Origin of the sequence: Moraxella sp. CTOTU48717 (assembly GCF_032057165.1) — a bacterium.
GTDB classification, from domain to species: Bacteria; Pseudomonadota; Gammaproteobacteria; order Pseudomonadales; family Moraxellaceae; genus Faucicola; species Faucicola tetraodonis.
In genome coordinates, this window is the sequence record NZ_DAMBBC010000012.1 from 1 (window position 1) to 57671 (window position 57671).

At 44.5% G+C, this 57671-nt stretch carries 48 protein-coding genes and 5 tRNA genes (1 of these 53 running past the window's edge); 11 read left to right on the forward strand and 42 right to left on the reverse strand.

Going from position 1 to position 57671, the window contains the following annotated elements; all coding sequences use genetic code 11:
- Window positions 1–149: 149 nt before the first annotated feature.
- Window positions 150–225, reverse strand: a tRNA-Arg gene (locus RT084_RS08205).
- Window positions 226–515: 290 nt separating this feature from the next.
- Between RT084_RS08205 and RT084_RS08210 the strand changes: the two genes are divergently transcribed.
- The 5 genes from RT084_RS08210 to nagZ all read left to right on the forward strand — a co-directional run bounded on the left by RT084_RS08210 (window position 516) and on the right by nagZ (window position 5050).
- A complete protein-coding gene (locus RT084_RS08210) occupies window positions 516–1109 on the forward strand; it encodes a c-type cytochrome (RefSeq protein ID WP_007116371.1) in 594 nt (197 codons plus the stop codon).
- 149 nt (window positions 1110–1258) lie between these two features.
- Complete coding sequence (locus RT084_RS08215) at window positions 1259–2218, forward strand: ABC transporter ATP-binding protein (RefSeq protein WP_313099105.1); 960 nt, start codon at window positions 1259–1261, stop codon at window positions 2216–2218.
- A gap of 1 nt (window position 2219) precedes the next feature.
- Entirely contained in the window at window positions 2220–2993 is a 774-nt protein-coding gene (locus RT084_RS08220; RefSeq protein ID WP_312535864.1) for an ABC transporter permease, read from the forward strand.
- A 29-nt stretch (window positions 2994–3022) separates the two neighbouring features.
- Window positions 3023–3874, forward strand: a complete 852-nt coding sequence (queF, locus tag RT084_RS08225; RefSeq protein WP_313099109.1) for an NADPH-dependent 7-cyano-7-deazaguanine reductase QueF — start codon at window positions 3023–3025, stop codon at window positions 3872–3874.
- A gap of 135 nt (window positions 3875–4009) precedes the next feature.
- Window positions 4010–5050 carry a beta-N-acetylhexosaminidase gene (nagZ, locus tag RT084_RS08230; protein WP_313099113.1) on the forward strand — a complete coding sequence of 347 codons (1041 nt, stop codon included), beginning with the start codon at window positions 4010–4012 and terminating at the stop codon, window positions 5048–5050.
- Between the two features lie 145 nt (window positions 5051–5195).
- Here nagZ and RT084_RS08235 read toward each other — a convergent pair whose 3' ends face one another.
- The 17 genes from RT084_RS08235 to RT084_RS08315 all read right to left on the reverse strand — a co-directional run bounded on the left by RT084_RS08235 (window position 5196) and on the right by RT084_RS08315 (window position 24479).
- Window positions 5196–5738: a hypothetical protein gene (locus RT084_RS08235; protein WP_313099117.1), complete on the reverse strand. Its 543-nt coding sequence runs from the start codon at window positions 5736–5738 to the stop codon at window positions 5196–5198.
- 273 nt (window positions 5739–6011) lie between these two features.
- Window positions 6012–6087 (reverse strand) — tRNA-His (locus RT084_RS08240).
- 31 nt (window positions 6088–6118) lie between these two features.
- Window positions 6119–6192: transfer RNA gene (locus tag RT084_RS08245), tRNA-Arg, on the reverse strand.
- Window positions 6193–6254: 62 nt separating this feature from the next.
- A tRNA-Pro gene (locus RT084_RS08250) sits at window positions 6255–6331 on the reverse strand.
- Between the two features lie 153 nt (window positions 6332–6484).
- Window positions 6485–7621 (reverse strand): quinolinate synthase NadA, encoded by a 1137-nt coding sequence (nadA, locus tag RT084_RS08255; protein ID WP_313099122.1) that lies wholly within the window; start codon window positions 7619–7621, stop codon window positions 6485–6487.
- Between the two features lie 187 nt (window positions 7622–7808).
- The gene (locus RT084_RS08260) at window positions 7809–9251 is read right to left on the reverse strand and encodes a lipopolysaccharide biosynthesis protein (RefSeq protein ID WP_312385763.1); all 1443 of its coding nucleotides are present in this window, start codon (window positions 9249–9251) and stop codon (window positions 7809–7811) included.
- 43 nt (window positions 9252–9294) lie between these two features.
- On the reverse strand, window positions 9295–9834 hold the full coding sequence (locus RT084_RS08265; RefSeq protein ID WP_065253758.1) for a tyrosine-protein phosphatase: 540 nt from the start codon (window positions 9832–9834) through the stop codon (window positions 9295–9297).
- A 148-nt stretch (window positions 9835–9982) separates the two neighbouring features.
- Window positions 9983–11404 (reverse strand): FAD-dependent oxidoreductase, encoded by a 1422-nt coding sequence (locus tag RT084_RS08270; protein ID WP_160002369.1) that lies wholly within the window; start codon window positions 11402–11404, stop codon window positions 9983–9985.
- Between the two features lie 164 nt (window positions 11405–11568).
- Window positions 11569–16038 (reverse strand): glutamate synthase large subunit, encoded by a 4470-nt coding sequence (gltB, locus tag RT084_RS08275; protein ID WP_313099131.1) that lies wholly within the window; start codon window positions 16036–16038, stop codon window positions 11569–11571.
- Window positions 16039–16260: 222 nt separating this feature from the next.
- Window positions 16261–17244, reverse strand: a complete 984-nt coding sequence (locus RT084_RS08280; protein WP_313099135.1) for a hypothetical protein — start codon at window positions 17242–17244, stop codon at window positions 16261–16263.
- Window positions 17245–17313: 69 nt separating this feature from the next.
- On the reverse strand, window positions 17314–18411 hold the full coding sequence (gene aroB / locus RT084_RS08285) for a 3-dehydroquinate synthase (RefSeq protein ID WP_313099138.1): 1098 nt from the start codon (window positions 18409–18411) through the stop codon (window positions 17314–17316).
- A gap of 68 nt (window positions 18412–18479) precedes the next feature.
- Window positions 18480–19016, reverse strand: coding sequence for a shikimate kinase (locus RT084_RS08290; protein ID WP_313099141.1), 537 nt, complete (start codon window positions 19014–19016; stop codon window positions 18480–18482).
- Between the two features lie 107 nt (window positions 19017–19123).
- On the reverse strand, window positions 19124–21454 hold the full coding sequence (gene pilQ, locus RT084_RS08295) for a type IV pilus secretin PilQ (RefSeq protein ID WP_313099144.1): 2331 nt from the start codon (window positions 21452–21454) through the stop codon (window positions 19124–19126).
- 17 nt (window positions 21455–21471) lie between these two features.
- Window positions 21472–22005: a pilus assembly protein PilP gene (locus RT084_RS08300; RefSeq protein ID WP_203171548.1), complete on the reverse strand. Its 534-nt coding sequence runs from the start codon at window positions 22003–22005 to the stop codon at window positions 21472–21474.
- Window positions 21992–22753, reverse strand: coding sequence for a type IV pilus inner membrane component PilO (locus RT084_RS08305; protein ID WP_409418173.1), 762 nt, complete (start codon window positions 22751–22753; stop codon window positions 21992–21994). Before RT084_RS08305 ends, RT084_RS08300 begins: the two co-directional genes overlap by 14 nt.
- Before the next feature lie 2 nt (window positions 22754–22755).
- Window positions 22756–23427, reverse strand: coding sequence for a PilN domain-containing protein (locus RT084_RS08310; protein WP_312522107.1), 672 nt, complete (start codon window positions 23425–23427; stop codon window positions 22756–22758).
- Complete coding sequence (locus tag RT084_RS08315; RefSeq protein ID WP_312522109.1) at window positions 23427–24479, reverse strand: pilus assembly protein PilM; 1053 nt, start codon at window positions 24477–24479, stop codon at window positions 23427–23429. The genes RT084_RS08310 and RT084_RS08315 overlap by 1 nt, the downstream gene beginning before the upstream one ends.
- Before the next feature lie 201 nt (window positions 24480–24680).
- Here RT084_RS08315 and RT084_RS08320 point away from each other — a divergent pair, with 201 nt between their 5' ends.
- Window positions 24681–27410: a penicillin-binding protein 1A gene (locus RT084_RS08320; RefSeq protein WP_313099151.1), complete on the forward strand. Its 2730-nt coding sequence runs from the start codon at window positions 24681–24683 to the stop codon at window positions 27408–27410.
- A gap of 130 nt (window positions 27411–27540) precedes the next feature.
- On the opposite strand, the gene RT084_RS08325 is transcribed toward RT084_RS08320, so the two are convergent.
- The 21 genes from RT084_RS08325 to RT084_RS08425 all read right to left on the reverse strand — a co-directional run bounded on the left by RT084_RS08325 (window position 27541) and on the right by RT084_RS08425 (window position 51401).
- Window positions 27541–28059, reverse strand: coding sequence for a DUF6586 family protein (locus RT084_RS08325; protein WP_284034326.1), 519 nt, complete (start codon window positions 28057–28059; stop codon window positions 27541–27543).
- Window positions 28060–28145: 86 nt separating this feature from the next.
- Window positions 28146–32378, reverse strand: a complete 4233-nt coding sequence (rpoC, locus tag RT084_RS08330; protein WP_099833603.1) for a DNA-directed RNA polymerase subunit beta' — start codon at window positions 32376–32378, stop codon at window positions 28146–28148.
- A gap of 143 nt (window positions 32379–32521) precedes the next feature.
- Window positions 32522–36640 carry a DNA-directed RNA polymerase subunit beta gene (gene rpoB, locus RT084_RS08335; RefSeq protein WP_313099157.1) on the reverse strand — a complete coding sequence of 1373 codons (4119 nt, stop codon included), beginning with the start codon at window positions 36638–36640 and terminating at the stop codon, window positions 32522–32524.
- Window positions 36641–37178: 538 nt separating this feature from the next.
- The gene (rplL, locus tag RT084_RS08340; RefSeq protein ID WP_036597696.1) at window positions 37179–37550 is read right to left on the reverse strand and encodes a 50S ribosomal protein L7/L12; all 372 of its coding nucleotides are present in this window, start codon (window positions 37548–37550) and stop codon (window positions 37179–37181) included.
- Window positions 37551–37619: 69 nt separating this feature from the next.
- Entirely contained in the window at window positions 37620–38129 is a 510-nt protein-coding gene (gene rplJ, locus RT084_RS08345; RefSeq protein WP_007116396.1) for a 50S ribosomal protein L10, read from the reverse strand.
- A gap of 298 nt (window positions 38130–38427) precedes the next feature.
- A complete protein-coding gene (gene rplA / locus RT084_RS08350; protein ID WP_313099161.1) occupies window positions 38428–39126 on the reverse strand; it encodes a 50S ribosomal protein L1 in 699 nt (232 codons plus the stop codon).
- Entirely contained in the window at window positions 39127–39558 is a 432-nt protein-coding gene (gene rplK / locus RT084_RS08355) for a 50S ribosomal protein L11 (protein WP_036597691.1), read from the reverse strand.
- Window positions 39559–39756: 198 nt separating this feature from the next.
- On the reverse strand, window positions 39757–40287 hold the full coding sequence (gene nusG, locus RT084_RS08360; protein WP_007116399.1) for a transcription termination/antitermination protein NusG: 531 nt from the start codon (window positions 40285–40287) through the stop codon (window positions 39757–39759).
- A gap of 139 nt (window positions 40288–40426) precedes the next feature.
- Window positions 40427–40894, reverse strand: coding sequence for a preprotein translocase subunit SecE (gene secE, locus RT084_RS08365; protein WP_203171541.1), 468 nt, complete (start codon window positions 40892–40894; stop codon window positions 40427–40429).
- Window positions 40895–40967: 73 nt separating this feature from the next.
- Window positions 40968–41043 (reverse strand) — tRNA-Trp (locus tag RT084_RS08370).
- A gap of 73 nt (window positions 41044–41116) precedes the next feature.
- Entirely contained in the window at window positions 41117–41629 is a 513-nt protein-coding gene (locus RT084_RS08375) for a DUF2726 domain-containing protein (RefSeq protein ID WP_313099166.1), read from the reverse strand.
- 165 nt (window positions 41630–41794) lie between these two features.
- Window positions 41795–43129 carry an SPOR and LysM peptidoglycan-binding domain-containing protein gene (locus RT084_RS08380; protein ID WP_313099169.1) on the reverse strand — a complete coding sequence of 445 codons (1335 nt, stop codon included), beginning with the start codon at window positions 43127–43129 and terminating at the stop codon, window positions 41795–41797.
- A gap of 162 nt (window positions 43130–43291) precedes the next feature.
- On the reverse strand, window positions 43292–44641 hold the full coding sequence (folC, locus tag RT084_RS08385; protein WP_313099174.1) for a bifunctional tetrahydrofolate synthase/dihydrofolate synthase: 1350 nt from the start codon (window positions 44639–44641) through the stop codon (window positions 43292–43294).
- Window positions 44642–44665: 24 nt separating this feature from the next.
- On the reverse strand, window positions 44666–45571 hold the full coding sequence (accD, locus tag RT084_RS08390; RefSeq protein WP_007116404.1) for an acetyl-CoA carboxylase, carboxyltransferase subunit beta: 906 nt from the start codon (window positions 45569–45571) through the stop codon (window positions 44666–44668).
- A gap of 148 nt (window positions 45572–45719) precedes the next feature.
- Window positions 45720–46541 carry a tryptophan synthase subunit alpha gene (gene trpA, locus RT084_RS08395; protein WP_313099180.1) on the reverse strand — a complete coding sequence of 274 codons (822 nt, stop codon included), beginning with the start codon at window positions 46539–46541 and terminating at the stop codon, window positions 45720–45722.
- 24 nt (window positions 46542–46565) lie between these two features.
- Window positions 46566–47216 (reverse strand): LysE family translocator, encoded by a 651-nt coding sequence (locus RT084_RS08400; RefSeq protein WP_313099183.1) that lies wholly within the window; start codon window positions 47214–47216, stop codon window positions 46566–46568.
- A 3-nt stretch (window positions 47217–47219) separates the two neighbouring features.
- Entirely contained in the window at window positions 47220–48446 is a 1227-nt protein-coding gene (gene trpB / locus RT084_RS08405; RefSeq protein WP_036601146.1) for a tryptophan synthase subunit beta, read from the reverse strand.
- 16 nt (window positions 48447–48462) lie between these two features.
- Window positions 48463–49215 carry an SDR family NAD(P)-dependent oxidoreductase gene (locus RT084_RS08410; protein ID WP_203171537.1) on the reverse strand — a complete coding sequence of 251 codons (753 nt, stop codon included), beginning with the start codon at window positions 49213–49215 and terminating at the stop codon, window positions 48463–48465.
- A gap of 89 nt (window positions 49216–49304) precedes the next feature.
- Entirely contained in the window at window positions 49305–49949 is a 645-nt protein-coding gene (locus RT084_RS08415; protein WP_313099188.1) for a phosphoribosylanthranilate isomerase, read from the reverse strand.
- Window positions 49950–50078: 129 nt separating this feature from the next.
- The gene (locus tag RT084_RS08420) at window positions 50079–50501 is read right to left on the reverse strand and encodes a YgaP family membrane protein (RefSeq protein ID WP_284034316.1); all 423 of its coding nucleotides are present in this window, start codon (window positions 50499–50501) and stop codon (window positions 50079–50081) included.
- A gap of 18 nt (window positions 50502–50519) precedes the next feature.
- A complete protein-coding gene (locus tag RT084_RS08425) occupies window positions 50520–51401 on the reverse strand; it encodes an MBL fold metallo-hydrolase (protein WP_313099192.1) in 882 nt (293 codons plus the stop codon).
- A gap of 298 nt (window positions 51402–51699) precedes the next feature.
- Here RT084_RS08425 and RT084_RS08430 point away from each other — a divergent pair, with 298 nt between their 5' ends.
- From RT084_RS08430 to RT084_RS08450, 5 genes are all read left to right on the forward strand, one after another.
- Window positions 51700–52008 carry an ArsR/SmtB family transcription factor gene (locus RT084_RS08430; RefSeq protein ID WP_197931512.1) on the forward strand — a complete coding sequence of 103 codons (309 nt, stop codon included), beginning with the start codon at window positions 51700–51702 and terminating at the stop codon, window positions 52006–52008.
- Window positions 52009–52086: 78 nt separating this feature from the next.
- The gene (locus RT084_RS08435; RefSeq protein WP_313099195.1) at window positions 52087–53802 is read left to right on the forward strand and encodes a SulP family inorganic anion transporter; all 1716 of its coding nucleotides are present in this window, start codon (window positions 52087–52089) and stop codon (window positions 53800–53802) included.
- 63 nt (window positions 53803–53865) lie between these two features.
- Window positions 53866–54198 (forward strand): protein tyrosine phosphatase family protein, encoded by a 333-nt coding sequence (locus tag RT084_RS08440; protein WP_313099199.1) that lies wholly within the window; start codon window positions 53866–53868, stop codon window positions 54196–54198.
- Window positions 54199–54227: 29 nt separating this feature from the next.
- Entirely contained in the window at window positions 54228–54677 is a 450-nt protein-coding gene (locus RT084_RS08445) for a YaiI/YqxD family protein (protein ID WP_050324487.1), read from the forward strand.
- 6 nt (window positions 54678–54683) lie between these two features.
- A complete protein-coding gene (locus tag RT084_RS08450) occupies window positions 54684–55367 on the forward strand; it encodes a hypothetical protein (protein WP_284034312.1) in 684 nt (227 codons plus the stop codon).
- Between the two features lie 13 nt (window positions 55368–55380).
- Here the strand turns inward: RT084_RS08450 and RT084_RS08455 are convergent, their stop codons facing one another.
- From RT084_RS08455 to RT084_RS08465, 3 genes are all read right to left on the reverse strand, one after another.
- Window positions 55381–55857: a DMT family transporter gene (locus RT084_RS08455; RefSeq protein ID WP_203171531.1), complete on the reverse strand. Its 477-nt coding sequence runs from the start codon at window positions 55855–55857 to the stop codon at window positions 55381–55383.
- Between the two features lie 30 nt (window positions 55858–55887).
- The gene (epmA, locus tag RT084_RS08460; protein ID WP_203171530.1) at window positions 55888–56853 is read right to left on the reverse strand and encodes an EF-P lysine aminoacylase EpmA; all 966 of its coding nucleotides are present in this window, start codon (window positions 56851–56853) and stop codon (window positions 55888–55890) included.
- 107 nt (window positions 56854–56960) lie between these two features.
- Window positions 56961–57671 carry the 3' portion of a 4-phosphoerythronate dehydrogenase gene (locus RT084_RS08465; protein ID WP_203171529.1) on the reverse strand. 393 nt of this gene lie beyond the right edge of the window, so the window shows 711 of its 1104 coding nt (coding positions 394–1104); its start codon lies beyond the right edge, outside the window; it ends in the stop codon at window positions 56961–56963.

Genomic DNA, 57671 nt, shown 5'->3' on the forward strand with positions numbered 1-57671 from the left:
AAGTTCATGCCTTCTTTGTTTCAACCCCGCTTAAAAGTGTTGAGAGTGGGGTTAATTTAATAAATTGCAGATATTGTACACTGATATGTACATTAAATAAAATCAATTGAATATAAATACTATTAAATCAAATACTTATATAGTGAAAATGGTGCGCTCGGCGGGACTCGAACCCACGCCACAGGCTTCGGAGACCTGTACTCTATCCAGTTGAGCTACGAACGCTTTGATTGGGATTGAAAAAAAGCAGTGGGCTATTTTAGCAAACTTTTCGTACAATAAGCAAATCATCAAAATTACTGCTAAAAACTGCTCGGCAAAGTTGATAGCACACATCAAATAAGCATAGCTTTTTCAGATAATTTTCCCTTATAATAGTATGGAAAATAAATCTGTGTAACATTTATCGCATCAATATTGCATCAACGGATACAATCGAGCAATCTAATGGCTCATATTGTCCGTTTTAAAAGTATTACGATAATTTAATTCACCTGTTTGAGAGAACGTGACGAATGAAAAAAGTAGTGATGTTATCAGCGGTTACTATGCTAAGTCTTGCGGGTATCGCTGTCAGCCAAGCTGAGGATAAAGCCAGTGCCCCTGCAGCGGCATCAGCTACCGCTAGCGCTTCAAGTACCGCGACAGCCTCAAGTACTGCAACTGCTTCAGCCCCTGCATCCTCTGCCGCTCCCGCAAAAAAGGAAGCAGAAAAAGCACCTGAAGACCCACCTCAAGTTGCAAAATTGGTTGCATTATACCCAAATCTAATCGCACGTATTGCCCCACAAGGTAAAGTTTGTTTTGAAGGTAAAGAGTGTGATATCACTATTGCCGCTGCATTGGGTGCCGCTGATCCAGATAAACCACGTGAAGGCAAAGTAATTTATGAAGGTGTGTGCCATACTTGTCATACTGCAGGTCTGTTAGGTGCACCAAAATTTGGTGATAAAGGCGCTTGGGGTCCCCGTATCGCTAAAGGTACCGCTACCCTTCACCAACACGCGCTACAAGGCTTTAATGCCATGCCAGCTAAAGGCGGTAACGCTGATTTGCTAGATGTGGAAGTGACCAATGCGGTTGATTATATGGTGTCTCAATCCAAATAATCATTTTTAGCCCAGATGAAGCCTATCAACTGATAGGCTTTTTTAATTGTATCATTGATATAATTTAACTTAACTTAGTGCATTCAAATCTTTAAACTGTCCAACCCATCCCCATTAAGGTCTCACCTTTAACCAGAACCTGCATTGCTATGGCAAATTTTGACACTACCATCCCTGCTCTAAAAATCTCCCAGCTTACCAAAACCTACCCAAATGGTTTTGCTGCACTCAAAGGCATTGATTTGACCGTACCCCAAGGTGGATTTTTTGCCCTACTTGGTCCCAATGGTGCGGGTAAATCCACCACCATTGGTATTATCAGCTCGCTATTTAAACCCAGCTCAGGCTCGGTAGAAATTTTTGGGGTAGATTTGCTTAAACAGCCTGCCAAAGCCAAGCAGTTCTTAGGCGTGGTGCCGCAAGAATTTAACTTTATGCAGTTTGAAAAAATCGAAGATATTTTGATTGCCCAAGCAGGTTATTTTGGTATACCTACCAAGGAATCTCGCCCGCGTGCCGAAAAACTGCTTAAAGCATTGGGTCTTTGGGAAAAACGCGATGACAAAGCGCGTATGCTCTCTGGCGGCATGAAACGCCGTTTGATGATTGCGCGTGCTTTAATGCATCGTCCCAAACTGCTGATTTTGGATGAGCCGACTGCAGGGGTGGATATTGAACTGCGCCGCTCGATGTGGGATTTTATGCAGCAAATTAACACGGAAGAAGGTACGACCATTATTTTAACCACCCATTATTTAGAAGAAGCTGAGCAGCTGTGTAAAAACATTGCTATCCTTGACCAGGGTGAAATTCGTATCAATACCGATATGAAAAGTTTGCTTACCAGCCTTGATGTGGAAAGCTTTGTGTTTGATTTGGCGCAACCTTATCCCGCACGCATTGCGTTAACCAATGTGGTAAAAACCAAGCAGCCAGACCCGTTGACCCTTGAAGTCACACTCAAAAAAGGCGAGAGTTTAAATGACGTCTTTGCCCAGTTAAATGCTCAAAATATTCAGGTAGCGAGTATGCGTAACAAAGCCAATCGCCTTGAAGAGTTGTTTTTGGGGATTGTTGAAAATAATTTGACTGAAAAATTGGAGAATTAACATGGATTTTCAGCGCCAGTTGGTTGCATTTAACACCTTGTTAGTCAAAGAAATCCGCCGAATTCTTCGCATTTGGCCGCAGACGCTGTTGCCCCCTGCCATCACCATGAGTTTGTATTTTATCATCTTTGGTAAAATGATTGGCGCTCGGGTTGGCGATATGGGCGGTGTCTCCTACATGCAGTTTATCGTGCCTGGCTTGATTATGATGTCGGTGATTACCAATAGCTACTCCAATGTGGTATCGAGTTTTTTTGCCACCAAGTTTCATGGTAATATCGAAGAGATGCTGGTCAGTCCGATTTCTAAACATACCATTTTACTGGGTTTTATCGCGGGCGGTTTGTTTCGGGGATTGACCATTGGCGCGATTGTGACGGTGCTCGCGTTGTTTTTTACTCAGTTATCACTGGTGCATGCATTTGTCACGATTTTTACTGTGGTGATGACCTCAGCATTATTTTCGCTGGGCGGTATGATTAATGCGGTATTTGCCCGCTCGTTTGATGATATTTCCATCGTACCCAGTTTTGTGTTGACACCTTTGACATATTTGGGCGGTGTGTTTTATTCACTTAAAGATTTATCAGGATTTTGGCAAAACATATCGCTACTCAACCCCATTGTTTATATGGTCAATGCTTTTCGCTATGGTATTTTGGGTCATTCAGATGTCAATGTATGGTCATCTTTGGTGGCGATTGGGATTTTTACCGCGATATTTTATGGCATTGCGTATTATCTTTTAGCAGATGGCTCACGCGTTCGTTTATAACTTAGATAACTTAGTTAAATTAAAAAAATATGAAACCACTTGAAACTCACGGTATTTTGGGTCAATCCACCAGCTATCCAAAAACCTACGCCCCCGATATGCTCTACCCCATTCCTCGCGCATTAGGACGAGCAAACCTAGCGCTGCCTGCTGACGCCTTAAGTATTGGCATGGACTGGTGGCAGGTTTTTGAGATGTCTTGGCTGAATTCGCAAGGCATTTCACAGGTGGCAATGGCGCGCCTTGCCATCCCTGCCACATCGGACTATATTGTCGAATCAAAATCGCTCAAACTGTATTTTAATAGCCTAAATTTCACTGAATTTGACAATCAACAAGCTGTTAAAGCAGCGGTGGAAAAAGACTTATCGGCTTGTCTAAAAACCGATGTGACGCTTGAGATTTTTGAAGTAAACATCGCAAATAGCTTACCCATCAGCGCGCCACAGGGTGACTGCATTGATAACGCGTTGGATAGTAGCGATAAAAAAATCGCCATTGTCAGTGATGTCGATCCTTCAAGTTTGACCGTTGCCCATCAAGGCGCCTCTGATAGCCAGTTACAAATCTTGCATTCGCATCTGCTGCGTTCAAACTGCCCTGTCACCAATCAGCCAGATTGGGGAACACTGGAGATTCAGATAGATAGCCAACAAATTGACTGCGCAGGACTGCTTGAGTATATTTTGAGCTTTCGTCAGCATAATGGCTTTCATGAACAATGCGTGGAGCAGATTTTTAGTGATTTAACCCAAGCCTTTGCGCCAAAAACGCTCATGGTACGCGCATGGTACACACGCCGTGGCGGGATTGATATCAATCCTTGTCGGGTGAGTGATGTCAGTTTGTTGCCGTCACCATCACGGCTTAACCGTCAGTAATATTCGCTAATAATAATCGCCAGTAAGCTAGTCGCATTTTTATCAAAAAAAGCGTATGCTATGTTTTTTCACAATTTTTCTGCCGCCAACTATATCTAACCGTTGGCGGCAAGCAATACCCAGAAGGATTACCGCATGCAAGCAGTCGGTCAACTCATGCTCGATATTGAAGGCACAGCGCTTAGCCTAGCAGATAAAGCACTGCTAAGCCAACCGGAAGTTGGCGGCGTGATTTTGTTTGGGCGCAATGTAGAAAGCCCTGAGCAAGTACGCGAACTGACCGATAGTATGCGTGCCATCAAGCCCAATATTTTAATTGCCGTTGACCAAGAAGGTGGACGTGTCGCTCGCTTGCGCGCGGGTTTTTCGCCGCTACCTGCGATGGGTAAACTCGGTGAAAGGTTTGAGCATGACCCTATCACTGCGCTTGATCTTGCTTATTGTGCGGGCTATTTGATGGCAAGCGAAGTCCTAGCAGTTGGGATTGATTTTAGTTTTGCGCCTGTACTTGATATCAATGGGGTTAGCCGCGTGATTGGTGATCGCGCGTTTCACGCCCATCCGATTGCAATCACCGCCTTATCTGCTGAATTTATGCGCGGCATGAAGCTTGCAGGAATGGCAACCACGGGCAAGCATTTTCCCGGTCACGGCTCAGTTGCACCGGATTCTCATGTGGATGATGCCACCGATGAGCGCAGTTATGATGAGATTCGCCAATACGATATGCAGCCATTTATTCGCAACAAGCCGCTACTTGATGCGCTCATGCCCGCTCATGTGGTATTTAGCACAGTTGATAACAAACCTGCAGGGTTTTCATCGATTTGGCTGCAGCAAATTATCCGTGGCAAGCTAGGTTTTAATGGGGTATTGTTCTCCGATGACCTGTCGATGAAAGCGGCACATGTTGCAGGTGATGCAGGTGACCGTATTGCGGCTGCCTTAACGGCAGGCTGCGATATGGGATTATTGTGTAATGACCGCCCTGCTGCCTTAGTTGCACTTGAGCGTTTGCAAAAACAGCCGACACTGCTTAATACCACCAGCCAACATCGGTTATCTACCATGAAAGGCAATATCAAAGGCTGGCGGGGCTCGCTGGCCGACTCAGCCAAAGACTGGTCACACTGGCAAAGCAGTCAGCGTAAGGTGCTAGAAAATTTCTTTGCATGACTTTTCTTGAAACAAGAAAATTTAAAACGAGCAACTTTAAAAAAAAATTCGAAAAAAAGCAACTTTAAAAAAAAGCAACGCAGTAACGTTGCTTTTTTTATGGCTACTTTCTTGTCGCTAATTTTTATAGCTACTTTTTGTTTCCTCAATTGACATAGCGTAATTGACCTATCATTTTTTGCAAATGCTCACTACTTAATTGACTCCAGATGTTATAAAAACAGCCATTGTCCAGCACTAGGTAAGCCAGCATTTTACCCTGTGGGTTATTGCCCTCTCGCCCAAGCGTCACATAACTGCCATCGGCATAGTTTTTATGATAGGCCCAGCCCCCATACAAGTCACGCTTAGACGTCATACCGGCATTGGCTACGCCGTAAGCATTGCGCAAAGGCTTGCCCTTATAGTTCTTCAAATCATATGCCACCGCAAAGCCACCTGAAAAATTGGCAGCGCGTGATTGTGCAGTTTTAACATTGACTGAGGAATGATTAGCAATGGCTAAAATTGGGCAATATTTATAATCAGATTGTCGCCATTGCTGGTGGTAAATTGGGCTAACTTGATTACTTTTGAGTGATGCATGCGATTGCCAAGGGGATTTTGGCAGCCTAGTAGCCGCTTGGGCAGTATTGACAACTATGCAGCCACTTATCGCAACACTGGTCATAGCAAGTTGATAAAACATCGTTGTACTTCGTATCATATTCAGGGTCTCACGCCATTTTATTTGAGGTTTTCCATCAGGTAAAGTTACGCTATTGGCAATTTACCTTTACGAGCTTATCTTCTAGTACACTATATGACCCTAGTATATAAAATAGATAATAATTCATCCTAAAAAAGTGTAGCACAACCATTGTTTTTTATAACAAATTTGCAAACGTGATAAATAGATAAGGGAAAAGACAAGGCATAAAAAAAGCCCCTAATTCAATGAATTAGGGGCTTTTTTAAAATATGGGGCGAATGATGGGACTCGAACCCACGACAACCGAGATCACAACCCGGGGCTCTACCAACTGAGCTACATCCGCCATAAGGTAGGTTTTACAGACTAGCAAAATGCGCGCCTGACAGGATTCGAACCTGTGACCACCCACTTAGAAGGCGGGTGCTCTATCCAACTGAGCTACAGGCGCATAAAAAAAGCCTGCTCGGCTCTTGATTCATCTTTTCAACTTGGGTAAGTTTAAAGAATGAATGGTCGGAGTGAAAGGATTCGAACCTTCGACCCCCTGGTCCCAAACCAGGTGCACTACCAAGCTGTGCTACACTCCGATTGCCTAACTAGGCTTTAATTGTTACTTCAAAACCTTAGCAATGGTAAGCTTAAAGGCTATCATCGCTAAGTGGTGCGTATATTAAAGCAAGTTAGTTAGGCTGTCAACGACTTTTTTCAATATTTTAAAAACAGACGATGGTTGTTAATGCCTATCTTTTGAGCGTGGCACCAAACGCCAACATTCGATCTAGGGGTTTTTTAGCTTGTTCGATTAGCTGCGCATCAACAAAAATCTCGTGCGGTACGGCGTCAGGCGTGCCTACTTTCTCCAGTGCATGGATGATTTGGTCTAAATCACTCATCGCCATCCACGGGCAGTGCGCACATGAACGACAGGTTGCACCTTCCCCACGCGTCGGCGCTTCGATAAACACCTTATCTGGCGCTGCTTGCTGCATTTTATAAAAAATACCGCGATCCGTCGCGACGATGAACATCTTGTGCGGTAGGGTTTGCGCCGCTTTAATCAGCTGACTGGTGCTACCCACAGCATCTGCCATCTGGGTCATCTCAATCGGTGATTCTGGGTGCACTAGCACCGCCGCATCGGGGTACATCTCTTTCATGGTTTTTAGGCTGCGGCTACGGAACTCTTCATGCACGATACAAGCGCCATCCCACAGTAGCATATCTGCGCCCACTTTTTGCTGGATATAACGCCCCAAATGCTGGTCAGGTGCCCAAATGATTTTTTCACCTTGGGTGTCTAGATGGTCAATGAGCTCAACCGCGATACTCGATGTCACCACCCAATCTGCCCGCGCTTTAACAGCCGCTGAGGTGTTGGCATACACGACCACAGTACGGTCAGGATGCTGGTCACAAAACGCGCTAAAATCTTCAATCGGACAACCCAAATCTAGTGAGCAAGTGGCTTCTAGCGTTGGCATTAATACCGTTTTTGCAGGACTTAGGATTTTAGCGGTCTCACCCATGAATTTGACGCCTGCAACAATCAGCACATCGGCATCACTATCACGCCCAAACCGCGCCATCTCTAAACTATCCGATACGATACCGCCTGTGGCTTCGGCAATTGCTTGGATTTTTGGGTCGGTGTAATAGTGAGCAATTAACGTGGCATTATGCTGTTCTAACAAATCGGCAATGCGCTGTTTTTTTTCTGCAAATTCGGCATCATCAATCTCAATATCTTGGGGTATACCGAGCTTATCGAGATGTTGTTTAACAATATCTTTGGCAGACACTGCTATCAGTTGCTCATTATTCGCTAATAGAGGATTGGATGGCTGGGTAGTTGCTTGCGGTGTACTTGATTGTTGCATGAAAAACTCCTTCTCATGAGATGACTTACCCATGTCTATCACAGGTAAGTAGCAATTCATTGATTCTCCTGCTGTTACTATAGCAAACTTTTTTGCGCAAGGTGAATCAATTGCGACTAGTAACTGATATAAGGGTAATTTGGCTAAATTAAATACTGGGACCCATTAAAATATTATTGAGCCTCAATCATGACGCTTTTGCCTTTACCAAACCTTTTAACAGCGCGCGCTCGCTATAGCCGATTAAGCCAATATAGACCAGTAATAAGGTATTGGATAACCAAAAATTCATTTGAAAAGCACTGACGATTATCACACTAAACAGCATTAGCGTACCCAAAAAGAAAACGATTTTTTTGGTTTGGTAAGGTATTGGATAAAAATGCTGTCCAAGCGCGTACGATACTATCATCATGAGGAAATAAACAAAAAGCGTCACCCACGCCGACACCATAAAGCCGTATTGTTTTAAAAACAGCATATGGAGCAAAATAGTCAATCCTGCCCCAAGCCACGAGATGGCTGAGCCAATCCCAGTACGGTCAGTTACCTTATACCAAGTTGATAGGTTGTAATAAATCCCAAAACATAGGTTTGCAATGACGATAATCGGTACGATATTAATCGCTGTCCAATAACTGGGGTCGGTGATAAATAACCGTTTAAGCCATGAAATATTGGCAATAATCCCAAGCGCCACCACCGATGCAAATAAAGCAAAATACTCCGTCATCATGGCATACGTATGTTTGGCATTGGCGTGGTGCATTTGTTTAAATAAAAACGGCTCAATCCCCATCCGATAGGCGGTCACAAACAAAGTCATTAACACCGCCAATTTATAGCAGCCGCCGTATGCCCCCGCATCGCCTTTATCAATCATATAATATTGGATGATTTTATCGAAGTTTTCATTCACCATAAACGCCAACCCTGCCAGCATGACCGGATAAGAATAACGAATCATACGTTTGAACAAGGCTTTATCAAAATGTAAGCGTACTTTTTTAATAATCGGGAACAGCATCATAAAAGTGGCGAGACTGGCAACTAAATTGGCAAAGAACGGATACGCCACTTGCTCGGTCAAGCCGAAACTTTTGGCAGCATCAATAGGCACAAAGCGAAACAGCGCAATAACCACCACAGTCTGTATCAAAATCGACACTACCCGCACCACCGAATACTTCACAGGCTGGTTGTGATAACGTAGCCAAGCAAACGGAATGGTACAAATTGCATCAAAAAACGCAATCCAAGCAAACCAACGCAAAAATTCAGGATGATTGCCATAATCCATCAGGATTGATAGCGGATTGCTAAAGAGCAACACCATGACCAAAAAACTGCCTGCCAACATGGCAATAAACCAAAACGCCGTGCTAAACACATTTTTTTCGGCGGCGCCTGTTTTATCTTCTCCTGAAAAGCGAAAATAAGATGTTTCAAAACCAAAAGTGAGCACAATATTGATAAAAGCAATCCAAGCATATAGGCTGGTAAAGATAGCAAAGGCTTCTTTATCAATGTAATTGATATACAACGGATTGAGTAAAAAGGTAATGACACGGGGTAAAATCGCACCGATACCATAGATAATGGTTTCACCTAACAGTCGTTTGATATTCACAGGCTATCCAAAGTTAATGTCGCTTGATGGGTTTTAAGGTTGGCTAATAATAAGGCTTTTGGCGTTGTAGCGCTAACAAAGCGTGTTGCACTTCTTGCACTTTTTTCTCGGTCAATAAATTGCTGATATTAATCCAAATCCAGTGAAAGCCATACCCGCCGTCCTGCATTTCAATTTTGGCATGCTCAATCGTCCAGTTTTGTACCAAAATGCGATACATAGCAACGGTAATACCCGTGCGATCTGAGCCGTGATAACAATGCACGAGCACCTTGTCGCCACGCGCTTGGTGCCACAAAATATCATACAAAATTTCAGCAAGTTGCTGCGGCTTAATCGCCCAAGTCATCAATGGGTGATTGATAAAGGTCAGCGGTAAGTTGGCTAAATTTTCTTCGTTATCATCGCGATCAAAAAATCGTAAATTGATAAGCGTATTGATGCCGTATTGCTGGATAATACCGATATCATCGGGCGTTAGCTGCTCACTACGAAACAGCTGCTCATCGATTTGATAAAGATTGGCATGTTGACACCGTAATTTTGCCCAAGTAGCGGGACGAAAATGCTGCGTAAATGGCATGTCATTGACCTAGTGGTATGATGAATTTATGCGACATAATAGCTTAAAGTGGACAAAAACGCACCGAAATTTACCTGTAAAAAAACCCAATCGATATTGGGTTTTTTGACGTAATTAACAGCAATTGTTAGCTAAAGAAGTTTCACGCTTAAACATCCAAGTAATCTAGGATACCTTTAGCGGCCTCACGACCTTCCCAAATCGCGGTTACCACCAAGTCTGAACCCCGCACCATATCGCCACCTGCGAAGATTTTTGGATTCTTAGTTTGGTACTTATAAGTTTGTAACTCAGGTGCAATCACCCGTCCACTATTATCCATCTCGATGCCTTGGGTGGTAAACCACTCAGCTGGGCTAGTACGGAAACCAAATGCCATAATCACCGCATCGGCTGGCAAGATTTCTTCTGAATTGGGAATAGGCTCTGGGCTACGGCGACCACGGTTGTCGGGTTCGCCAAGTTTAGTAGTCACTACTTTAACACCGGTTACTTTACCATTTAAACCGATAATTTCAATCGGCTGACGGTTAAATAAAAACTGTACGCCTTCTTCACGCGCATTACGCACTTCACGGCGTGAGCCTGGCATATTCTCTTCATCACGGCGGTAGGCACAAGTCACAGAAGTTGCACCTTGGCGGATACTGGTACGGTTACAGTCCATCGCGGTATCACCACCGCCAAGGACGACCACTTTTTTACCTTGTAGGTCGATGTACTCTTGTGGGTTCGTTTCCCAACCTTGGCAGCGGTTGACGTTTGCGATTAAAAAATCTAACGCATCATACACGCCAGATAGCTCTTCACCGGCATAACCGCCACGCATATAGGTATAGGTACCCATACCCATAAACACCGCGTCATACTCACTGAGTAACTCATCAATGGTGACATCTTTACCAATCTCGGTATTTAAACGAAATTCAATGCCCATGCTTTCGAACACTTCGCGACGACGACGCATGACATTTTTTTCCATCTTAAATTCTGGAATACCAAAGGTCAGTAGTCCGCCAATTTCAGGGCGTTTGTCAAATACCACAGGTTTGACGCCATGACGTACCAATATGTCAGCACAGCCAAGACCGGCAGGACCTGCGCCAATCACCGCAACTTTTTTATCCGTCCAAGTCACACCACTCATATCTGGACGCCAGCCTAGCGCAAACGCAGTATCGGTGATGTATTTTTCCACGTTACCAATGGTGACCGCCCCAAAGCCATCATTGAGGGTACAAGCCCCTTCACACAGACGGTCTTGTGGACATACTCGCCCACAGACTTCTGGCAACGTGTTAGTTTGGTGACATAAATCTGCCGCTTGGAAAATATGACCTTCGGCAGCCAGTTTTAGCCAGTTTGGAATATAGTTGTGAACGGGACATTTCCATTCACAGTAAGGGTTACCACATTCAAGACAGCGGTGCGCTTGCTCAGTCACCTGGTCTTGCTCGAATGGATAGTAAATCTCAACAAACTCGTGAGTACGGGTATTAATGTCTTTTTTTGAAGGATCGACACGTGCGACGTCTAAAAACTGAAAATCGTTGTGTAATCGTTTTGCCATGCCCCAATGCTCCTAAAGCAATGCTCCTAAGTGAGTGGTATCCAGCGATTCACTGTATACCGACCTGCTTGACAGCGAACTTTTAAAATTTAAGTTAAAGGTAGAGCGCTGGTCACGCGCTACCTTTAGCAATCCAATATCATCAAATTATGCGACACAATCGCTTATTGTGGGTCTGCCATGGTCGTTTTTAGTAGCGAAGTAATGTTCGCGGCTTTTGGTTTGACCAAATAGAACTTACGAACATAATGCTCAAAGTCGTCAAGGATGGTTTGACCCCATTGGCTACCTGTTTTTGCTACGTGAGTTTTGATAATCGACATCAAGTTGATACGGTGATTTTCTGTTTGCTCACTTGAAATACGATGCATATCGATAAGCTCATGGTTACAACGGTCAAAGAAATCGCCATCTAAATCAAGTACGTAAGCAAAACCGCCTGTCATACCAGCACCGAAGTTTAGCCCTGTTTTACCCAACACTGTCACTACACCGCCCGTCATGTATTCACAGCAGTGGTCACCGGTACCTTCAACCACCGCAAAACAACCTGAATTACGCACCGCAAAACGTTCACCTGCAGTACCTGCTGCATATAGATGACCACTTGTGGCACCATACAAACAGGTGTTACCGATGATAGCGGTTTGCTGGCTAGCAAACGTCGAGCCTTTTGGTGGGTAAATCACGATTTCACCCCCTGCCATGCCTTTACCTACGTAGTCGTTGGCATCCCCCTCAAGCTTAATGTTTAAACCGCCTGCATTCCACACACCTAAACTTTGACCCGCGGTGCCGGTTAAGTGCAAGTTGATTGGCGCGCTTGCCATACCATTGTTGCCATGCAGCGCAGCAATCTCCCCTGAGATACGCGCACCGATAGAACGGTCACAGTTGCCGATACGATAGCTAAAGTCACCGCCTTTGGCTGATTTGATGGTATCCATCATATCGATAACCATTTGTTCAGCGAGCAAGCCTTTGTCAAATGGCTCATTGCGCTCAACTTGGCAGGTTTGTGGTTTGCCATCGCCTTTGCTATGGGTAAATAATAGCGGCGCTAGGTTCAAGTGTTGTTGCTTGTTGGTGCTGCCTGACATGACTGATAGTAAGTCGGTGCGACCCACAAGCTCTTCCATTGAACGCACGCCCAATGCGGCCAACCATTCACGGGTTTCTTGTGCCACAAATCTAAAGAAATTAATCAGCATTTCGGCTTCACCGATGAAATGCTCATCGCGCAGTTCTGATTTTTGCGTTGCCACGCCCGTTGGGCAGTTGTTTAGGTGACAGATACGCAGGTATTTACAGCCCACGGCAATCATTGGCGTGGTACCAAAACCAAAACTTTCTGCTCCCAGTATTGCTGCTTTGACTACGTCTAAACCCGTTTTTAGACCACCATCTGTTTGCACGCGTACTTTATGACGTAACCCATTGACACGAAGCGATTGATGCGCTTCAGATAAACCTAGCTCCCAAGGCGAGCCTGCATAGTGAATTGACGACAAAGGAGATGCTGCGGTACCACCATCATACCCTGAAATGGTAATCAAATCGGCATACGCTTTTGCCACACCCGTTGCAATAGTGCCTACACCTGGGCGCGACACCAGTTTGACTGACACAAGCGCGTTTGGATTGACTTGTTTTAAGTCAAAAATTAGCTGCGCCAAGTCTTCAATCGAATAAATATCATGATGCGGTGGCGGTGAAATCAAGGTCACACCTGGCACTGAGTAACGCAAACGCGCAATTAAGCTATTTACTTTACCACCGGGTAACTGACCGCCTTCACCGGGTTTTGCCCCCTGCGCGATTTTAATCTGCATCACTTCTGCAGAACGCAAGTAAGCCGGCGTAACCCCGAAACGACCTGAGGCGACTTGTTTGATTTTTGAGTTACGAATCGTGCCATAACGCGTGGGATCTTCACCGCCCTCACCCGAGTTTGAACGTCCGCCAATTGTGTTCATCGCGGTTGCAATCGCCTCGTGTGCTTCTGGCGACAAGGCGCCTAATGACATACCTGCTGAGTCAAAGCGTTTTAGGATTTGTTCAATAGGCTCAACGTCATCAACACTGATGGATTTACTGGTATCTAACTGCAACAAATCACGTAACGTCGCTACGGGTCGGCTGTTGACAATCGACGCATATTCTTTGTAGTTGTCGTAGTCGCCCGTGCGTACCGCTTTATGTAGCGCTTGAATTACATCTGGGTTAAAGGCGTGGTATTCTTTATTAAAGACGAATTTTAACAAGCCGCCTTGGTCAAGCGGTACACGTTTGGTAAAGGCGTTTTTTGCCAAGATTTGTTGGTCAATCGCCAAATCGTCAAACGTGGCACCTGAGATACGGCTTTCAACCCCAGTAAAACAAAGCTCAACCACTTCTTCTGATAAACCCACGGCTTCAAACAATTGCGCGCCGCGATAAGAAGAGACAGTCGAAATACCCATTTTTGATAGGATTTTTAACAAGCCTTTATCCAAGCTTTTGCGGAAGTTGTTTTTGGCGTACAACGGGTCACCGAGCAAGTCGCCTTTATCGACCAAGTCTGCAATCACATTATAAGCCAAGTATGGATAAACCGCGGTAGCACCAAACCCTAACAAGACCGCTAATTGGTGCGAATCACGTACCAAACCTGTTTCGATGATTAAGTTGGCATCTGCGCGTAGACCCACATTAATCAAGTGATGATGCACCGCACCTGTCACCATAATGGCATTGGCAGGTACTTTACCTTTTTCGATATTGCGGTCAGATAATACAATCAATACTTTACCTGCACGTACCGCTTGGGCAGCTTGCTCACAGATGTTTCTGATGGCATCGTCTAAGGCCATTGATTCATCATAATTTAAATCAATGGTTTCAATTTCAAAACCTGGTTTTGTGACGCTGCGTAGTTGCATCATTTTGCTCGATGACAACACAGGCGATGACAACACGATACGGTTAGCGTGGTCTGGCGTGGGTTCAAAAATATTTTTTTCGCTACCCAAACAAGTTTCCAATGACATCACAATCGCTTCGCGCAAAGGATCGATTGGTGGGTTGGTAACCTGAGCAAATTGTTGCCGGAAGAAATCAGCCACGTGACGAACTTGTTTTGACAGTACCGCCATCGGGGTGTCATCCCCCATTGAACCAACGGCTTCTTGACCATTTTCGGCTGAAGGACGGATGATTTCTGTGCGTTCTTCATTGGTGATATGAAACATTTTTTGCAGTGCTAACAGATGCTCGCCTGTTTCACGTTGCTCGTAAGCTTTTTCTTCTAGCTGTTCATCATCCCGTAGACGTACCGCATTTTCCCGTAACCATAGGCGATATGGGTGAGCTTTTTTCAGCTGACGACCCACGGCTTTGGTGTCCATGATGTTACCAGTTTCGGTATCAATCACTAGCATTTGCCCCGGTCCGACGCGGCCTTTAGCAATCACGTCTTCCGGCTGATAATCCCAAGTGCCAATTTCTGAAGCCACGGTGATATAGCCATTTTTGGTCGTCACCCAACGTGATGGACGCAAACCATTGCGGTCAAGCATACAAACCGCATAGCGACCATCTTGGATGACTAGACCGGCTGGACCATCCCACGCTTCCATATGCTGTGAGTAAAACTCATAAAACGCGCGTAAATCCATGTCCATCGTGTCAACATTTTGCCATGCTGGCGGCACGAGGATAGAAAGCGCACGGAATAAATCCATGCCCCCTGACACCAGTACTTCAAGCATATTGTCTAAGCTTGATGAGTCAGAGCCCACACGGTTGACGAGTGGCTGTAATTGTTGCAGCTCTGGAATCAAATCGGTCACAAATTTTGGCGTACGAGCGACTGCCCAGTCACGGTTACCATCAATCGTGTTTAATTCACCATTGTGGGCAAGATAGCGAAAAGGCTGTGCTAATGGCCATCTTGGCAGGGTATTGGTTGAGAAACGTTGGTGGAATACCACAATGTGTGACGCCAAACGTTCGTCTTGCAAATCCAAGAAGAACGCGGGCAAATCAGCAGGCATGACCAAGCCTTTATAGATAACCACTTGTGAGGTCAATGAGGTCACATAAAATAAAGGGTCATCTTTCAGTTCGATTTCTGCTTTGCGGCGTGCAACGAATAATTTACGGTTGAACGTTGCCTCGTCCATATTGATGGGGCAATTGACTAAAATTTGTTTAAAGCCTGGGAGTGATTCACGGGCAATGTCACCCACGATACTTAAATCAACCGGCACATCACGCCAGCCAGCGACTAGCAAACCTTGTGCTTCAATCGCTTGGCTTAGTGTATCTTGGCTTTGCTGTGCTAACGCTTTGTCAAGGTTAACAAATACCGTGCCGACCGCAAAAATTTCGTTTAGGGTAAAGCCATTGTCTGAAGCGATTTTTTTAAAGAATACCTTGGGCGTCGCAATCAATAGACCACAACCATCGCCTGTCTTACCATCGGCTGCCACGCCACCGCGGTGGGTCATACAGCTTAAGCTATGAATCGCTGTTTGCACTAAGTCATGACTAGCTTCACCATGGGTATGCGCAATCAAACCAAACCCACAGTTGTCTTTGAACACATCGGGTTGGTAAAGATTATGCTGATCTGAATACTGATTTAAAGACATAAGCGTGTTCCCTTAACAAGCTGGTAGCAAAGAAATGGGCATACTATAAATATGTGCAATGTTTGCTATTGAATCATAAAAGATTGGAATAGATAACCGTCATGTTTGTTATCTATATGTACCATAAGAAATAAAAATGATACCCTTCGTTATATTAACGAAAAAGGGTGAAAAAATCCACTGTTATTTGAATCCCAAAACTAACCAATTCGTCTAAAGTCACTAGTTGGCTTGGGACTTCTGCTTGATTAACTCGCCCATGCTATCCTTTGAGGCATCTTTGGATTTTGGCTTTTCTTCAGACGGCTTGCTGTGAGTTTGTTTGGGTTTAACGTCCGCATTATCGTTCTTGCTATTGATAACTTTTGGTTCTGAACGGGTAACATTTGAGTCGTTACTGTTGCTTTCAGCAATCACTTTACCTTCTTGGATAGAAAGGGTCTCTTGCGGATTGGCTGACTTTTCAATGCTAGTTTTTGGTGCTACGCGTTTTGGTTCTGCTGCTGTGGAAGTCGCAGCTTGTGGTTGCCGTTCAACTTTGGCTTTTGGCGCAGGCAACAATTTTGGTGTGGCGTTTAGCTTGACTTCCCGCGCGGCTGTCTTACCGACATCACGAAGTGGCGGCGCGACTTCATACTCATCCATTTGTGGGGCATACATTTTAAATTCTTCAGGAAATGCCTTAACTTCTTTTGGTAAATTAAAATTCACTACTTTAGCTGCGCCAACCGCTTCTTGTACTGAGCCAAATACGCCATAAGTGACCACAAAGCGTTTTTGGTTATGCGCATCAACGATACGAAAATAATTAAATTTATCACGATCGTCACGGCTATTTAGGTAATCGGTGACCACTTCGTGCTCCACCACGTTCATGACTTGAACTGTCCATTTCCCGTTATTGGCCTTGATAAAGCGACTGTCCTTAAATTCTTTGGGATAGTTGCGCATATCACGAATCACGGCATCAAATTTGATGGGCCTAACCTCGGTATTAAGCTCTTCAGGTGTTTTGGCCAATAGGAGCGCAGTGGGATCTTGATTTTGATTGGCATTACTCGCCGCTTTCACCGCACTTTTGGCAGGCTTTACAGCAGAGGCAATCCACACCATGACTGTCAAACCCCCTGCAATCGCCGCTAAAATCAGCCAAGTGGTCACTTTAAATGCCCATGAACGATACAGCGTAGATAAAGAATGCACCATAAAACAACCTTCTGTCTGAGGTAAGGTTAACGCCCGATAGGACGCTTTAACCCATCTATAAAATTTATATCAATTAGGTTTGTTAGTCAAAGCCAGCACGTCTGTCAGTAACGCTGGATCATACGCTGACGTCAATACCGCTTGTCCCAACTGTTCTAGTAATACGAGACGAATTTTGCCGGATTTGACTTTTTTATCATGACCCATCAAATCCAGTGCTGTGTCCACCTCAATGACTGGCGGATGGGTGGGTAAATCAGCACGAGCGATTAGAGAACTGGCTCTGTCAACATCGTCGGCGCTAAGCCAACCTTGTTTTTGTGACAACTGCATCGCTTGAATCATGCCTACCGCGACTGCTTCACCATGCAGCCAATTGCCATAACCTTCATGCGTTTCAATCACATGCCCAAAGGTATGACCAAAATTAAGCAGCGCACGCGTATTGGCTTCAAACTCATCTTGCGCCACAATATCCGCTTTATGCTGGCAAGAAATCAGTACAGCTTGGGCTAACAAATTCAAATCGAGCATGCGTAACGACGTCATATTGGTTTCAAGCCAAGCCAAAAACGCCACATCGCCGATTAACGCGTATTTAATGACTTCTGCTAACCCTGCTGACAATTCACGCGGTGGCAATGTCTTTAACGTGGTCATATCTGCCAAAACAAGACGCGGCTGCCAAAACGCGCCAATCATATTCTTGCCCAAGCGATGATTGATGCCTGTTTTGCCGCCGACGCTAGAATCCACTTGCGATAACAAAGTTGTGGGAATTTGGATAAAATTCACACCACGCATAAAACTTGCTGCCGCAAAACCCACCATATCACCAATGACGCCACCGCCAAGGGCAATCAGCGTACAGTCGCGGTTAAAGTGATTTTCCATCAACTGATCATAAATACGGTCAATGCTTTGCTGGGTTTTATATTGCTCACCATCAGGTAAAATACAAGTCTTAATGAGTTTATCTGCAGGCAGACGTGCGACGAGTTTATCAAGATATAAGGGGGCAACGGTCTCATTGGTGACAACCAATACTTGTTTGCCGCCAATATAGTCAGCAAACTCAAAGGTTTCGATGAGATTTTCCCCAATAAAAATGGGATAGTCGTGTGAACGTGTATGGACAATTAACTCACGGCGCATGGCAGTACTCATATCAATATTATCTTTTTGTCATCTAGTAGGTTGTCATCAATTAGCTTGTCATATCGAGATTGCGACATTTAGACGGTTATATTGGTGTCTTGCAATTGCAGTAAAATATCATGCACCATTTTTTTTGGGGAACTGTGACCGGTAACAATGGTGATGTCAGCAAGCTGCTGATAAATTGGGTCACGTTTACAAAAAAGCTCGGTTAGCTTTTGCTTAGGATTGTCTATTTGTAATAACGGACGGTTGCGGTCACGACAAGTGCGTTCATACTGAATGTCAACTTCTGCCCGCAAATAGATGATTATACCCCGTTTTAAAAAATGGTGATTTTCGGCGATAGTAACTGCCCCGCCGCCTGTGGCTAGTACGACATGATCGAGCTGGGTTAGTTTATCAAGTACACGTGTTTCGCGTTGACGAAACCCTACTTCACCCTCTTTTTCAAAAATCCAGCTAATACTTGCGCCCGAGACGCGTTCTATTTCCTGATCACTGTCATAAAACGTAAACCCAAGTTGCTGCGCCAACAGTTTACCAATTGTGGTCTTACCCGCACCCATCGGGCCAATCAAAATAATTAACGGCTTAGGTTGATTACACTCCATAAAAAAACCACAAATCACTCTATAATATATTGAAAACATTATACTGTGATTTGTGGCAATGTGCTATAAGACTATTTTGTTATACAACAGCTCTATTAGGGAGTAAATTAATTAACACGGCCCGTGTCATTCACCAATTTTGGGGTCACAAAAATCAATAATTCTTGCTTGTTGTTGGTTTTTGAGGTGCGTTTAAAGAAGCGATCAACATAAGGTAAATCGCCTAAGAAAGGGATTTTAGTCACATCGTTACCTAAGGTATTTTTAAACACGCCACCGAGCACAACCGTTTGACCATCATCGACGACCACGTTGGTTTTAATCGAATCTTTAGAAACCGCTGTCGCACCATTGACGATAGTTGGTGAACCATTTTCAATACTCAAATCCATGCCAATACGACCTTCAGGGGTGATATTAGGGGTTACTTCAAGACTCAATGCCGCTTCGACAAAGCTCGTTGAGGTCGCCCCACTGGCAGAGGCTTCTTGATAAGGGATTTGCGTCCCTGACATGATTTTGGCAGTTTGTTTGTCGGCGGTTAGCACTTTTGGACTAGAGATGACTTCACCTTTGTTATCCGCTTGCATGGCTGACAATTCTAAATCTAATAGTAAATCTGAAATGCTCAACAAGCCAAAGGCAATCGAGCCTGCGGCGTTGGTCGCTCCCAAATTGACACTGAGGTTATTAGCGGCAGTGAGACCGCTATAGACAGGATAGGTAGTACCATCGGCATTCGTAGCCGTGGTATAAGTCTTAAGGCTATCAATGGTACTTAAATTACCACCCACTAGCAGGTTACGATTACTTGCCGCGCCTTGCGATAAAATACCCCATTTCACCCCAAGTTCTTTACTAAAGGTGTCTGTCGCACTCACAATGCGAGCTTCAATCATCACTTGTTTGACAGCGATATCGATTTTACTAATCAAATCACGGATGTTGCTGATGGTTTCAGCGGTGTCTTTAACAATTAAAGTATTGGTTCTGCTATCGATTGTGACTGTACCTCTGTCTGTTAACAGTGAGGTACTACCGCTCGAACGATCGGATGTTGCTCTGCCTGCTTCAATCAGTGTTCGTACATTTTCTGCTTTGGCATAGTTGAGTCGGATATATTCGGTACGCAGGGGGTCTAATACTTTTTTCTCTTGTTGCGCTTTTAATTCATCGGCTTCTTGTTTGGCAAGTTCTGCCGCGGGTGCCACCCAAATTACATTACCATTAACCCGTTTATCCAAATTTTTACTTTTTAGAATAATATCTAAGGCTTGATCCCAAGGCACGTTAATCAGACGCAAGGTAATATTACCACCGACGCTGTCACTGGCAACAATATTGGTATTGGTATGTTGTGCCAACACTTCTAAAATCGTACGCACGCTGACATCTTGAAACTCTAGTGATAAAGGCGCCCCGCTATAGGTACGCTCCTCAAGGGTCGGCTCGCGCAGACGTTTGGGGGGATCGATATTGATATTTAGCTGATTACCTGTTTGAAAGGCTCTATAGTCATAATCGCCTGTCATGGTAATACGAATCACGCCATTGCGTCCTTGGTTGGTTGCGATAACATCACGCACCAAGCCGTTACCTACGGTCATTTGTTTTTGCAGGCGACTGGGAATGGTAGCGCCTGTCAGACGAATGACTAACTCATCACCCATGCGCTGTACATCCACAGGGATGCTGTCATTCACCAAATTAATGCTAACATTACCGCCGCCGTTCGAGGTGCCATTAAAATTAATCGCCGCTAGGCCATCATAGTTGTATTGTTGAACAACGGCGGCAGCAGGATTTAATAAAGGATTGACTTTGACTACCATGGTATTGGCGGGTGGGGCGACTTTTGGTGTTTGGGTCACGACGGCAACAGGTGGCGGCGTTTGCACGACCACAGGTGGCGGTGTAGCAATCACAGGCGCAGCTTCAGTCACTACGGCAGCAGGCGTTACCACCGCGGGCTGACTCACAACGGCCGCTGTAGTCACCACAGGTTTAACGATAGCTGGATTGGTAGCTGCTGTGGTTTTCGGCTGCATTGATACTACCAGGCGATTATTAATCACACGTGTACTAAAGGTCGCTTGATTTGACAACTCAATAATCATACGTGTCATACTGTCATTGGTCAGCGTTGTGACATTGTTGACATAGCCTTTGTTATAAGTTTGCATCCGTGATGAAATTTGATTATTCACATTGGGGAAATCCAACACCAGTCGTGTGGGTGAGGCAAGTTCATAAGCCGTCGGGGTCACAGCACTATTAGCAAAGTCGATATTGAGTTCTGTTAGCACAGCGCTCGGCGTGGTAACCGAGATATTTCTAATGGTATCAGCTGCAAACACACTGCTAGATACTAACATCGCACTCATCGCTACCGCAAGCTTAGACGTTGAAGTTCGAAATGGATAGGCATTAAAATTCATTGAATTATCCCTTTGTTTTATTGACTAACTGCGGCAACAATTGAGTTTGCTTTTTCGACATAGCCGACACGACTGTCTGGTATGATTTCAATTAAGTTAATTTGGGTTGGCGTAATCTCTGCAATACGCCCCTCATTTTTACCCATATAATTACCCACTTTGACACTGGCAATCCCCCCATCTGGGCGTTGCACAAGACCATACACCTCGCCAGATGATGACACCATCGTACCTTTGTAGGTAAGCTCATTCAACTCAAATTGTTCAAGTGGCTCTTTGAGTCGGGACACATCCGGTCTCACCCCTTTCATTTGCTGTACTTGATTGGCTTGCAGCATTAAACTAGGCGGCATAAATGGACTACGCAGCGGTGAAGCGCTGTAATTAAACTCTTGTACCACTTCGGGTGTCGGCGGTGGCTTTACCGGTTGCGCAGGCTGGTTACGGATGTCCTGCATTTGTTGCTCTGCCAAACCGACACGGTCGGTACAGCCAGATAACAGGGCTAATAGGGCTAAGCAAATAGTGAGCGGTTTTTTATTTATTGCCATTATTTGCTTCCTTATTGTCAGACCCAGCTGGATTTTTTTGATTATCTTTTTGTGCCTTTTTCAATTCTTCTTCATTTAGCTCTTTTGAACGATAAGTTTTAACGTTCAAAACAAGATTGGTTTCTGGTAGCTTGTCTAGGCTAGGACTAGGGTTGGCAACTTCAAAGTCATGCAGTGTAATAATGCGAGGTAATTTAGCAAGCCCACTAATGAATGAGCCAAATTGGTGATAATCTCCTAAAGCGGCAATACGAATTGGCTGCTCAATAAAGAACTCTTGAGACACTTCAGGTTCAACTTTGATATCCTGAAATTTGACATTACTGCCCACACCAACCATATTTATCCCATCCACTAGGTCAGAAATACGGGTGTCTTTGGGTAATTGATTGAGCAGTTCTTTAAAATCAGACTGCATTTTTAATACTTGCGCTTGATATTCTTTTAAATGACGTGCTTTGGATTCTTTTTGGCGATATTGATCGAGCAAGGTTTGCTGCTCGGCTTCGGCAGCGGCAATCTCCTCACGTTTGGTACTAATCGGTAAAAACCAAGTTAAAAAGGCGATAACAGCGACCATAAATAGCAAGACGGTAACCTTAACAGGCACAGGCCAGCTACCATAATTATTTTGGTCTAGTGATTTAAAGCTCTCGGCGAAGGCTTTAACATCAAACGATTTTCTTGCGGTAATTTGAACAGGTTTTTTGACAAGTCTCGGTCTTTTTAGCGGATTGGTTAATTTCACCGTTATTTCTCCTTGCTCGCACTTGCCGCAACGCCACTCGCAGCGGTGGCACTGGCGACGTCGGTTTGCTTAACCATGGTTGTTACCACAAAAGTCACGTAATTGGCTTCTGGTAATGTTGCGCTGGTACTGCTAGCGCTGATGTTACCGGCAGCAGGCGTGGGTGTGGGGGCTTGATAAGCCACTGCATTGGGCTGCTGTATACTGACCACCGCAGATTTTTCTAACCACTGCGTCCCATCAAGACTGCGTATAAATGTTGAAATCACATTCGGGTTGTCGGCTTGACCGGTAAAGGTGATGGTATCAGCTTCTCGCTTCATGCTGGTTAAATACATTTGTGCGGGGATAATTCTGGCAATATCGTCCCAAATACGAACAGGGACAGGGCGACGACCTTGCAAGTCTTGAATCACTTTCATACGCGCAATGATATCATCACGCTGCTGCTCAAGGGTTTCGATTTCTTTTAACGCCTTGTCCAAATTAGCGTTTTCTTGTTTGATGCGTTCATTAGCAAGTTGCTGGTTTTCTAGGGTATTTTTATAGTAACTCCATGCTGCAAAGGCACCGAGTAACGATAAAAACAATACCGCAACCACTAAAGTCATAAACTCACGGTTTCTACGTTCACGAAGTTCTTGACGCCAAGGAAGTAAATTAATCTTTGCCATTAATCAAAACTCCGTAACGCCAAGCCACAAGCTGCTATTAAGCTTGGCGCATCCATAATCAGTAATTCAGTGTTGATATGGTTATTAATCGTCATATTTGAAAATGCATTGGCAATACCTGCGCGCGTACCAAGTTTTTGTTCAACCATGCTTGCTAGACCCGCAATGCTGGCACTACCCCCACCCAACAAAATATAGTCTACTTGGCTATTTTGGCTTGATGAAAAATAAAACTGCAGCGAGCGGGTGATTTGCTGCACAATGGCATCTAGAAATGGCATTAATACATCCGTATAGTAATCATCTGGCAATGACAAGGTGCGCTTATTAATCATCGCCTCCTCGAACGTTAAACCATAACGACTTTGAATACTTTCAGTTAACTGGGCGCCACCAAAAAGCTGCTCTCGGCTGTATACAAACTCCCCGTCTTTTGCAATATAAAGCGTGGTTTGGCTGTGCCCGATATCAATGAGAGCTACATGCTGAGGTTGACCTGGCAAGCTATCGACCATCAATTGAAAGGCGCGTTCAACTGCGTAAGCCTCTACGTCCACAATTTTAGTTTCCAGTCCCGCCAAAGCACCCGCATCGACACGCTGGTCGACGTTTTCAGTGCGAGAGGCAACTAACAATACCTTACACATATCAGGCGTGGCTGAAGGACCTATCACTTCAAAATCTAAATTAACTTCTGATAAAGGATAGGGAATATATTGGTCAGCATCTAGACGGATACGAGATTCTCTTTCAAGCTCTGTGAGATCCGTTTCCATCTCAATAATTTTGCTAATAACCGAAGACCCTGATACGGCTGTCGCGATATGTTTACTAGAAAAACTGCTACCGCGGGATAATCTTGCGAGGGCGTCACTGACCGCGTCAATATCTACAATATTTTTATCCACAACTGCACCGCGGGGTAACGGTTCAATGCCGTAGTTTCTTAAATGAAATAGACCTTGCTGCCGTGTTATTTCAACCATTTTTATCGCAGTGGTGGTGATATCTACCCCAACGACTAGCTTGTTGTTTTTTGTAAATAACCTCACAAGTTTGTTCCTTGTATACTAAGTTCGGTAACGTGATTTTTACTACGCTACAATACTTTAGAAGCTTCAGAGATTCAACCATTAGTTATGACTAATTTATTAGGTGGCTTAAAAACAATATAAAAGCAAAATAGATTTTTCACAGAACTCAAATTTTTTTAGGTATAATGGGGCTTTATTTTGCTTTGAGCTAATGACTTTATGACCCAGTCGACTGCTGCTACCTTTACTTGGATGAAATTTTTACTCAATCTCTTGGTTGCAATTTTAGCGTTTCTTTTTATCTTGGTATTAGCTTTCCCCATCGGTTTTTATGGTATGGCGATGTATATATCACCTAGCCTACCAAGCTTAGATGACCTTAAAAAAGCCAAGCTGTCAATGCCACTACAAATCTATACCGAGGATAACCAATTAATTGGTCAATACGGTAATGATATGTCTTTGCCAGTGAGTTATGAGCAAATTCCCAAAAATATGGTTAATGCTTTTTTAGCGGCCGAAGATTCGTCATTTTTTCAGCACAGCGGTATCAGTATTAAGGGCATTGGGCGCGCACTGACCGAAGCGGTGAGCGACGACGATAGCCAGACAGGTGGGTCGACGATTACCCAACAGGTTGCCAAAAATTATTTTTTATCCTCCGAACGTACCCTTAATCGTAAATTAACGGAGTTATTTTTAGCCCGCAAAATTGAAGAAAAGCTGTCCAAACAAGACATCATGACCTTATATGTTAATAAAATCTATTTGGGTCAAGGTGCGTATGGGATTAAAGCTGCCGCTAAGCAATATTATAGTAAATCATTAAATAACCTAACCATTGCAGAAATGGCAATGATTGCAGGTCTGCCAAAAGCGCCCTCAAAATACAATCCTGTTGCCAACCCTGAGCGCGCGTTAGAGCGGCGCAACTGGATTTTGGTTCAGATGCTTAAAAATGGCGCAATTAGCCAAGCGCAACACGACGAAGCGGTTGCCGCACCCATTGGACTGCGTCTATACCAAGCTAAACTTGATAAAAACTTACCGTATTTGGCGGAAATGACCCGTGCCTCATTGGTAGAAAAATATGGCGAAGCTGTCATCAATTCGGGCTGGCGCGTAAAGCTTACCATTAATAGTGAAGCACAAGAAATTGCAGAAAACGCCATTAAACGCGGTTTATTTGCGTATGATCGCCGCCACGGTTGGCGTGGCGCTCCTGCTAATACAAAAGATAAAGAAAAACCTGGCAAGCTTGCCAATTTCCCGGTTATCCATTCTTTTTATCCGGTTGAAGTCACCAAAGTCTATCCTGGCAATGGCTTTGATGCGGTCATGAAAGACGGTACTCAAATTAAAGTGCCTTGGTCAAACATGCGCTGGGCGACACTGCACTACCGTAATCCAAACTCAGCATTTATCTCCAACAATATCGTCAACCTGCATGATATTGTGTATGTCACATCAAATGCTGACAACAGCAGTTGGAGTTTGGTGCAAATTCCAGCCGTTGAAGGTAGCCTAGTATCGGTCAATCCAGAAACTGGCGCGTTACTTGCGGTCGTTGGTGGCTTTGATTTTAATAAGAGTAAATTTAACCGCGCCATTCAAGGCTATCGTCAGCCAGGATCAACCATCAAGCCATTAGTTTACGCCACTGCCCTAGAAAAAGGCTTTAGCCCAGATACCATGATATCTGATGATCCATTGACCGTCGGTTCCTGGAAACCCAAGAACTCAGATGGGCGCAATTTGGGGATGATTCCACTGCGTAAAGGTTTATACCTATCGCGCAACCTAGTATCGATTCGAGTGCTACGTTCAGCGGGTATCTCTGATACACGTGAGCTACTCAATGAATTTGGGTTGGAAAAAGAACGCATGCCAAACACCTTATCATTGGCACTCGGTTCTGGTGAAGCGACCCCATTACAGATGGCTACGGGCTATGCGACCTTTGCCAACGGCGGTCACCGTATTCAACCTTATTTTATTCAGCAAATTTTTGACTACAACGGTAAGCTGCAATACCAAGCCAACCCAAAACAAGCCTGTGCGGTATGTTTTAACAATGATTTACAGCAAACCAATGAAGATAACTTAACAGCATTCCAAGAACAACAAACTGCTTTGTTAAGTGGTCAAAGTAAAGACATGCAAGCAGGCGATAAAGCGACTGAAAAATCTGATTTATTCAACGCAAACCCACTGGCTAAAACCAACGAAAAAGACAGTTTAAACAAACAAGATAAGAAAAAACTCAGCAAAGAAGAAGCGGCATTAGAAGCCAGCACTCAGCAAATGCTAGCACGCCAAGCGTCGCTTGAAGCGCAATTATATGATGCAGGTCCCGACACTGATAAGCTAAAACCCATGCCTATCCAGTATATTCCAGCACAGCAAGCGCCGCGTATTATTTCTTCTAATGTGGCATTCCAAATGGCCAATATCTTACGTGATGTCATCCAGCGCGGTACTGCGATTAAGGCGCGGGCGCTAGGTCGCTCAGATGTAGGTGGCAAGACAGGTACTACCAATGATGCCAAAGATGCGTGGTTTGCTGGTATCCACCCTAGAATGGTGACGACAGTTTGGGTCGGTTTTGACCAACCGATCGGTATGGGTAAAAAAGAATTTGGTGGCGTGGCGGCGCTACCCATTTGGATGGATTTCACCTCTAAAATGCTCAAAGGTCAACCTGTAGAATGGGTGTCAGTGAATAATCGCGCCAAATCTAAAAAACAAGAGCAGGAAACCATTGAGCTTACTGACAATGGTACTAGACGCATCGATAGCAAGGGCAATGAAATCAACAGTGATGACAGTAAACCCCCGCAAGCGGTTACCCAAAAACGCCCTGAGGAACAAGCATCGGTGCCGATGCCAACAACGGGTAACAATATCAACTACGCTCAGTTAAATAACAATAAACCAATGAACGAATGAGTCGTTAATAAACTTTAGTTAATAAAGCCTAATAAAAAAGCTCGATTAGTAATCGAGCTTTTTTTATGATCTTTGATAAGTATTAAGGGGATAAGCACCTAGTTGATAAATAATAATTTTGATTAAACGATTAAAACTCAATCATCCCTTCTCGCAAACTATCAATGGTATCCACCAAATCGCCACGCCATTGTCGAATCATATCGACTGAAATATTGGTACTTGATGGACTTGCCATAACATCAATCACTGGCAGTTTAGCATTTTTGTTGCTTTCATCGCTCTCATTTCCCAGGTTTGGTGGCACAGGTTTATAGATAATTTGCTGCCATGCTTTTTCGATATCGCCCAAATAATCATTAGCTAATAGTTGCTTTAACCGCATGACTTCAGGTGATACTTGGGTTTTAGCCTCCAAGGCATCACTAATTGATTGCAGACTCGGGTTTGGCATAGTTAAATTATAATAGCGCGCTACTTCTTGTAAAAATGCCAAATAGCCGCCGTACAAATGCATGAGCGCGCTTTCAATATGTGCTTCCTGTAATTGCCCTTTTGGCGTCTGTTCAGCTTGCTGACAATAAATTCGGCAAAAATACATTTTTTGATTGGTTCTATCTGCTTGATAACGTGCAACACGACCTGCCATATTTTTTCCTTAGAGATTTGATACGGATATTTTGATGAAAAAAAAGGCCAGTTGCAAGCACTGACCTTTTTATGACTGATTAATGATTATTTTGCATCTTGGCTATTAAACTCTTCAGCAAATTTGTCTTCAAATGACATTGACGCAGGCTCCATGTTTTCGGCAAACAAGGTGTCTAGTGCTTCTAGCTGCTGATTTTCAGTAGCTTCTGTGGCGGTGGTTTTACCGCTCTCTAGACGCTGGGCATGGTAAGCTAAACCAGTACCTGATGGTACCAAGCGACCGACAACCACGTTTTCTTTTAGACCACGTAAGTCATCAATCTTGCCAGTAACTGCTGCCGCCGTCAATACGCGCGTTGTCTCTTGGAATGACGCCGCAGAAATAAAGCTTTCAGTTGCCAATGACGCCTTGGTGATACCGAGCAATAAACGGTCAAACTTGACTGGGAATTTGTTTTCTTCGTCGAGTTTTTTGTTCATGGCGACGATATCAGCGTATTCAGCTTGGTCACCTTTGAAGTAGCTTGAGTCACCGCCATCGGTAACTTCAACTTTACGTAGCATCTGACGAATAATCACTTCAATATGCTTGTCGTTGATTTTTACCCCTTGTAAGCGGTAAACGTCTTGTACTTCATTGACGATGTAGTTGGCAAGCTCAGTTTCACCTTTTAAGCGTAAAATATCGTGTGGGTTTTGCGGACCATCGGCAATCACCTCGCCACGCTCAACACGTTCACCCTCAAACACGTTGATTTGACGCCATTTTGGAATCAACTCTTCATGCACTTCGCCATCATCATTGGTAATGATAAAGCGGTTTTTACCTTTGGTGTCTTTACCAAAGCTTACTGTACCACTCATTTCTGCCATAATCGCATGATCTTTTGGACGACGCGCTTCAAATAAGTCAGCAACACGTGGTAGACCACCGGTAATATCTTTGGTACCTGATGATTCTTGTGGTACACGACCTAAAATCGAACCTGTTGTTACCTCATCGCCTTCACGCACACGAATGATCGTTTGCTGTGGTAAGAAATACACCACTTCTTTACCCTCTTTGGTATCAAGGATAATCGCAGGACGTAAATCTTTACCCGAGCTTGGGCGGTCTTTGGTCGCCAAGATTTCGTATGAGCTCATGCCCGTTGCTTCATCGATTTTCATGGTGGCTGTTAAACCATCGGTGATTTCGCTAAAGCGTGCGGTACCTGATACCTCGGTAATGATTGGATGGGTATGCGGATCCCATTTACCAATGGTCTGACCTGGGGTAACCTCAGTGCCATCCGCCACTAAAATTGACGAACCATACGGTGCTTTATAGCGCTCACGCTCACGGCCTAATTCATCGGTAATACTAATTTCTGCAGAGCGAGAAACTACCACCAAATGACCATCGGCATGGCTAACAGATTTCAAGTTTTGGAAGCGAACAGTACCGCCTTTATTAACCTGAATGCTGTTTTCCACAGCTGCGGCACTCGCGGCACCACCCACGTGGAAGGTACGCATGGTAAGCTGGGTACCCGGCTCACCGATTGATTGCGCTGCCATGACACCCACAGACTCACCAATATTGACGCGGTGACCACGTGCTAAGTCGCGACCATAACATTGTGAACAGACACCATGTGGCACTTCACAAGTAATCACAGAACGTACCCAAACTTCGTCAATACCATGTTCATCAAGTACTTTTACCCAATGCTCATCCAGCAAGGTACCTGATGGGATGGCTAGTTCGCCTGTTTTATTTGACATCACATCTTTGGCGGTGACCCGGCCCAGCACGCGGTCAGCCAATTGTTCAATGATTTCACCACCCTCAATGTGTGGCTTCATCAAGATACCTTTATCGGTACCACAATCAGGCTGGGTGATAACCAAATCTTGCGCAACGTCAACCAAGCGACGGGTTAAGTAACCTGAGTTTGCTGTTTTGAGTGCGGTATCGGCTAGACCTTTACGGGCACCGTGCGTCGAGATAAAGTACTGTAAAACGCTTAAGCCTTCACGGAAGTTAGCTTTAATGGGGGTTTCAATAATCGAGCCGTCTGGTTTTGCCATCAGACCACGCATACCTGCCAACTGACGAATCTGTGCGGCACTACCACGCGCACCTGAATCCGACATGATATAAATCGAGTTAAACGATTTTTCTTTTTCCGCTTCACCTTGGCTATTGATAACGGTATCTTGTGATAGGTTATCCATCATCGCTTTGGCGATTTGGTCATTGGTACGTGACCAAATATCAATGACTTTGTTATAACGTTCACCCGCGGTCACGAAACCTTGTTCAAACTGGCTTTCAATCTCACGAACTTCCGCATCCGCCGCTTCGATGATTTTGTTTTTGGTAGGTGGAATGAGCATATCTTCCATACCAATGGATACACCTGACAACGTTGCTTGGGCAAAACCCAAATACATCAATTGGTCAGCAAACATGACGCTGTCTTTCACGCCCATTTTGCGGTAGCAAGAATTGATAAGGCGAGCGATGTTTTTCTTGGTCATCTCTTTGTTGACTTCGTCAAAGCTCATACCTTTTGGGGTGATATTCCAAATCAAACAGCGGCCGGCAACGGTGTCAACCATTTTAGTAACGCTATTGGCATTACCTTCATCGTCATACGTGATTTCTTCAATGCGTACTTTAATTTTGGCATTGACGCTTAAATCACCAGTACCTAGCGCACGATACACTTCTTTCACGTTGGAGAAAGTCATGTTTTCGCCTTTGGCATTGATGTGCGAACGGCTGATGTAATACAAACCCAATACAACGTCTTGTGATGGCGTGATGATTGGCTCACCATTGGCAGGTGACAAGATGTTGTTGGTTGACATCATCAAGGCACGGGCTTCAAGCTGGGCTTCTAGGGTTAACGGTACATGTACCGCCATTTGGTCACCATCAAAGTCGGCGTTGAACGCGCTACAAACTAGCGGATGTAGCTGAATCGCTTTACCTTCAATCAGTACAGGCTCAAATGCTTGTAAACCCAAACGATGGAGGGTCGGTGCACGGTTTAGTAGCACTGGGTGCTCACGAATCACGCTGGCAAGCATATCCCACACTGCCGGTTCTTCACGCTCAACCATTTTCTTAGCAGCTTTGATAGTGGTCGCAATGCCATTTTGCAAAAGCTTGGCATAAGTAAAGGGCTTGAACAGTTCAAGTGCCATTTTTTTAGGCAAGCCACATTGGTGTAGACGCAGGTATGGACCCACGGTAATGACCGAACGACCTGAATAGTCAACACGTTTACCGAGTAAGTTTTGACGGAAACGGCCTTGTTTACCTTTAATCATATCGGCTAAAGATTTTAATGGACGTTTGTTGCTACCTGTAATCGCACGACCGCGGCGACCGTTGTCAAGCAGCGCATCCACTGACTCTTGTAACATACGTTTTTCATTACGCACGATGATGTCAGGCGCATTGAGCTCTAACAAGCGTTTTAAACGGTTGTTACGGTTAATGACGCGGCGATATAAATCATTTAAGTCTGAAGTGGCAAAACGACCCCCTTCAAGCGGTACCAATGGACGCAAATCAGGTGGCAATACAGGCAATACCGTCATTACCATCCACTCAGGTTTGTTGTTTGAATCACGGAATGACTCAAGCAATTTTAGGCGTTTTGACATTTTTTTAAGTTTGGTTTCTGAACCCGTGTTAGGAATTTCTTCACGTAACTGGTCGATTTCCAAATCTACATCAATATCGCGCAGCAAGTCTTGCACCGCTTCAGCACCCATTTTCGCAGTGAATTCATCACCAAACTCTTCAAGTGCTTTGAAGTAATCTTCATCATCGAGCAACTGATATTTTTCAAGGCTAGTTAAACCTGGGTCAGTGACGACATAGCTTTCAAAATACAATACGCGCTCGATATCACGCAAAGTCATATCAAGTAATAGACCGATACGGCTTGGTAATGATTTTAAGAACCAAATATGCGCAACTGGGCTTGCCAGCTCAATGTGACCCATACGCTCGCGGCGTACTTTGGCGGCGGTCACTTCAACACCACATTTTTCACAGATCACGCCTTGGAATTTACGGCGTTTGTATTTACCACACAAGCATTCGTAGTCTTTAACAGGTCCAAAAATTTTGGCACAAAAAAGACCATCACGTTCTGGTTTGAAAGTACGATAGTTGATGGTTTCAGGCTTTTTAACTTCCCCATGCGACCAAGATTTGATGGTGTCAGGTGAGGCAAGAGAAATTTGAATGCTGTCGAACTCTTGGTTACCAGAGTCGGCAGGGCTTTTCATGATGTCTAATAAGTCTTTCAAACTGCTTCTCCATCGATTAAATTGAAGGTCGCTACAGATTGACTTTCAATTTAAGGTTAATTTTTATTCGTTTGTCATTAACAAGGTAAACTATTAAGTTTGAGTATGGCGACTTTTAAAGCCGCCATACTTACAATCATGACTTAGTTTTTACTTTTGCTATGATCTTTTAACTCAATATTGATACCCAATGACTTAATCTCTTTGGTCAATACGTTGAACGATTCTGGCATACCGGCTGACATGTTCTGTTCACCATCGACGATGTTTTTGTACATGCGGGTACGACCTTCCACGTCATCGGATTTCACCGTCAACATCTCTTGCAATGTATAAGCAGCACCGTAAGCTTCAAGCGCCCACACTTCCATCTCACCGAAGCGCTGACCACCAAACTGGGCTTTACCACCCAATGGCTGCTGGGTAACCAGTGAGTAAGAACCTGTTGAACGTGCGTGCATTTTGTCGTCAACCAAGTGGTTGAGTTTGAGCATATACATATAACCCACGGTTACAGGACGATCAAACTGTTGACCGGTACGACCATCAAACAATACTTGCTGACCTGAGGTTGGCATACCTGCTAATTCTAGCAAGCCTTTGATTTGCTGTTCTTTAGCGCCATCAAATACTGCCGTACCCATTGGTACGCCTGCACGTAGATTTTTTGACATCGCAATGATTTCCTCATCACTGAGGCTGCCTAAGTCCACTTGCTCGCCGCCAATTTGGTTATAAATTTTGTCTAAGAAATCACGCAACTCAGCAACTGCCGCTTGTTGTTTGATCATCTCGTCAATTTTGATACCCAAACCACGTGCTGCACCGCCTAAGTGCGTTTCTAAAATCTGACCGACGTTCATCCGCGATGGTACGCCTAGTGGGTTTAGTACCACATCCACTGGATTACCGTTTTCATCGTATGGCATGTCTTCAATCGGCATGATACGTGATACCACCCCTTTGTTACCATGACGACCCGCCATTTTGTCACCGGGTTGAATACGACGTTTTACTGCCAAGTACACTTTGACGATTTTTTGCACGCCATGCGTTAAGTCATCACCTGCCGTTAATTTGCGTTTTTTCTCAGTGAATTTTTCATCGATTTCTTTTTGTTTATCGGTTAAAAAGTCACCAATTTGTGATAAACGCTCTGCGGTATCTTCTTGGGTTGGCTGAATATCAAGCAATGTTTCAAGCGACATATCTTGCATTGAGTCTTCACTCAACACCGTACCTGATTTTAAGCCCGCGCCACCACTGACAGTTTGACCGTCAAGCAATGAAATAATGCGACCGCGTGCGGCGTTTTCAAAGATACGCAATTCTTCTTTTAAGTCTTTACGATAGCTATCAAGCTGGGCTTTTTCGATAGCTTGTGCACGGCTGTCTTTTTCTACACCATCACGGGTAAAGACTTGTACGTCAATCACCGTACCTTTGGTAGAAGAAGGCACGCGTAACGACGTATCTTTCACGTCCGCGGCTTTTTCACCGAAAATTGCACGAAGTAGTTTTTCTTCAGGGGTGAGCTGCGTTTCACCTTTTGGTGTCACTTTACCCACCAAGATATCGCCACCTTGTACTTCCGCACCAATATAGACGATACCTGCTTCATCTAGATTAGCTAGGGCTGCCTCACCCACGTTTGGAATATCGGCAGTGATTTCTTCCGTACCCAATTTGGTATCACGCGCCACACAGGTCAATTCTTGGATATGAATGGTGGTAAAACGATCTTCTTTAACCACACGCTCCGATAACAAAATCGAGTCTTCGAAGTTGTAGCCGTTCCAAGGCATAAACGCTACACGCATGTTTTGACCCAATGCCAACTCACCCAAATCGGTTGATGGACCATCTGCCAAGATATCCCCGCGCGCAATGACATCACCTTGATTGACAATAATGCGTTGGTTAATACAGGTGTTTTGGTTTGAACGGGTGTATTTGATTAAGTTATAGATATCAATGCCCGCTTCGCCCGCTTGCATTTCATCTTCATTCACTTTTACAACGACACGGCTCGCATCCACATCCATAATGACGCCGCCACGTTTGGCAGTGACACACACACCTGAGTCACGGGCAACGTGACGCTCCATACCCGTACCAACCAGTGGTTTATCCGACCGTAAAGTGGGTACCGCTTGGCGCTGCATGTTTGAACCCATCAAGGCACGGTTGGCATCGTCATGTTCCAAGAATGGAATCAAGCTGGCTGCCACAGATACAACCTGACGCGGTGATACGTCCATATGGGTCACTTTCTCTGGTGCCATACGCACAAACTCACCATAGTTACGCACAGAGACATAATCTTCTGTCAACTGACCGCTTTGGTCAATCGGCGAATCCGCTTGTGCAATCACAGTGCCTACTTCTTCAATCGCTGATAAATACTCGATTTCATCCGTTACTTTACCGTCGACTACTTTACGATACGGGGTTTCTAAGAAACCAAATTCATTGGTTTTAGCATAGACGGCTAGTGAGTTGATCAGACCGATGTTTGGACCCTCAGGGGTTTCAATCGGACACACACGACCATAATGGGTTTGGTGTACGTCACGCACTTCAAAGCCTGCACGTTCACGTGTTAAACCACCTGGACCTAATGCAGAAACACGACGCTTATGGGTAATTTCTGACAGTGGGTTGTTTTGATCCATGAACTGTGACAATTGTGATGAACCAAAGAACTCTTTAATAGCGGCTGCCACAGGTTTTGAGTTGATTAAATCTTGTGGCGACAAGTTATCTGTTTCAGCTGAGCTTAAACGCTCTTTAACAGCACGCTCGACACGGACTAAACCCACACGAAATTGATTTTCTGTCATCTCACCGACTGAACGGACACGGCGGTTACCTAAATGGTCAATATCGTCCACCACCCCACGACCATCACGAATTTCAATCAACATTTTTAATACGTCGATAATGTCTTCGTTGGTCAATACACTGCGTTCACGCTGCACATCAGGGTCATTGGTGGGCTCATAGACCCGGCCCAAACGACGGTTGAACTTCATGCGACCGACGTTTGATAAATCATAGCGATCCGGGTTAAAAAACATCGATTCAAACAATTTTTCAGCCGTATCAAGTGTTGGTGGCTCACCTGGACGCATCACTTTGTAGATTTCAATCAACGCTTCTTCACGGCTCATCGCGGTATCTGCACGCAGTGTATCGGCGATATATGAACCATGATCGATATCGTTAGTGAATAAAATATCAAATTCTTTAATACCGCTATTGCTGATTTTGACCAAAGTCTCGTGATCGAGCAATTGGTTAGCGCGTGCAATGACTTCACCATTCACCACGATATCTTGTGCCAAAATGCGTTCATACAAGTATTCATCAGGCACAGGTAATCTAGTCATACCGGCTTGTTCGATTTTACGAATCGCGCGCGCGTTGATACGTTTGCCTTGTTCGACAATCACCTCACCCTCAGGTGAAACGATGTCAAACTGCGCCATTTCACCGCGTAAACGCTCAGTGACAAGACCGATTTCAAATTGCTCATCACCTTTATAGACGTGGGTTTTTTCATAAAACGCATCTAAAATTTGCTGTGTATTCATCCCAATGGCATGCAAAATCACTGTTGCCAATAATTTACGGCGGCGGTCAATACGAGCAAACACCAAGTCTTTGGCATCAAATTCAAAGTCTAACCATGAACCACGGTAAGGAATAATACGCGCGTTATACAGCACTTTACCGCTTGAATGTGATTTGCCTTTGTCATGGTCAAAGAATACCCCTGGTGAACGGTGTAATTGCGATACGATGACACGCTCAGTACCATTAATCACAAAAGTACCGTTTTCAGTCATCAATGGGATTTCACCCATATACACGCTTTGTTCACGGATATCTTTAATTGCCGCTTTAGCATCTTTGTCTTTAACATCTTTGTCTTTGATGACCAAACGGATTTTGACACGTAATGGCGCTGCATAGGTTGAACCACGTAAAATACATTCGCGCACATCAAACTCTGGTGTACCTAGATAGTATTCAACAAATTGTAGCTCGGCATTGCCAGTATGACTTTCAATAGGGAAAATAGAATTAAAAGCGGCTTGTAAACCAATGTTTTCCCGACCTTTTGGCTTTTTATTTTCTTGCAAAAATTGCTCATACGAGTCAACTTGGATGGCCAATAAGTATGGCACGTCCATGACGGTGGGCAACTTTGCAAAACTTTTACGAATGCGTTTTTTTTCAGTATACGAGTATGCCATTAAAAGTCCTTAAACATTCAAAGCGTTAATGCCTACCCATCTATCAATACTTCAGTGCACTGATACTGCTGTGCACTGATAAAGCCACAAATCACCACATTTCCTGTTAGGAAATTAAGTTTTTTGCGCATTTATTAACGATGGAATCTATTTTTAAAAGATTTGATGACCCAATCCCTACAGTCTTAGGTCACCAACTTAAATCCAATTTCCTAACGGAAATCTTAAAACCTTGCTCAATCAGCGGATAAGTTAATCATCACAGGATGCATAACCCAATCAGCGATATAATATAAAATCGATACAAACAAAAACTGTAGAGACGACAAAAAGCCAAACACCTTTGGGGTATTTAGCTCAAGTTTTTTTACGCATTACCAGACTTTCTAACTTGCATGGAACAATTCTGTCCTTGGTGCGTGTGCCATCTTATATTCAATCAGACACGAAAGGTCAAGAGAATGATTATAATAAAAAAAAGCCATTATTGCAAGTGCAATAATGGCTTTTTGAAGGTTAGAGAACTTAGGTGCGAGAATTATTTCAATTCTACTGATGCGCCTGCTTCTTCTAATTTTTTCTTCAATTCTTCAGCTTCAGCTTTCGCTACGCCTTCTTTAACAGTTTGTGGTGCGCCTTCAACTAGGTCTTTAGCTTCTTTTAAGCCCAAGCCAGTGATTTCGCGAACTGCTTTAATAACAGCTACTTTCTTGTCGCCAGCGCCAGTTAATACGACGTTGAAGTCGTCTTTTTCTTCTGCTGCAGGTGCGTCACCGGCTGCTGCAGGTGCTGCTGCTAGTGCAGCGGCTGATACGCCAAATTTTTCTTCCATTGCAGAGATAAGATCTACAATTTCCATTACTGATTTTTCAGCGATTGCATCAAGAATTTCTTGGTTAGTTAATGCCATGATGTGTGTTCCTAAATAAGTGAATTTGGTTTAAAAAATGCTAAGCGTAGGTGAGTTTGCTTAAATAAATTAAGCTGCTTCGCCTTCACCTTGCATTTTGTCGCGTAATGCTGCCAAAGTACGAACAAATTTGCCTGCAGCGGCTTCTTTCATTGTACCCATTAAGCGCGCAATCGCTTCGTCGTAAGTTGGTAAGCTTGCTAAACGATCGATATCTTTAGCAGCGATAAACTCGCCTTCAAAAGCTGCACCTTTAATTTCAAACTTATCGTTTGTTTTAGCAAATTCTTTGAACAAACGTGCCGCAGCACCTGGATGTTCAGTTGAGAATGCGATAAGTGTTGGACCTACAAATACGTCATTTAACACAGTGTAGTTAGTGTCTTCTAACGCACGACGTAATAAAGTATTACGTACGATACGCATATCAACACCCGCTGCACGAGCTTCTTTACGTAGCTGGGTCATTTTACCTACTGTCACGCCACGAGCATCGGCAACAACAGCAGAAAGGGCACCTTTGGCAGATTCACTTACTTCAGCAACAATCGCTTGTTTGTCTTGAAGATTTAATGCCATGGGTTGTCTCCATATTATCAGTTTCCTAGTTATGATTAACTTAGGGCACCAATAAACCTAGTTAATATAATAAGTTAAATTACAACTTATTATCACTCCGATACGGTGGCAGTCAATGATAAATTAAACTGCCATCCCGTCTGCGTAGGCTGTGAAAAACTTTCACAATTAAACTATTTACGATTAAACCAATAGAATTATGATTAAACCAATAGAACCTACGGTCTTAGACAGCACAACCCGTTTGTGCTGAACTAAATTTATAATATGTTAAAAATTCACCATTAAGCTTTAAAGCTTAGGCATTACGATAAGGAACTGCATCTAAGTTGATGCCAGGACCCATCGTGCTTGATAGGGTGATTTTTTTGATATAAATACCTTTTGAGGTCGCAGGTTTTGCTTTTTTCAAATCAGCGATTAATGCAGACGCATTTTGCTCGATTTGTTCAGCGCTAAAGCCTACTTGACCAATTGTAGTATGGATAATACCCGCTTTATCAACACGGTAAGTTGCCTGACCCGCTTTGGTGTTTTTAACCGCTTCAGCAACGTTAGGGGTCACTGTACCTACTTTAGGGTTTGGCATTAAACCACGTGGACCTAAAATTGTACCTAATTGACCAACAACGCGCATTGCATCAGGCGACGCAATCACAACATCAAAGTCCATGTTACCTGCTTTGATGCTTTCTGCTAGGTCTTCAAAACCTACGATATCAGCACCCGCTTCTTTTGCTGCCTCAGCTGCTGCACCTTGTGCAAACACGGCAACACGTTTGGTTTTACCGGTACCTGCAGGTAGGTTAGTAGCACCACGAACCACTTGGTCAGATTTACGTGGGTCAACGCCTAGATTGATAGCAATATCGATTGACTCTTTGAATTTTGCAGGTGGTAATTTATTTAGGATTTCCACCGCTTCAGCCAATGTGTATTGTTTGTTCGCATCATAGCTTTCAGCAATTGCTTTTTGACGTTTAGTTAATTTAGCCATTTACACGCCCTCCACGTCAATACCCATTGAGCGAGCAGTACCCGCCAATGTGCGAACCGCAGCTTCTAAGTCAGCAGCAGTTAAGTCAGCATTTTTAGTGTTAGCAATTTCTTCTAACTGTGCACGGTCAACTTTACCTACTTTAGTTTTGTTCGGTACGCCTGAACCTTTAGCAGCACCTGCAGCTTTGCGAATTAAGAACGCCGCTGGTGGTGACTTCATGATGAAGGTGAACGATTTGTCGTTGTAAACCGTGATTTCAACGGGAACAGGTAGACCTGGTTCCATGCTAGAAGTAGCTGCGTTGAACTCTTTACAGAATGCCATGATGTTCACACCTTTTTGACCCAATGCTGGACCGATAGGTGGTGATGGATTAGCTTTACCAGCTGGCACTTGTAGTTTGATGTAACCATCAATCTTTTTAGCCATGATAGACTCCTGTTATGGGTAATAGCGCTAGACTCCCACTCATCGAATGGCTATCTGGCTCCCCGGGTGATATTGTCAATCTTGCAGACAACAGAAAAAATAAAGTGCCATATTATAAGCGAATTTTTACTTAGGTAAAGCAAAAATTGCTAAATTTGGCACTTAGTTACAATTTTATTAGTAGATTCAAATTAAAAATTAGTTAATTTTTTCTACTTGCTTAAATTCTAACTCAACCGGTGTTGGACGGTTAAAGACATTGACGGTCAACTGTAAGCGTGATTTTTCGTAATCCACTTTTTCGACCAAGCCTCTAAACTCAGTAAACGGACCATCGATGACCAACACTTCCTCACCTGGCTCAAACAAGGTTTTTGGACGCGGTTTATTTTCATTGGTGTTTAAACGATTTAAAATGGTATCGGCTTCTTTTGGGGTAATCGGCGCAGGATTTTCTGGCGTACCGCCAATAAAACCCATCACACGTGGACAGTCTTTAACTAAGTGCCATGTATTGTCGTTCATATCCATTTCAATCAATACGTAACCTGGGAAGAATTTACGCTCAGATTTGCGTTTTTTGCCATCCCGCATTTCGATAACTTCTTCGGTTGGGACAAGTACTTGACCAAACGATTCTTTATATTCGCTGCGATTGATACGTTCAATCAATGAACGCTGCACTTGTTTTTCAAAGCCTGAAAATGCTTGTACGATATACCAACGCATGGATAATCTTCCTCTAATTCATTGCTAAACACATCGCCTACTATACCAAAGATGAGCAATGCAGGTAAAATATTGATATTGCTAGATAGATAAAAACCCACAGATGTGGGTCAAATAAAAGGGTTTGGCTAAATTTTTGCTATTGACCAATGACGTATTGAATCAACTGGCTAAATACGGTATCTAATAACCACACAATAAAGGCTAATATCCCAGCCACTACTGCAACTTGCCAAGTGTATTCAAGGGTTTCTTGTTTGGTCGGCCAAGTCACACGGCGTAATTCAACGCGAGAATCTTGCAACAGTGTTTTAAAAGCACTGCCTTGGTTGGTCAATGCCAGTGCCAATAATGCAGCAATGATTAGTCCAGCAATAACAGCCACGCGCGTCCATAAACTGCTAGCGGGTTGCCAATATGCGGGTAAATATTGATTTACTAAAGTTGCGCTGATTAATGCGACAAAAGCAAAAATCCACAGGGCAAAATCTTTAGGGGAGTGTCGTTTGGCAATCTCAATAGCAGCAGGTTGGTGGACAACCACTTTTTCACCAGACATCCTTTTGCCATTGAGCTCTGCTAGTTTGTTCTCTAGCATTTGTTTCATAAGGCTGCCCTGTCTATCATTAAAACGTATTTTATTATTAGAATACAGCGTACACGCTAACCTAACTAAAATGTGGCAGGCGATGAGGGACTCGAACCCCCAACATTCGGTTTTGGAGACCGACGCTCTACCAATTGAACTAATCGCCTATGTTGAGTTTGAGTATTATAGCGAGTTTTTTTTTGAATGCAACACTTTCTATAGTTTTTTGCGATTTTAATCTTACCCTATCACTGCTAAGATTTTACGGCGTAAAAGCGCAGCATCCGGCATGGCTTCCCCATCGATTCGTAATATCGAAATGCCTGCACTCAACAGCGCTTTGTCTTTTTTTTCGTCTTGCTGCTGACGGCGGCGAGTGTTGTGCGTCCAGTCGTCTAATTCAATTGCCAATAGTACGGTTTGCTTGTCTTGATCGACCAGCACATAGTCAACACTCATACGACAAATACGATTAAACCAAAAGCCTTGCTCAGTATCGTCATCGTCATTTGGCATAATAATACGCGATAGCTGTACTTGCCCAAAAATAATCAGCTCAGGTACCGCCTGCTGCAAGCGATTAAAAAATATTACTTCAGTCGGCGTCATGATTGGCATCGGCTCAAACGGCCATACTGCTAATTCATCTCCCCGAACGGGCTTAATAACCTCTTCATGGCTACTGCCACTACTGCGAAATGCAAACACTAACAGGATAAACAACACAAACGCTAACACTAAAAAAATTGTCACAATAACCACACACTTTTATCAACAGGATAACTACCTCAAGGCAACATTATTCCTCTATTGGGTGATTTTCACAAGCGCGTAAATAAATAATACGACACAAAATGTCGCATTATTTGGATAGTTTTGCATTGTTTGAATAATTTGGCTTTAAAACGTCAAATAGACTTACCAGTAAAGCACCCAGCCGCTATTGACATCCACACGGCTATCGTTATTAAGCTTGTCTTTGAGCGCCAAGGCAGCAACTTTGCCTTTTTCTGGACCTACGACGATACGTACCCCTTTACTCGTTTGGGTGGTTTTGACTTTATAGCCTGCCGCTTGTAATTTTTGGGTGATTTCATTGGCTTTTTTCTCGTCGGTTGCCAATGCAACTTGTACCCCAAACGTACCTTTAACATCCGTTTGTTTCACCGTCTGACGCGCCTGCCTTAAATTATCTTGTGCCGCTTGGAATGCTTGTTTTTTCTGGGCTTGTTGCTGAGCTTCTAATTTTTTCTGGGCGATTTCTTGTTGACGTTTTTGCTCTTTTAACTGCTCTCTTAACTGGGCTTCTTGCTTTTTACGAGCGATTTCTTGCTGTTTTTGCTGCTCTTTTTGCGCGGCTTCTTGTTTTTTACGGGCGACTTCTTGCTGCTGCTGCAGTAGCGCCTGTTGCTTTTTTTGTTCAGCTTCTTGCTTTTTGCGAGCAATCTCATTTTGACGTTGTTGCTCTCGCGCTTGAGTTTGTTGGGTAATACGGTTAACTTGTGCCGCAGTCGGGATGGTGATAGTTTGCCCGACACGTAAGCTGCTGGTGGTGTTGAGATTATTGACGCTTGCCAATACCTCGACTGGCACATTGTAGCGACGTGATAACCCTATCAACCCCTCGCCTGCCTTGACTTGATAGGCACCAGTATTGCTAGGGGTTGTTTTTGCCGCGGGCTGCGGCTGTGCGACGACGGGTGCTGCCACTGTGGGCGTTGGCGTAGCTGCTTGTACTTTAGTTTGCGCAGCGCTTTGGCTCTGTGCAGTATTTTGTGCGCTATTGGGTACTGCAGCTTGCGTTTGTGGTGGCGCGGCGACCGTGTCAACGGGTCGGGGCTTTACCACAGGTTGGGTAATCGCGGTCACTGAGCTGGCAACCACCGAATTGGTATTGGCGGCATTTTTGTTGGCATACAGTTGATTTTCAGCACGGCTACGCGCTAAAGCTTTGGCTTCAATCCGCTGTTGCTCGGTCATGTATTGCTGGGCTTGTTGTTCTTGCGCAGCGACTCGTTGCTCCCGTTCTTTTTGTTTTTGTGCCAGCAAATTTTTTTCGGTTGCGACATCCGCAGTGAGTGGCTCGTTGCTGATTGCCGATTGTTTATCTGTCGTGGGTTTAGCGATAACTTGTTGGCTATTGGCTGCAGGTTTGGCAGGCGCGTTTAAGACTTGGTGCATAGTGGCATATAACAACACGCTACCGCCTAACAATACCGTTGTACCCAATAATGCTTGCTTAGAAAATTTCATGCCAATTACCCTAGTTTATGTGTCTTGATAAATGATTTTTTCAACCTATAAAAATCAATGAATTTTGACTAATCATAGCAAAATTCGCGTGAGCAGTTTTTACCATTGTTGAGATATTAACTGAAAATTTTGAAAAGTAAAATCATTTGACGCACAAATTCGTTATTCACTCAGTGATTGGCTGGTCAGTACACCGCTGATGGTATAAAAAGAACCACACACCAAAATTAGGTCATTATCTTGGCTTCGGTCAATCACCGATTGGGTCGCTAAACTCAAATCCTCAAAAACACATACAGAATTAAAATAGCGCGGTAACAGCTCAGTTAAGCGCTCTTGGCTACTCGCTCTAGGGTGAGATATAACGCCGCTGTGAACACTATCAATCGGCATAACCGTCTGGGAAAATTGCTGTAGACGGGCGAGTACAGGCTCGATGTCTTTATCAGCGAGCATGGATATCACCAAATGCAATTTGGCGGTTGGATGCTGGCGTTGGTAAGCATGTACATACGGCGTGAACTGCTTGAGCAAAAACTGCATCCCATGGTCATTGTGGGCAACATCAAATACCCATTGGCGAGCTGACATGCGTCTGCTGTCAAAACGCCCTGCCAATTTTACCTTCGGTAACGCAGCTTGAATGTGGTCTTGGGTTATGGTCAATGGGCTGGCTAGGAGGGCGGTGATAGCCGTTGCGGTATTGTGCAAAGACAAATTGGGGATAGGCAACGATAAAGTCACCGCGCTATTGCTATATTGCCATGTCGCTCCACCCTTAGTATGGCGGTAGCCGTAATCTTTGCCATACTGTAGCAAATGGGCATGGTGCTGTGCAATCAAGGGCGCGATGGTCGAGGGCATATCGGCTTCGCCATACACCAATGTCAGGTTATCACGCAAAATACCGGCTTTTTCTACGGCTATTTTTTCACGGGTGTCGCCGAGCCATTCGACATGGTCGATACCCACATTGGTAATGACCGCAAGGTTTGGATCGATGACATTGACGACATCGAGGCGACCGCCTAACCCCACTTCCAATACCCAGACATCACAGTGGTTTTGGGCAAAAATCAAAAAAGCGGCAAGCGTCGTCATTTCAAAAAATGACAGCGTCAAGCCACAATCAAACCTCGCCTGCTCGATTTTGGTAAACGCATCAATCAAAGTTTGGTCATCGACCATTTTTCCATTGATTCTGACACGCTCGTTAAACACCAGTAAATGCGGCGATTGATACAAAGCGGTTTTATAGCCTGCTTGTTGACAAATCTCGGCAATAGTGGCGGTGGTTGAACCTTTGCCATTGGTGCCTGCCACGGTAAACACAAAGGCATCGGTTTGCTTTATACCCAATGCTTGAAATACGGGTATCACCCGCTCAAGCCCCATATCAATCGCAGACACATGGATGCCTTGCATGTAGTTTAGCCACTCGGTTAACGAGCTTGAAACGCTAGGCGGCAATGGGGATGATGAGAGTGCGGGTGGTAAGCTTGACTGTTGCATGGATAAAACCGTGATAATAATGAATTAGTGAGCCTGACGAAAATAGGTCATTTTTTTGAGTAAACGATGAATCGTTTCTTTCATTTGTAGACGATGAACGACTTGATCGACCACACCATGCTCTACCAAAAACTCAGCGCGCTGGAAGGGCTCGCCCAGTACCTCGCGAACGGTTTGTTCAATCACCCGTTTGCCCGCAAAACCAATCATGGCTTTGGGCTCCGCCAAATGGATATCGCCTAACATCGCAAGTGACGCCGTTACACCGCCATACACAGGATTGGTCAGCACCACAATATAAGGAATATTGGCGTGTTTGAGTTTCTCAATCGCTGCGGCAGTACGCGCCATCTGCATGAGGGATAACAAGCCCTCTTGCATACGGGCGCCACCCGATGCGGCAAAACACACCAGCGGGATTTGTTCTTTGAGCGCCGTCTCGGCAGCGAGCACGAATCGATCGCCTACCACAGAGCCCATTGAGCCACCCATAAAAGCAAAATCAAACGCACAGGCAACTACGGGTAGCCGCTGGAGTTTGCCTTTCATGACGATAAGTGCTTCGGTTTCGCCCGTCTTGGCTTGCGCTTCGCTCATCCGTGTTGGGTAAGGTTTGCTATCGACAAAGTCTAAGGGATTGCCTGCTTGGTACTGCTGACCCAGCTCGTCATCCACTTGGTCAAAAAACCAGTTCAGACGCGTGCGGGCGGTCATGCTAAGATGTTCGTCACACGATGGGCATACGTAATTATTAAAAATCAGCACGGTATTGGTGATGATTGAATTACAGTTGGGACATTGAGTCGATGGTTCGGTCTCAACCGCCGTCAGTATTTGCTTGGCACGCGGCTTGATGGTGGGTAATGGGCGTTTTAACCAAGTTTCTTCCAATGTCTGTCCCATCGGTTGAGGCTTCATATCAGTGCTCATAATAAGTCCCTATTAACAGTGCAATTTAAGAGTGCTATTGAATAGTAGTTGTTTGAGTGTACAAGTACAAACTCATTTTATAATGCGTATGCTAACTGATTTTAGCAATAAATGAAATGATTAACCTCAAATACCTCAAACCATTCTATCACTCAAGACTGTCAATCGCTTCTCTTAGCTCATCCATTTTATCCAAGATGGCTTTTTTGGCATGGGCGATTTTTTGTTCATCGTTGCCCACATCCGCAAAGTTTTTCACCAGCTCACTACCGACAATCACGCCATCCGCATATTGTCCGACTGCTTTTGCCGATGCACCATCACGAATACCAAAACCAACACACACAGGTAAAGCAGTTTGTGCTTTAATCGCTTGCACGTGCTCGCCCACATCTTGGGCATCCAATGCTTTTGAGCCTGTTACACCTTTGACCGATACATAATAGATAAAACCACCGCCATGTTTTAGCACTTGCTCACGGCGTTCTGGCAAGGTAGTTGGCGCAAGTAAAAAGATTTCGTTCATTGCGGAATTGGCGAGTTTTTGGGTAAAATCGCCCGCTTCTTGTGGCGGTAAATCAACCATCAAAACACCGTCAACCCCTGCATCTTGACAAAGGCTGATAAACTTGTCATAACCGATGATTTCAATTGGATTTAGATAGCCCATGACTAGCACTGGCGTGGTGGTGTTGGTTTTACGAAACGCTTTTACCATCTCAATCGCTTGGCGGGTACTGGTGCCACCTGCCAATGCGCGCTCGCCTGCTAGGGCGATAGTCTCACCGTCTGCCATGGGGTCAGAAAATGGCAAGCCAACTTCGATGATGTCTGCGCCGTGGTCAACGAGTTCATGCAGTAAGCTGACGGTAACACTTGGGTTTGGGTCGCCTGCCATCACATAAGGAATTAAAGCTTTTTTGTTTTGCTCTCGTAACGTGTTAAATGTGGTTTCAATTCGGGTTGTCATAAATATACTCTCAACAAATTTTATTTAGTGATGGCTAATTATTTTTGTACCAAGATATAGTTTGCATGCGGTCATCACACTGGCATATACCGCCACGCACGCTAACACCGTGCCTGATAACTTATTGATAACATTTGCCAATGTATTACTTTTGATTTTGGAAAACATTACGGCATATATACTTAAAATCCCATAATCCAGCAGCACCCAAATCCCAACCAGTAACGCTATACTTAAGACTTTATCATTGCTAATCGCAAAAAATAGCGGAAAAAATGCGATAAAAAACAAAATATCTTTGGGGTTTGAAATGCCAACAATAAACCCATCTTTAAAATGGTGTTTACTCTCCTGCCTTGGCAAGGCAGCCACTTGTACTAAATTAACGCGGTCTTTTAAAATATTGATAGCAAAATACAGCACATACAAAGAACCAAACAACGTCAGCCACAGTAGCGCTTGTTCGCTGATGGCAAATATGCCTTGAATCACCGCAAACGATGCACCAATCAAAATGAGTGATGCGCTATTGGTACCAGCAATGGTGGCAATACCTGCTTTGATACCATGTTTGACGCTGGTATTAGCGACCATCACCGTGACAGGTCCAGGCGTTCCTAAAAATAAAATGATGGCTGAAACATAGGCAATAACTATCGTAAAATTAATCTGCATCAATCAAATCTCAATCCCATCACGTTTCATGACCGTATGCAAATCCTTATCCCCACGACCCGACAGATTGACAATAATCGACTGATCTTTTGACATGGTTTTGGCAAGTTTCAACGCATACGCAATGGCGTGCGAGCTTTCTAGTGCAGGAATAATGCCTTCTTTTTGGGTACATTCACGAAATCCCACCATCGCTTCTTCATCGGTACAAGGTACGTACTGCACACGGTCGATATCCTTTAAGAAACTATGCTCAGGACCCACGCCCGGGTAATCCAGCCCTGCTGAAATCGAATGAGTGCCCAAAATCTGCCCATCATCATCCGCCATCAAATACGTGCGGTTGCCGTGTAATACGCCCACTCGACCGACGGTAAGTGGTGCAGCATGGTTGCCTGTCTCGACCCCATCACCGCCGGCTTCGATACCATACATTTTGACGTCTTTATCATTCAAAAAGTCATAAAACAGTCCGATGGCATTACTACCGCCACCGACACAGGCGACCAACGCATCGGGCAGTTTGCCTGTTTTTTGGTAGTGTTGTAGTTTGGCTTCTTTGCCGATAATGGCTTGAAAATCACGTACCAGCATGGGGTATGGGTGCGGGCCTGCGACAGTGCCAATGACATAATAAGTGCTATCGACATTGGTGACCCAGTCGCGCATGGCTTCGTTCATGGCGTCTTTGAGCGTGCGAGTGCCCGAGGTGACAGGTACCACTGTTGCCCCAAGCAAACGCATGCGATACACGTTCATGGCTTGGCGTTCGACATCATCTGCGCCCATATACACCACACACTCTAAGCCCAGACGCGCCGCGATGGTGGCAGTTGCTACGCCATGTTGCCCTGCGCCTGTCTCGGCAATGATGCGTTTTTTGCCGACCATTTTGGCAAGCAACGCTTGACCGATGGTGTTGTTGACTTTGTGAGCGCCTGTATGGTTCAAGTCTTCACGTTTAAGATAAATCTGCGCGCCACCGATATCATCACTTAGGCGCTTGGCATGATAAAGTGGCGTTGGTCTGCCGACATAATTGACCAAGTCGTCTTGAAAAGCTTTCCAAAATTCGGGGTCAGCTTTGGCAGTGTTATAAATATGCTCAAGTTGTTCCAGTGCCGCCATCAGGGTCTCAGAGACAAAGCGTCCCCCATGAATGCCAAAATGTCCGCTGGCATCTGGGTATTGATTGAAGTCTTTTACTTCAGTGGGGTTTTGAATGTTCATTATTTTCTCTCTAATTTTATAAATCTTTAACGACTTTTAAACCTGCAAAGGTCTGTGCGGTGGGCATGACTTCGATACGGTTGATATTGACGTGTTTGGGCTGTTCAATCAGCCATGCCACCATATTGGCGATATCTTGTGGGGTGACATATTGCACGCTGTCATAAACTTGGGCGGCTTTGGCATCATCGCCATGAAAACGAATATTGCTAAACTCCGTGCCACCACATAGTCCTGGCTCGATATTACTGACACGGATATTTTTACCGACCAAATCGGCACGTAAGTTTAGGCTAAACTGGGTCACAAAAGCTTTGGTCGCGCCATACACATTACCACCAAAATACGGATAATTGCCTGCGGTTGAGCTAAAATTAATAATGTAGCCGTCGTTGTTGGCTACCATGAGAGGTAAAATTTCATGGGTTAAATGAATCAAGCCTAGAATATTGGTATTGACCATTTGTTGCCAATCGGCAAAGTCTGTTTTATCCGCGGGTTCAAGTCCGAGTGCCAATCCTGCGTTATTGACTAGTACATCTAGGTTATTGAGTACATCGCTTGGCAAAGTTTGTAGCGCGGTTTTGGTGGCGGACAAGTCCGATATGTCAAAGTTTAGCGGGATAAAGTTGTCGCCCAGTTGCCTCTGTAGTTCGTCCAGTTTTTCTTGACGTCTGCCAGTGCCGATGATGGTATGACCTTTTGAGATGAGTAATTCGGCAATCGCTCTGCCAAACCCTGCGGTTACGCCTGTGACCAAGATATTCATTGTATCCCCTATCATTCTTCATGTTCTATTATACTAGTACGTTAGTATATACCAATTTATTTGAAAAGCAATCTTTATCCTTACAGGATTTATTTGCGAGTTTGTTCAATAAATTTTTGCATTTTCTCCAAACTTTTAATCCCTTTTGCTGACTCAATCCCGCCACTGACATCCACGCCATACACGCCTGTTTGTGTAATTGCGTCACCCACATTGTCTGCGGTCAATCCCCCCGCCAAAATAATCGGTAACGGCGAGTGGTTGGGGATTTTTTCCCAATCAAAACTATCACCTGTACCGCCAAATTTATCGGGATGATAGGCATCAAGCAGCACGCTACACGCGCCGAAGTCTTTAAGCGCTTGGATTTGGGTGACAATCGTCTCCGTGGTGTCATCATGGCTGATGCGTAATGCCTTTATCCAGCGTTTATTGATTCTATCCGCCATCAGCTTGCATTCTCGCGGCGACTCATCCCCGTGAAACTGCACGATATCAAACGGCACGTGATGCGATAGATAAACCAATTCTTGCTCGGGCATATTGACCACCAATGCCACCACCGTGGTCAATGCAGGCACCGCTTTGGCAAGCTCACAGGCTTGCTCGGCGGTTACCGCTCGCGGACTTGGCTCATAAAATACAAAACCCACCCCATCGACGCCAAGATTGACCGCATTTGTAATATCTTCAAGTTGGGTAAAGCCGCAAAATTTGACCGCTGTATTTTTCATTGCGTTGTGTTTGTCTTGAGAATGATAAAAGCTAGTATAACGAAAAAAGACACCCAAACGGATGCCTTTTCTCAGTCTTTTATTAGGCTATAACGAATGTCACATTCGCTTAAATTAAAGCCGCCTAGATTAAGCCTCTTTTTTTTCTGATTTTTCTGACTTTTCCGCTTTGTCTGCATGGTCAGCTTTCTTGGCGTCTGCAAGTTCTTCTATTTTTTCCTGAGCAGTCTCTTTAAGCGTGGCTGCTTTTTCTTGAACTGTTTCTTTTAAGGTTTCAGCTGTTTGCATGACACTGTCAATCACGATGCTTTTGTCATCAGCGCTATCTTTAGCATGGTCTTTGGATTGCGCTTTAGCGTGTTTTTTGCTATCTGCTGCTGATTTGGCGGTGTTGATACCCAGCATGCTATAACAAGGACAATGACCTGTCGCCCCTGAAATCAAAGGCGCTAGGGCTAATAATTTCATTTTTTTTGATTTTGATGATTTTAAGATTGCAAGACCCGCAATCACGCGCGCAATACGCTCTTTGTTGCCCACATTGGTTTTCATTTATTATTCTTCCTTATTTTATGATAATTGATTTAAGGGAATTTTAAGGTAGCGAACGCCATTGTCTTCTGGTTTTGGCAATTCACCTGCATTGATGTTAACTTGTACTGATGGCAAAATCAAACGTGGCATTGCAAGTGTTTTGTCACGTTGGTTACGCATTCGTACAAATTCTGCTTTAGGCGTGCCTTGTTTGACATGAATGTTGCGTAATTTTTGCTCACCGACATAAACCGTTGCGATATGCTCACGCCTACCCTTGGGTGGATAATCATGGCAAAGATACAGCAGGGTATCATCGGGCAAGGCTAATAAACGCTGAATCGAGTCATATAAATCCTCGGCACTACCATGAGGAAAGTCACAGCGTGCAGAGCCGACATCAGGGGCAAAAATAGTATCCCCGACAAATACCGCAATTTTTTCTTTGCCTGCGGTTTTATCCGTCACTTTATATGCCATATCAGCTGGGGTATGACCCGGTACATGCATGGCTGTGATGCTCAAATCACCCAGTTTTAGCTCGCTGCCTTCCTCAGTCAAAATATCAAATTGACTGGCATCGGTGGCTAGGTCGTCAAAGTTAAAAATGGTTTTAAAGGTTTTTTGCACCTTATCGATATATTTACCCATCACTATTTTACCGCCTAATTGCGCCTTGATATAAGGCGCGGACGATAAATGATCGGCATGCGCGTGGGTTTCGATGATATAGTCCAAGGTCAACCCTTGTGATTTGACAAACCCAATAACGTTATCGGCATTGTCATAGCTAATTTTGCCGGCTGCGGCGTCAAAATCCAATACTGGGTCGATGATGGCACAGTGTTTGCTAGCTGTATCGACTAGAACGTGGGTAAAAGTTTCAGTGTCGTTGTCTAAAAAAGAATGAATGTTCATAAGTTTTCCTGTTATCTAAAAACGCTTTTGGCATATCTTTATGGCAATTTCAACTGAAAAAACACTTTATACTTTTGTATAATAGCCGCATTGAAAGGCGTTGCTCAATTCATTATATTATTTTATAATATGTTATTCAATATATTGTATTAGCGCAAACGTTTATTTATTTTAAAATTATGTGATAAGTTTGATGGTAGCAGCACTTAGTATCAGGCATTGCGTATTAGCCATCAAAATACCTTGGGGGAAAGTCATGCCTGAAATTGCCGAACCGCAGTCCGATGCGCCTGTGTCGATGGATGCAACCATGCTCGATCAAATGCACGCTGCTGCAGGAAAAGCCAGCCAGTTGTTAAAGTCGTTATCTCATCCTGACCGCTTGATGCTGCTGTGTCAATTGACGCAAGGTGAGCATTGTGTGAGCCAGCTTGAAGAGAAAGTGGGACTGGGTCAACCAAGTCTGTCGCAGCAATTGGGGATTTTGCGTAAAGATGGTTTGGTCAACACCCGCCGCGAAGGCAAACAAATCTATTATTCAGTCGCCAGTGACAATGCCTTAGCAATCCTCAATGTACTGTATGATCGCTTTTGTCACACAAAATAATTAAATCTAAAGCTAACCAGTCTGCCAATTTATCGGACGCTAATTTATCAGAGTAACCACTTTATCGGAATAACCACCTTGCCATTACATGCAGCCAACTTGCGACGATTACCCCACTGGGTAACGCACTATAACAAGGCAAATCTCAGTCAAGATTTGTTGGCGGGTGTTATCGTGGGTATTTTGGTAATTCCGCAAAGTTTGGGTTATGCCATGCTGTCAGGGTTGCCCCCTGTATATGGCTTATACTCAGCGATTGTGCCGGTACTGGTGTATGCGTGGATTGGCGCAAGCTCGGTCAATGCCGTCGGTCCTGTGGCGATTACGGCGATTATGACCGCACAAGCGCTGCAGCCCTATAACGAGTTGCCGCCCATGCATTACGCTATTATGGCGTCGTTTTTGGCGCTGATAACAGGGGCACTATTGTGGCTAGCAAGCGTGTTTCGGCTCGGCTGGATTACCCAGTTTATTAGCCGTGGCGTGACGGCAGGGTTTATTAGTGGCGCGGCAATTTTGATTTTGGTCGGGCAAATCAAATATGTGACGGGTATCGCGATCAGTGGCAATTCACTGCTAGAGAATGTTGAAACTTTTCTGTTTCATCGCCGTGAGTTGCACGTGCCCACCTTGATGGTTGGCATTGCGGCATTCACCGTACTAATTATCAACCGCTATTATCTTAAAACTTGGCTCAAGCCTTTATTATCTGCCAAAGTCATTGAGGTCATCACGCGTATGTTACCCCTTGGGGTACTGGCAATCGGCATTATCGCCAGTCAAGTTGGCAACTTTGCCGCTATCGGTATTCGCACGGTGGCGGATGTACCCAGTGGTTTGCCGCATTTTGTGCTGCCGTTTTATCAGATTTCGCCCGTTGAACTCATCAATTTATTACCTGCAGCAGGATTGATGGCGCTGATTGCGTTTGTCTCTAGCAACTCGGTTGCCAGCTCATTTGCCCGACAACGCCATGAAGCTTACGATGCCAATTTGGAACTCAAAGGGTTGGGTTTTGCCAATATCGCAGGGGCGTTTTTTCAGTCGTTTACCATTGTCGGTGGCTTCTCACGCACCGCGGTAAATGTCGATGCAGGCGCGCAAAGTCCCCTTGCCAGTATGTTATCGGTACTGGTGATGGCATTGGTGCTGCTGTTTTTTAGCCAGACTTTAGAGCCACTCCCCTATGCCATATTGGGCGCTATTATCATGTCAGTGATTATCAGTATGATTGATGTGCAAACACTCAAGCAAGCGCTGCGCTATGACAAACTCGATGCGCTGGCATTTGGCGTGGCACTCACCGGTGTGTTATTGTTTGGGCTAAATGTTGGCTTGGTGCTGGGGCTGTTTGCCTCCTTTGCAGGCTTGATTTGGCAAACCAGCCACCCGCATATCGCGATTGTGGGTCAAATTGGTGATACCGGGCATTTTCGTAATGTTGCACGCCATCCAGTGACCCAGTTTGATGATTTGTTGATCATTCGCATTGATGAAAGCCTGTTTTATGGTAATGCCCAGTCCGTACTACAGTTTATTGAGCAAGCGATTGCCAGTCATTCACAGACAAAAAATCTGGTGCTGATGCTGTCAGCAGTCAATCACATCGATTTGACCGCACAAGATATGCTCATCAATTTAAACCAAAATTTGGCGGCTCAAGCTATCACCCTACATTTTTCGGAAGTCAAAGGACCTGTCATGGATGTAATTGAAAAAACCGATGTGATTCAAAAATTAACAGGCCAGGTATTTTTAAGTACGCAACAAGCGGTTAAACAATTAACCCCATAAATATACTTGTCGCAGTCAGTAAAAACATGAATAATCAACGCTAACTTTATAAGGAAACACAACATGCCAAACAATACTGTTTTTTATGGTCAAATCGAGCCACAGCAAGTTGACAAAATCGCGGCGCAGGGCTTTAAAACCATCATCAACAACCGCCCCGATGGTGAAGAACCCAACCAACCGCTACAAACAGATATCGCTACCGAAGCACAGCAAGCAGGGCTCGCCTATCATTATCTACCGGTCGTTGGTGGTCAATTAACCCGTGAGCAAGTTGAGCAGTTTGCCGAGATTTTTAATCAAGCAGAAAAACCCGTGTTTATGTTCTGTCGTTCGGGCAACCGCTCAAATGTGTTATTCCAGTCTGCCAAACAGCTTGATTTGCTAGACGACTAATCCTTTTAGTGAAAGCCATGACAGCAAAAATTACCCTGTGGATAGACGCTGACGCAATTCCCAATATTGCCAAGCAAATCATCATCAAAACCGCGGAACGCACGCAGACGACCACGATTTTTGTCGCCAATCGCGGCATTGCTTTGCCACGCTTGCCAGTTTTGCAGATGACAGTGGTTGAAGGCGGTTTTGACAAAGCGGATGACTATATCGCAGCGCACTGTGTGGCGGGTGATGTGGTCATCACCAGCGATATCCCCCTCGCCAATGACTGCATTGAAAAAGGCGCCAAAGTAGTCACGTCTCGCGGTTTTGTGTATGACAAAGACAACATCAAGCAAAAGCTTAATATGCGCGATTTTATGGATACCATGCGCAGTACGGGCGTGTTAGAACCTTCACAGCAAGGTGGACAAGCCCCCTATAGCGACAAAGACAAACAAGCCTTTGCCAATATTTTGAACGCTTGGATTCGCTAGTTGATTATGCTAAACCCTATTAGTGCTATTAAGTTATTGTATCAACTGGAAAATCACTCCGAACCGCTGGGTGTCAGTCAGGCGATGATTGAACAAAATGAGCAGGCCTTGGGCGTTCAATTACCTGCAGGTTTGTATCATTATTTATTGGCTTTAGGCAATATTGCTAGTCTCAATAGTGGCTTTAATCACCTTTGCTTATTGCCGTTAGAACGCTTGGGCGACCATCTCGTCATTGGCAAAACCTGCGATGATGATGCCGTTTGGGGCATTCATATAGATGCCCTAAGCCCAAAAAAGCAGCATAACCCGATGGTGCAAATGAGCCGCAACTTTGATGCGATTGAACAAAGCGAAATTCATTGGTTTGATGAATTACCGTTAGCGGAGTTCTTACTGGCGCAAGCGATTATTAATGGCGTCAATGGGGGATTAAAACACCATGCCCAAATTTATGATTTTGATGGACGGTCAATTCCAGCCGATTTGAATGAAAAATTACAGCATATCGCCAATGAAATTACCGAACTGCGGCAGCCGCATGAGCGCTATTTTCAAGCTGAGGATTTTGGCGTAGTGATGTTATTGGGTATGGATGAGTCTATTCCCAATGCCTTTATGATTGGTTCGCAAGATGAACACAAATTCAATGACTACATCCAGCAATTAGTGATTGGATTTGAACATTGACCTAAAAATAGCCTTATGACGACTTAACAAACCATTTTTGTCCAAACATAAAAAACGATACGCCCACCAGCATCAATACAATCCCCAAAAATTTACTCCAATGTAGGGTTTTCACAGGCATACCAAATAAACCCAAACTATCCACCACCATGCCCATGACCAGCTGACCTAAAATAAACAAAAACACCGTATTGGTAACACCGATTTTTGGCGCTAAAAAAATCGACGCAAAGACAAAAAACGCGCCCAGCGCACCGCCAAGCCATTTCCACCAGTCACTGATTTGCATGTCTGATAGACCCGATTGCACCGCTTGCCAATCGACAAATAGCAAAGACACCAATAATAATAGTGCGCCAACCGTAAACGATACGAATGCGGCCATTAGCGGTTGACCACCAAACATTGCGCCCAATCTAGTATTAATCGCTGCTTGAATCGGGATGCCCAAGCCTGCCACCAGCCCCAAAAATAAATGCCAAAGTTTCATATCAATTCCTATTTTTTGAGTTCACTGCTGTTAGGCGTGAGGGGTGGGTAAAGCGATGACATCGCGGATATGGGTTTTGCCCGTTTTAATCATCAGCAGTCGATCGATGCCAAGCGCAATGCCACTACAAGCTGGCAGGGCATCACAAGCTGCCAGCAGGTTCTCATCAATTGGCATCACAGGTAGCCCGCGTTTTTTACGCGCCACATTATCTTCATCAAAGCGCAGACGCAGCGCCTGTCCGTCAGCCAGCTCATCATACGCGTTGGCGATTTCAAGACCATTGATATACAGCTCAAAGCGTCTCGCCACCCGATTGCCATCTTTGTCTGTGACTGTCTTGGCGAGGGCGGCAGTGGCGACAGGATAATCGTAGATGAGTGTCGGTAGCGCTTTTCCCAAATTAGGTTCCACCAAATGACTAAATAATAAATCTAACCAGCCTTGGTGATCCTCCCCCAAATCAATGTTAAGATCATTATCTTTGGCGATGGCTTTGAGGGTATCGCAACTGGCATTGAAGGGATGAATTTTAACAAAATCCATAAAGGCATCCACATAGCGATAATGGTCAAAAATCACCGGATAGCCGAGTACCGCAGACACCAAATCGTTGGTTTCTTTTGCCAGTTCATCCAAACTAAAATTGGGACGGTACCATTCGAGCATGGTAAATTCAATGTTGTGGCGGCTGCCAATTTCGTTGTCGCGAAACACGGGGCAAATTTGGTACATCGGTACTTGCCAAGCTGCCAATAGACGCTTCATGGCAAATTCGGGTGAGGTGTGCAGATAATAGGTTGTTGGATGGTCGGCCACAGTGACATTGCTAGAGACGGATTGCAAAAATATATCGGTATTGCCCGCCTGTGACATCACTGGGGTTTGCACTTCTAGCACCTGTCGCTCGGCAAAAAACTGGCGAATGGTGGCGTACATCGCAGCACGGGCTTGGGCGGTTTGTAGGGTGCAAGTAGGTTGATAAGTGGTTGACATAGCAGTTTGGATAGGTGGATTTGCGACAATATTAGCAGACCCAAAAAAAATAGCTAGTATTTTCCCATACTGGCTATTTTTGCTTTATGTCATGGTGAACATTTTTATCAAATTTTAAACACGTATGATTGCCACTCACGGCGCAGCGGGTAGTTTTTACGCAGGTTATCAAAGTCTTTGCCTTCAATATCACCGTTTGCGTTTGCCACACTACGTAAACGCTTGTCATCGGCTTTGATATCATACATCACAGGAATTTTATTGAGCAGTTGATGGCGCTCGTGGTCTTTGAGTGGGTTATGCACTTTTTGAAACAGCGGCACTTCAGCTGGCATCAAGGTATGAAAATCAACCGTTGGGGCAACCTGTAAATATTTGCATAAGGCATTATAGACAAACTGTGTGCCCCTAAGTTTGCCTTCTAGGGTATAACCTGCGATATGCGGGGTGACGATACTACAGGCTTTGAGCAGCTCTGCATCGATATTGGGCTCGTGTTCAAACACATCGAGTACACACACATTCGGGCTTGCGACAATATCATCACGACCGAGGACTGCACCGCGCGAGGTATTGATGATGATGGCAGTGTCGGATACGGTTTGCCAACGCGCTTGGGTCATCAGATAGTCGTGATGGGTGGGATATGAGCTGTTGTGCGCATGCGTCAGCGGTACGTGAAAGCTAATCACATTGCTTTCTTGCAGCACAGTTTCAAGTTTGGCGTTGTTCACCACCGACGGTGGTTTGAGTGGGTCATAGCCCAGCACATTCCAGCCATAGGAAATCGCATATTGCGCTAGCGTATTACCGATATT

What these genes read in the sequence shown, in the direction of transcription:
- RT084_RS08210 (WP_007116371.1), top strand. Translation starts at nt 516, where the DNA reads ATGAAAAAAGTAGTGATGTTATCAGCGGTTACTATGCTAAGTCTTGCG.
- RT084_RS08215 (WP_313099105.1), top strand. Translation starts at nt 1,259, where the DNA reads ATGGCAAATTTTGACACTACCATCCCTGCTCTAAAAATCTCCCAGCTT.
- RT084_RS08220 (WP_312535864.1), top strand. Translation starts at nt 2,220, where the DNA reads ATGGATTTTCAGCGCCAGTTGGTTGCATTTAACACCTTGTTAGTCAAA.
- queF (WP_313099109.1), top strand. Translation starts at nt 3,023, where the DNA reads ATGAAACCACTTGAAACTCACGGTATTTTGGGTCAATCCACCAGCTAT.
- nagZ (WP_313099113.1), top strand. Translation starts at nt 4,010, where the DNA reads ATGCAAGCAGTCGGTCAACTCATGCTCGATATTGAAGGCACAGCGCTT.
- RT084_RS08235 (WP_313099117.1), bottom strand. Translation starts at nt 5,738, where the DNA reads ATGTTTTATCAACTTGCTATGACCAGTGTTGCGATAAGTGGCTGCATA.
- nadA (WP_313099122.1), bottom strand. Translation starts at nt 7,621, where the DNA reads ATGCAACAATCAAGTACACCGCAAGCAACTACCCAGCCATCCAATCCT.
- RT084_RS08265 (WP_065253758.1), bottom strand. Translation starts at nt 9,834, where the DNA reads ATGCCATTTACGCAGCATTTTCGTCCCGCTACTTGGGCAAAATTACGG.
- RT084_RS08270 (WP_160002369.1), bottom strand. Translation starts at nt 11,404, where the DNA reads ATGGCAAAACGATTACACAACGATTTTCAGTTTTTAGACGTCGCACGT.
- gltB (WP_313099131.1), bottom strand. Translation starts at nt 16,038, where the DNA reads ATGTCTTTAAATCAGTATTCAGATCAGCATAATCTTTACCAACCCGAT.
- RT084_RS08280 (WP_313099135.1), bottom strand. Translation starts at nt 17,244, where the DNA reads ATGGTGCATTCTTTATCTACGCTGTATCGTTCATGGGCATTTAAAGTG.
- aroB (WP_313099138.1), bottom strand. Translation starts at nt 18,411, where the DNA reads ATGAGTACTGCCATGCGCCGTGAGTTAATTGTCCATACACGTTCACAC.
- RT084_RS08290 (WP_313099141.1), bottom strand. Translation starts at nt 19,016, where the DNA reads ATGGAGTGTAATCAACCTAAGCCGTTAATTATTTTGATTGGCCCGATG.
- pilQ (WP_313099144.1), bottom strand. Translation starts at nt 21,454, where the DNA reads ATGAATTTTAATGCCTATCCATTTCGAACTTCAACGTCTAAGCTTGCG.
- RT084_RS08300 (WP_203171548.1), bottom strand. Translation starts at nt 22,005, where the DNA reads ATGGCAATAAATAAAAAACCGCTCACTATTTGCTTAGCCCTATTAGCC.
- RT084_RS08310 (WP_312522107.1), bottom strand. Translation starts at nt 23,427, where the DNA reads ATGGCAAAGATTAATTTACTTCCTTGGCGTCAAGAACTTCGTGAACGT.
- RT084_RS08320 (WP_313099151.1), top strand. Translation starts at nt 24,681, where the DNA reads ATGACCCAGTCGACTGCTGCTACCTTTACTTGGATGAAATTTTTACTC.
- RT084_RS08325 (WP_284034326.1), bottom strand. Translation starts at nt 28,059, where the DNA reads ATGGCAGGTCGTGTTGCACGTTATCAAGCAGATAGAACCAATCAAAAA.
- rpoB (WP_313099157.1), bottom strand. Translation starts at nt 36,640, where the DNA reads ATGGCATACTCGTATACTGAAAAAAAACGCATTCGTAAAAGTTTTGCA.
- rplL (WP_036597696.1), bottom strand. Translation starts at nt 37,550, where the DNA reads ATGGCATTAACTAACCAAGAAATTCTTGATGCAATCGCTGAAAAATCA.
- rplJ (WP_007116396.1), bottom strand. Translation starts at nt 38,129, where the DNA reads ATGGCATTAAATCTTCAAGACAAACAAGCGATTGTTGCTGAAGTAAGT.
- rplA (WP_313099161.1), bottom strand. Translation starts at nt 39,126, where the DNA reads ATGGCTAAATTAACTAAACGTCAAAAAGCAATTGCTGAAAGCTATGAT.
- rplK (WP_036597691.1), bottom strand. Translation starts at nt 39,558, where the DNA reads ATGGCTAAAAAGATTGATGGTTACATCAAACTACAAGTGCCAGCTGGT.
- nusG (WP_007116399.1), bottom strand. Translation starts at nt 40,287, where the DNA reads ATGCGTTGGTATATCGTACAAGCATTTTCAGGCTTTGAAAAACAAGTG.
- secE (WP_203171541.1), bottom strand. Translation starts at nt 40,894, where the DNA reads ATGAAACAAATGCTAGAGAACAAACTAGCAGAGCTCAATGGCAAAAGG.
- RT084_RS08380 (WP_313099169.1), bottom strand. Translation starts at nt 43,129, where the DNA reads ATGAAATTTTCTAAGCAAGCATTATTGGGTACAACGGTATTGTTAGGC.
- folC (WP_313099174.1), bottom strand. Translation starts at nt 44,641, where the DNA reads ATGCAACAGTCAAGCTTACCACCCGCACTCTCATCATCCCCATTGCCG.
- accD (WP_007116404.1), bottom strand. Translation starts at nt 45,571, where the DNA reads ATGAGCACTGATATGAAGCCTCAACCGATGGGACAGACATTGGAAGAA.
- trpA (WP_313099180.1), bottom strand. Translation starts at nt 46,541, where the DNA reads ATGACAACCCGAATTGAAACCACATTTAACACGTTACGAGAGCAAAAC.
- RT084_RS08400 (WP_313099183.1), bottom strand. Translation starts at nt 47,216, where the DNA reads ATGCAGATTAATTTTACGATAGTTATTGCCTATGTTTCAGCCATCATT.
- trpB (WP_036601146.1), bottom strand. Translation starts at nt 48,446, where the DNA reads ATGAACATTCAAAACCCCACTGAAGTAAAAGACTTCAATCAATACCCA.
- RT084_RS08410 (WP_203171537.1), bottom strand. Translation starts at nt 49,215, where the DNA reads ATGAATATCTTGGTCACAGGCGTAACCGCAGGGTTTGGCAGAGCGATT.
- RT084_RS08415 (WP_313099188.1), bottom strand. Translation starts at nt 49,949, where the DNA reads ATGAAAAATACAGCGGTCAAATTTTGCGGCTTTACCCAACTTGAAGAT.
- RT084_RS08420 (WP_284034316.1), bottom strand. Translation starts at nt 50,501, where the DNA reads ATGAAAACCAATGTGGGCAACAAAGAGCGTATTGCGCGCGTGATTGCG.
- RT084_RS08425 (WP_313099192.1), bottom strand. Translation starts at nt 51,401, where the DNA reads ATGAACATTCATTCTTTTTTAGACAACGACACTGAAACTTTTACCCAC.
- RT084_RS08430 (WP_197931512.1), top strand. Translation starts at nt 51,700, where the DNA reads ATGGATGCAACCATGCTCGATCAAATGCACGCTGCTGCAGGAAAAGCC.
- RT084_RS08440 (WP_313099199.1), top strand. Translation starts at nt 53,866, where the DNA reads ATGCCAAACAATACTGTTTTTTATGGTCAAATCGAGCCACAGCAAGTT.
- RT084_RS08450 (WP_284034312.1), top strand. Translation starts at nt 54,684, where the DNA reads ATGCTAAACCCTATTAGTGCTATTAAGTTATTGTATCAACTGGAAAAT.
- RT084_RS08455 (WP_203171531.1), bottom strand. Translation starts at nt 55,857, where the DNA reads ATGAAACTTTGGCATTTATTTTTGGGGCTGGTGGCAGGCTTGGGCATC.
- epmA (WP_203171530.1), bottom strand. Translation starts at nt 56,853, where the DNA reads ATGTCAACCACTTATCAACCTACTTGCACCCTACAAACCGCCCAAGCC.